We start from the raw sequence: 56470 nt of genomic DNA, 5'->3' as shown, positions 1-56470 counted from the left end.
CCACGCCGCTCGGCCTCCGCCCCGGCGATGCGCTGCCGCTGGACCCGGCCGCGCTGCGCCCCGGCCAGGTGGTGGCCGATGTCATCCCCAACCCGGAGGTGACGCCGCTGATCGCCGCCGCGCGCCGGCTGGGCTGCCCCACCGTCACCGGCCGCGCCATGCATGAGGGGCAGGCGCGGCTGGCGGCGGCCTATCTCGGCATCGCCGGCTGGGAGGAGGGGGCGCCGGGCTGAAGCGGGCACGGCGGCGCTAGCGCCGCCGGCCGGCCATCTCGTCCAGCGCCGCCTGCTCGCGCCGGCGGCGGCGCAGCGCCTCCGCCGCCGCCCGGCCCTCGCGCAGCAGCTCCACCACACGCTCCGCCGCCCGGCTCTCCGTCAGCGCCGCCCGGGCCGATTGCGCGGCCTGCTCGGCCAGCCGGGCCTCCGCCGCGCCGCGCTGGCGCAGCGACTCCCCGCGCGGCAGCCAGCGCGCCAGATCCTCGCCCGCGCCCAGTGCCAGCAGCGCCGCGCCCGCTGCGGCGATCTCGCGCGGGATGGCGGCCGCCGCCTCCTCCGCCCGCCGCGCGGCGAGAGCGGCCTGGGCCTGCCGCTCCACCAGGGCGCGGCGCGCCTCGGCCACCTCCAGCGCGCGCAGGCGCTGCAGCACGGCCAGCGGGTCAGGCGGCGGCAAGGGCGGCCTCCAGCCGCGCGAAGGCGCCCTCCACCGGCAGGGTGGGCTCCTCCTTGCGCTGCGCCAGGAAGGCCTCGATGCGCGGGCCGAGGCGCAGCGCCTCGTCCACCGCCGGGTCGGTGCCGGCGCGGTAGGCGCCGAGCCGCACCAGCTCCGCCATGTCCGCCTGCAGGGCGAGGATGCGGCGGGCGCGCTCCATCACCGCCCGCTCGGCCGGCGCCAGGCAGCCGGGCACGGTGCGCGAGAGGCTGCGCAGCACGTCGATCGCCGGCCAGCGGCCGCGCTCGCCGATGCGTCGGTCCAGCACCACATGCCCGTCGAGGATGCCGCGCACCGCATCGGCCACCGGCTCGTCATGGTCGTCGCCCTCCACCAGCACGGTGAACAGCCCGGTGATGGCGCCACCCACCCCCTCGGCGCAGGGGCCGGCCCGCTCCAGCAGGCGCGGCAGCTCGGCGAAGACGCCGGGGGTGTAGCCGCGCGTCGCCGGCGGCTCGCCCGCAGCCAGCCCGATCTCGCGGCAGGCCAGGGCGAAGCGCGTCAGGCTGTCCATCATCAGCAGCACCTGGCGGCCCTCGGCGGCCAGCGCCTCGGCCACCGTCATGGCGGCATAGGCGGCCTCGCGCCGCATCAGCGGCGGCGCGTCCGAGGTGGCGCAGACGACGACGCTGCGCGCCAGCCCCTCGGCGCCGAGGTCGTCCTCCAGGAACTCCCGCAGCTCCCGCCCCCGCTCGCCGACGAGGCAGAGCACGGCGGCGTCGCAATCGGCGCCGCGCGCCAGCATGGAGAGGAGGGTGGACTTGCCGACGCCGGAGGCGGCGAACAGGCCGAGGCGCTGCCCGCGCCGCATGGTGCAGAAGCCGTCCAGCGCGCGCACGCCGAGCGCCAGGCGCGGGCCGAGCCGGGCGCGCAGCCCGGCCTCCGGCGCGGCGCGGCGCACCGGCAAGGCGGCCGGCCCGGGCGGCAGGGGGCCGCGCCCGTCCATCGGCCGGCCGAGCGGGTCCACCACCCGGCCCAGCCAGCCGGCACCGGGCGAGAGCGTGGCCGTGCCGCGCAGACGCACCGGGGCGCCGAGCCGCACCCCCTCCAGCGCGCCGAAGGGCATGGCGCGCGCCGCCTGCCCCGAAAGGGCGACGATCTCGGCCGCGACGGGGCCGGCGGCGCCTTCCACCTCCACCCGCGCGCCGCAGCCGAGGAAGCCCTGCAGCCCTGTCACCTCCAGCGAAAGGGCGCTGGCGGCGGCGACGCGGCCCTGCACCGTCTCCGCCGGCAGGGCGCGCAGCGCGGCGGCGGCGGCCTCCGCCCGGCGGAGGAAGGGGGAGGCGGCCATGGCGGCGCTCATGCCGCCTCGCCGGCGGCGGGCCGGTAGGCGCTGCGGTAATCCTCGAGCGGCGCCAGCCGGGCGTTCAGCCCGAGCAGCGTCTCCGCCGCGCCGAGATAGAGCACCCCGTCCGGCGCCAGGCGCTGCTGGCAGGCCTCCAGCACCCGCTCCTTGGTCGGCTGGTCGAGATAGATGAGCAGGTTGCGCAGCAGGATGATGTCGAAGGTGCCGCTCACGCCGAGCGGCCCGACGAGGTTGGCGCGCTCGAAGCGGCAATCGGCGCGCAGCGTGGCGGCGGCGCGCCAGCCCTGGCCTTCCGGCGTGAACCAGCGCGCCCGGCGCTCGGGGGAGAGGCCGCGCTGCATCTCGAACTCGGTGTAGAGGCCGGCCCGGGCGCGCTCCAGCACGGCGCCGCAGATATCGGTGCCGAGGATGGAGACCGGCCGGCCGCCCAGCGCCGGCTGCAGCTCGCGCGCCAGCATGGCCACCGAATAGGCTTCCTGCCCGGTGGAGCAGGCGGCGGACCAGATGCGCAGCGCGGCACCCGGCGGGCGGGCGGCGGCCAGGCGCGGCAGCGCCGCCTCGGCCAGGTGGCGGAAGGGCGCGCCGTCGCGGAAGAAGCTGGTCTCGTTGGTGGCCAGCGCCTCCGCCGCCTCCTGCGCCAGCAGGGTGCCGCCGGGGCTGCCGAGGGAGGCCGCCAGCGCCTCCAGCCCGGCCAGGCGGTGCCGCGCCAGCAGGGGCGCGAGGCGGCTGGAGAGCAGGTAGCCCTGGCCCGGCCCCAGCACCAGCCCGGAGACCTCGCGCACCCGGTGGGCGATGCGCTGCGCCGCCCCGCTCGAGAAGGCCTGGCTCATGCGGCGCCCGCCAGCTCGGCCAGGCGGCGCGCCAGGGCGGGCAGCGGCAGCACCTCCTGCGCCGCGCCGCGCTCCACCACCGCGCCCGGCATGCCCCAGACGACGCTGCTGGCGGCATCCTGCGCCAGCACATGGCCGCCGGCGGCGCGCACCGCGGCGGCGCCGGCGCCACCATCATGCCCCATGCCGGTGAGCACGGCGGCGACGCAGCGCTCCCCCAGCAGCGCGGCCAGGCTGCGCAGCATCGGGTCCACGGCGGGGCGGCAGAAATGCTCCTCCGGCGCGTCCGAGAGGTGCAGCGCCATGGGCCGGCCGGCGGCCAGCAGGTGCACCCCGCCCGGCGCCAGGTAGGCGCAGCCCGGCTCCGGCACCGTGCCCTCCCGCGCCACCTCCACCCGCGCCGCGCCCATGCGGCCGAGATGCTCGGCCAGCATGGGGATGAAGGCGGCGGGCATGTGCTGGGTGAGCAGGATGGGCAGGGCGGGCGGGCGGCGGAAGGCGCGGAACACCTCGGCCAGCGCCTGCGGCCCCCCGGTCGAGGCGCCGATGGCGATCACCGCCGGTGCCAGCCCGCTGCGTGGCGGCCGCGGCGGCGCGGCCGGGAAGGATGCCGCGACGGCCGGGGCGGGCCGCGCGGCCACGGCAAGGGTGGGGGCGGCAGGAACGGGGAGGGCGGGGGCGGCAGGGGCCGGCAGGCGGCGGCGCAGCGCGCCATGGCCGCGCACCCGCACCACCAGCTCCCGCGCGAAGGCGGCGTCCTCGCCGCTGGCAGGCTTGGGCAGGCAGTCGGCGGCGCCGCGCCGAAGCGCCTCCATCGCCGCCGCGCCGCCGCGCGTCGTCAGGGTGGAGACGACGATGACGCGCAGGCCCGGATCGGCCGCCAGCATCAGCGGCAGGGCGGTGAGGCCGTCCATCACCGGCATCTCGATGTCGGTCACCGCCACGTCGATGCCGCCGCGCCGCACGGCGGCCACCGCCTCCTCGCCGTTACGGGCGCGGGCGACGACGTGCAGGCCCGGCTCGGCCTCCAGCATCCGCGCCAGGGCGGCGCGGATGACAGTGCTGTCGTCGCAGACCAGGATGCGGAGCCGGGCGGGGGGGACAGGCGGGGTGGCATCCGGCGGGGCCAGCACGCCGGGCGGGGCGCTCATGCGAGGCCGGCCTCCGCGTCGCGCCCGAAGGCCAGCAGGCGGGCCGGGTCCAGCTCGATCAGCAGCCCCTCCGCCAGCTGGTGGATGGCGGCGACATGGCCGCGCCAGGCCTCCCCCAGCGTCTCCGGCGCCATCGCCCGCGCCTCGGGCGGCACCGGCAGCACCTCGCGCACCGCATCGGCCAGCAGGCTGTACAGCTCGCCCTCATGCTCGACGACGATGCTCATGCGCGCGGCGCCCGGCTCGGCGGCCGGCAGGCCGAGCCGGCTGCGCAGCTCCACCGCCGTGACGATGCGGCCGCGCAGGTTCAGCACGCCCGCCACGCCGGGCGGCGCCAGCGGCACGCGGGTGATGGCCTCGCCGCGCAGCACGTCGCGCACGCAGGGGACGGGCAGGCCGCAGAAGCGCCCCGCCAGGGTCAGGCCGAGCAGCAGGCGCGGCTCGGCGGAGGGGGTCGGCGCGCTCATGCGGCGCTCCTCAGGCCGGAGATGGCGCGGCCGAGCGCGGCCAGCACCCGGTCGCGGTCGAACTTGGCGACATAGTCGTTGAAGCCGGCGGCATGGCCGCGCGCCATGTCGCGCGGGCCGGTGCGGCTGGTGAGCGCCACCACCGGCAGCGCCGCCCAGGGCCCGCCGCGGCGGATCTCGGCCAGCAGGTCGAAGCCGTCCATGCCGGGCATCTCGATATCGGTCAGCACGGCGTCGAACATCGCGCCCTTCTCGCGCAGCGCCAGGGCGGCGGCGGCATCGGCGCACTCGGTCACGGCGTAGCCGGCGCTGCTGAGGGCGGGCACCACGATCTGCCGGAAGAAGCCGCTATCCTCCACCACCAGCAGGCGCGGCACCGGGCCGCCGGAATGGCCGAACCAGGCGGGGTCGCCCAGCCGCAGCCAGTGGGCGCAGTCCAGCACATCCGTGCCGCGCCCGGCGATGATGGCGCTGCCGAGGAAGCCCGGCCGCGCTCCGGAGGGGCGCAGCGCCAGCGGCTCCTGCACCACGTCCAGGATCTCGTCCACCATCAGGCCCAGCATCCGCTCGCCCTCCTGGAAGACCAGCATCTGCTGCGTGGCGCCGGGCTGCGGCCGGCTCCAGGCGCCGACCGGAAGCAGCGGCATCAGCCGCCCGCGATACTGCACCGCCGGGCCCTCGCCCACGAGCTCGATGCTCTCGGCCGGCAGCGCCTCGAGCCGCGCCACCAGGCCGAGCGGCACGGCGAGGGGGGTGGGCTGGCCGCCGGCGCGGAACAGCAGCAGCTGCGCCGTGTCCGTGCTCTGGGCGGCGCCCTCGGCCTCCGCCTCCCCGGCGCGGCCGAGGCTGAGACCGGCCAGCCGCGCCACGCCGCCGGGGTCGAGGATCATGATGACGCCGCCATCGCCCAGGATGGTGTTGCCGGAGAAGGCGGCGAGGTCGCGCAGGATCGGCGCGACGGGCTTCACCACGATTTCCTCCGTGTCGAACACGCCATCGACGAGCAGGCCGAAGCGCCCGGCATCGGCGTGCAGCACGGCGACGAACCCCTCCACCGCCGCGCCCGCCTCCAGGGCGGGGGCGAGGCCGAGCAGCGCGCCGAGCGGCACCAGCGGCAGCAGCTGGCCGCGCAGCCGCAGCACCGGCGCCACGTTCACCCACTCCAGCGTGGCGCCGCCCGGCCCGACGCGCACCAGCTCCACGACCGCCGCCTGCGGCACCGCGAAGCGCTCCGCCTCGGCCTGGACGATGAGGCCGGAGATGATGGCCAGGGTGAGCGGGATGCGGATGGTCAGGGTGGTGCCGCGGCCGGCGCTGCTGCGCAGGTCCACGCTGCCGCCGATGCGCTCGATGTTGGTGCGCACCACATCCATGCCGACGCCGCGGCCGGAGACGGCGGTGACCGCCTCGGCGGTGGAGAAGCCGGGGCGGAAGACGAAGCGCGCCACGTCGGCATCGTCCATGCCGGCCAGCGCCGCCTCGGTGACGAGGCCGCGCTCCAGCGCGCGGCGGCGCACCCGGTCGAGATCCAGCCCGCGCCCGTCATCGGCGATCTGGATCAGGATGCGGCCGCCCTCCTGCCGTGCGGAGAGCAGGATGCGGCCCGCCTCCGGCTTGCCGGCGCGGCGGCGCTCCTCCGGCCCCTCCAGCCCATGGTCGGCGCAGTTGCGCACCATGTGGGTCAGCGGGTCGCGGATCAGCTCCAGCACCTGGCGGTCGAGCTCCGTCTCGCCGCCGGTCATCACCAGCTCGATCCGCTTGCCCAGCTCCTGGCCGAGGTCGCGCACCAGCCGCGGCAGCTTCGACCAGGCGGCGGAGACGGGCTGCATGCGCGTCTTCATCACCCCCTCCTGCAGCTCGGAGGTGATGCGGGAGAGGCGCTGCAGCGGCGCCGAGAAGGCGCTGTCGCCCTGGCTGCGCGCCACCTGCAGCAGCTGGTTGCGCACCAGCACCAGCTCGGAGGCCAGCGTCATCAGATCGTCCAGCACCGGCAGCGAGACACGGATGGCCTGCACCGGCAACGCCGCCTCGGCGCCCGTGCCGGCGGCTGGCGCCGCGGGCGCGGCGGCGAGCGGCGTCGGCGCGCCGTCATTGGCGGGGGTGGGGAGGGGGCCGGGCAGCTCCGGCTCCTCGCATTCGGCGGCCGGCTCCAGGAGCGGCTCCGTGAGCGCCTCCTGCCCGGGCGGCACAGCCCCGGCCTCCGGCGCGGCCAGCGCCTCCAGCCGGGCGCGCAGCGCCGCGTCGTCGCCCGGCGGCTCGGCGCCGGTCTCGGCCAGGCCCGCCATGATGGTGCGGATGGCGTCGATCGAGGCCAGCACGGCGCTGACGCCTTCCGGCGTCACCGCCCGCTCGCCATCGCGGTAGAGGCCGAGCAGGTTCTCGGCCGCGTGCGCCACCCCCTCCAGCCGGGACAGGCCGAAGAAGCCGCAGGTGCCCTTGACGGTGTGCACCAGCCGGAAGATGCGGGCCAGGGTCTCGCCATCCGGCGCGCGTTCCAGCTGCACCAGGGCGGTGTCCAGCTCGGCCAGCGCCTCGTTGGTTTCGGTGAGGAACTCCGCGATGAGGTCGTCCACGCCCTTGATCCGTCTGCTGCCGCTGGAGGTCGGTCGAGGGGCGTGTCTGCCGGCAGTCTGTTAACCTCTTCTGTCCCGGCCGTAGGGAAAGCGGTCGGCGGGCCGGAATATTTCCGCCACGCGCCGCCTGCTTTCGCGGCGATCGTCAACATGTGGTTAGCAAAACGACCTCAGCCTTCCTCTGCCGCCCAAGGACCGGGCGGAGACGGAGGGTGCGGCGGATGATCCGCGCGGCGACCATCCAGCTGGCCAGACCGCTCCACAAAAGGCAGGGGCGCTGGCCGCGCCGCCCGAAAACTGGGCGGCGTCGGACAACAGGAATTCAGCCATGGCCCTCAATTCGGTCATCACCAATGCCGGCGCGATGGTGGCCCTGCAGTCGTTGAACAAGACCAACGACATGATGGACACCACGCAGAAGCGGATTTCCACCGGCTACCGCGTTTCGGATGCCAAGGACGATGGTGCCGCTTTCGCCGTGGCGCAGAAGGTGCGCGGCGATGTGGCCGGCCTGACCAGCGCGAACGAGCAGCTCGGCGGTGCCAAGGGCCTGCTCGATACCACTCTTGCGGGCCTGAATAAGGTGTCCACCACCATGAGTGAGCTCAAGGGGGTGATGGTCAAGCTGGCCGACAACAAGGTTACCGGCGAGGAGCGTGCCGGTTACGTGGCGCAGTTCGATAAGCTGACCGCTTCGGTCAACAACTATGTCAGCGACGCGACTTACAATGGCAAGACGTTGCTGGTCACGCCAAAGGACGCAGACGGCGCCACAATTGCCAAGCCTGATACGACTGCGCTGACGGCGGCAAAGGCGGCGATGGATGAGGCCGGGCTTGCCTTACCTGATCTGGACACTCCGTTCGATCCCTCGGCGACGTTACCCACCCTTGCGGAGTATATGGCAGACCCCGACAATGCACTAGACAACTTCACCGCCGCAGCAGCCGCCTATACGGGCACCGGCGCTGACAGTGTTGGGGATGAGGCGAAGGTTGCTGACTACGCCGCGGCGGCTGAGACTTACTTTTTGGCCGCTGCCTCTGCATCGACAGCGTCCGCAGCCTACGACGCCGCCATGACGAGCTCCAACATCAACGTCGTGCGCAACGAAAAGGCGACCAGCTACTCAATCGACGCCGTTGACATGAGTACGTTGAAGATCACTAAGCCAGCGGCAGAGGCTGGCGGTGAGATCACGGCTGAGCAGTGGGCAACCGCGTTGAATGGTGGTCCCGGCGCAACGCCGACGACCGGGAGCTTCGCCGCAGCGGAGAAATCCGTTAGCGAGGCGCTGGTTCAGTTCGGTAATGACAGTCGTGCCATCGACGGCCAGATCTCCTTCAATAAGGATCGTCTGGACGCCATGGAATCCGGCCTCGGCGCGCTGATCGACGCGGATCTGGCCAAGGAATCCGCGCGCATGCAGTCGCTGACCATTCGCCAGCAGCTCGGCACCACCTCGCTGAGCACGGCGAACCAGTCGCCTTCCGCCCTGCTGAGCCTGTTCCGCTGATCGCGCCGCGGCGCTGACAGGACTCTGAAACAGCCGGGGGCCAAAAGGCCCCCGGCCACACTGCCAAGACGGGGCCGCCCGGCCCCAGCCGTCAAAACGAGAGGCTGGCACCGTGTACGCACAAAATCCCCAGGCCCTGCGCGCCTATGGCGCCGTGCAGGCGGCGCGGCCATTGCGCGAGCAGGAGGCGGAAGTCTACGCCATCCTCTCCGGCCGGCTGCGCGAGGCCGCCGCCAGCGGCGATCCCCTGGCCTTCACCCGCGCCCGGGCCGATGCGCGCCGCCTGTTCACCACGCTCCAGACGCTGGTGCTGCACGAATCCTGCGAATTGCCGCGCGAGCTGCGTGGCCTGATTGCCTCGGTCGCCGCCGCCGCGCTGCGCGACATTGAAGGCGGGGAGACCGATCTCGTGTTCCTGGCCGATATCTGCGACGATTTCGCCGCCGGCCTGCGCGCCCGCCCGGCCGTGGCGGCCGTGGCATGAGCGGCCGGCAGGAGGCCACTCCCGGCCAGGGCCGGCTGGTGCTGGACCTGCGCGCGGGCGACCGCATGCTGGTCAACGGCGCCGCGCTGCAGTTCAAGACGCGCACCAGCGTCATGCTCTCCAACCGCGCCCGCTTCCTCTTCGGCAAGCAGATCATGGCGCCGGAGGAGGCGCGCACCCCGGCGCGGCGCGTCTACTTCGCCATCCAGGCCGCCTACATCGCCGAGGAGCATGAGCGCGCCGACTATATCGCCGAGGCGCGGCGGCTGGCGGGCGAGTATTCCGACGCCACCACCTCCGCCACGGCGCGCCGCCTGCTGGCCGAGGCCATCGCGGACCTGGAGGCGAGCGATTGCTGGGAGGCGATGCGCCGCGTGCGCACCCTCTTCGCGCATGACGACGCGGTGCTCGGCCTCGCCGCCGTGGCGGGCTGAGCCGCCGCCATGGCCGTGAACCCCTACCTGCTGACGCTGTTCGGCGGCGCGGCGGAGACGAGCACGGCCATGTCTCCGGGCGAGACGGTGGCCTTCTACAACCAGTCGCTGAAGAACGCCGACAAGGAGACGGAGCGCCTGCGCGCCGACCCGATGGTCAAGCGCGACCTGGCGACGCTGTTCAAGGCGATCGACAAGGCGAAATCGCCCGAGGAGCTGCTGCGCAACCCGGAGGCGCGGCGCGTGCTGATGCAGGGCCTCGGCCTCGCCGACCAGGTGGAGAACGCCGGGCTGGCCATCAAGGCGCTGACCTCCGACCCCACGCAGAAGGATTCGCTTGCCCGGCAACTGCCGGATGCGCGCTGGGCTGGAGCGGCGGAGCAGCTCGGCTTCGCCAAGGATGGTCTCGCCAAGCTGAAGGACCCGGAGTTCCGCGCGGTGATCGCCGACGGGCTGGTGGAGTACAAGCGGCTCACCGCCATCTCCGACCGCAGCCAGGTGGTGGCAGATGCGCTGGTCATCCAGGCCCGGCCGGACACCAAGCCCGACATCTACACCGTGCTGGGCGACAAGGTGATGCGCCGCGTCGCCACCACCGTGGCGGGGCTGCCCAGCGAGCTAGCGCTGCAATCGGTGGAGGCGCAGGCGCGCAGCCTTTCCGCCCGCTTCGACACCGAGCAGCTGGCGGACCCCAAGAAGCGCGAGAAGCTGATCCAGCGCTATCTGGTCACCGCCTCCAGCAACGGCTTCAGCCTGAGCGTCTGAGCCACGCTGCGGATACAAAGACGGCCCCGCCGCGTTGCGCGCGGCGGGGCCGTCTTTGTATCCGGGGGAGGTGCGGCACCTCCCCCGCCGATGATCAGAAGCGGCGCTCGAACACCGTCACCACATCGCCCGGCTGCAGCAGGGTCTGCCGCTCGGCGCGGAACTCGCGCGGCTGGCCGTCCGCGCCGATGCGGGTGAGGCCAACATAATCGGTCACGGCGCGGTAGTTGAAGCCACCCGAGACGGCCACGGCGGCGAGTGCCGTCATGCCCGGCTGGTACGGGGTCTGGCCGCCGCGCTCCACCATGCCCAGCACGAAGACCGGGCGGTATTCCTGGATCTCGACGGCGACGGACGGATCGTTGAACAGGTTGCGGCTGCGCAGGCTGCGCACGATCGCCGTCTCGGCCTCGCCCGTGGTGCGGCCGGAGACGGGGATGGCGCCGACCAGCGGCAGGGCGATGGTGCCCGTGTCGGTGATGCGGAACTCGCCCGTCAGGCGCGGGTCATTGAAGACGGTGACGCGAAGCTGATCGCCGGGGCCGAGCTTGTAGGGGCCCGCGGCGGTCTGCGGCAGGGGAGGGAGGTCGGCGCCCGGCGTCGCGCAGGCAGCCAGGGCGAGCAGGGCGCCCATGGCCAGGCCACGCAGCCCTGCGCGGAAGCCTTTCACCGAAAAAGCAGAACGAGGCATTTCTCACTCCCGGAATCTGGAAATCTGAGACAAAGCTCTACAGATGAACCGAACCTGAGCGAAGCAGAAATGGGTCGCTGCTCGATCAATAGTTGATGAGTACCAGATTCATTACAAAGAGAAGCGCAGCCGCACCTGGAACTGGTTGATACCGTATTCCCGCACGCCTTCCGGCGCGTCGAGCCGCTCGGTGTGCTGGTAGCTGGCCAGCAGCGCCATGTTGCGGTTGATCAGGTACTGCGCGCCGACCAGGGCGATGCCGTCGGTGACGGTGCCGCGCTCGGGGTAGTCGCGGTGCTCCGCCCGCAGCTCGCCCGTCAGGATGACGTTGCGCAGGAACTCGTGGTCCACCGTGACGCGGCCGAGGGTGCGCGTGTAGCTGACATTGCTGGCGCGGATGGATTCCTCGATGGTCCGCTGCAGCGCGAAGGTCACCGTCGTCAGCTGCGAGGGAACCATGATGAGCTGGCCCTCGAAGGCGGGGCCGGACAGGTTCTTCAGCGTCGGGTCGTCGTAGCTGCGCTCGCGGTAGCCGGCGGTGAAGCGGGCCTGCCAGAGGCCGGTGAAATCGTACTGGAAGCCGGCCTGCGCCTCCCAGGTGAAGGAGTCGCGGCCGCGCTGCTCGCTGCGCTCGTAGGCGATGTCCTGCACCCGCACGAGGCCCAGCAGGTGGCGGCCCTCGACGACGCTGTAATCGGCCTCCAGCTCGCCCTGCAGCGAGCTGTAGTCGTTGCTGGAGTTGATCTCCCGCTGCTCGCCGCTGATACGGTCCTCGTAGCGGATCATCCGGTACTCGGCCGAGGGCTTCAGCGACAGGCGGTTGAAGGCGGCGACGCCGCCCACCTCGAAGATGTGCTGGTCGTAGGGAACGGGGCGGCTGAAGCCGCCCTCCTGCACGTCGAAATTGTCAACGTCGAGATGCGCGCGCTGGTAGTTGTAGCGGCCGAAGACCGAGGAGGCACGGCCGATGTCGTAGCGCCCGTTGACGCCCACGGTATAGTCGTTCCAGTTCAGGCTGCTTTCGCGGAAATGCTGCCGGGAGGTTTGCGACGCGGTCAGGCCCAGCGCGTGGCGGGTCCAGAAGCTGTTGGCCGAGACGTTCAGCGTCTCGGTGAAGAACGCGTCCCCCTTCTCGTCCTGGCGGCCGGGCTGGAGGTTGTCGTCGTAGCCCAGCCCGGCTTCGAGCGAGCTGTCGATGCGGAAGCCGCTGAGGCGCACGCCGGCCGGGTCGTAGTCGGGGCGCTGGCGGGTCATCACGGTGACGCCGCGCGCCGTGGCCTCCGGGCCGATCGTCGCCGTCTGGGCGGCGGCCTCCAGCGGTGCAAGGGCCATCAGGCCGGGCAGGCACAGCAGGCCCAGGGCGGCGTGGCGGCGGCGCCGGCTCACACCGCCCTTCGCGGCGGCGCGGATCGTTGCGACCTCTCCCATGGCAGTCCGGAACGTGTTCTTTGGAGGCATCGGAGCGATCCCAACTTCAATTCGGCCGTGGCACCGCTCCATTGTGGAAACGGCGCAACATTTTTTCACGGAATCGGCTCAGATCAAGCCTTCTCTTCGCCTTCTAAGCGGCGGATAGCGCGGAGTTGCGCTTTTCCGGAAGGCTGCGTCCCTGGGGCAACGCCCACCCTGTCGCGGAAGCGGGGGGCTGGCAAGGCCATGGAGCGGGCCGGCGCGGCGGCGGCGGCGCTTTCCGGCCCGCTGTGGCCCTGCCGCGTCACCGCCCGGCCCGCTTCACGACTCCAGGCCGCCGCTCCCCGGGCCGTCGCCCAGCGTCATGAGGCTGGCATTGCCGCCGGCCGCGGTGGTGTTGATGCTGACGGAACGCTCCAGCACCAGCATCTCCAGCGGCAGGCTGCCGCCGGGCCCGGCGGCGAGCACGGGGACGAGCGGGCCTTCCAGGGCCGCGGCGGCCTGGCACAGGGCCAGCCGCCCGGCCTCGTCGCCCTCGTGCAGCACGGCGGCGCAGCCGGCGGGGTCCGGCGTGGCGGCAGGGGTGATCCAGGCGCGCAGCGGCTCCGGCAGGGAGGGCTGCAAGGTGGCGGGGGCCAGCAGGCGGACGGTGTTGCCGGCCACCAGCGCGGCATCGACCAGCCGGGCCAGCCCGGCCTCGGTCGTGACGCAGCAGAGCACCGGTCCGCGCGGGTACAGCCCGTGGCGGTTCTCCTCGCCCACCGGGCCGGGCAGCAGGCGGGGCGGCGCCAGCGGCGCCGGCGTGCCGGGCACCGGAAGGCCGCGCCTGCCCAGCCATTCGCGCCAGAGCCGCGCCGGCTCCGGCAGGCTGCCCTCGGGCAATCCCATCGCGGCCGGGCAGGCGGCGAGCAGCCGGCGCAGGTAGAGCGGCCCGCCGGCCTTGGGGCCGGTGCCGGAAAGCCCGTGCCCGCCGAAGGGCTGCACCCCCACCACCGCGCCGATCTGGTTGCGGTTGACATAGATGTTGCCGGCCGGGGCCTGCTCCGCCAGCCGCCGGATGGTCGCGTCGATGCGCGAATGCACGCCGAAGGTCAGCGCGTAGCCGGTGGCCCGCAGGTCCCGCAGGAGGTCCCCCAGCGCGTCGCGGCGGAAGCGCAGCACGTGCAGCACCGGGCCGAACACCTCCCGCTCCAGCGCCGCCACCCGGTCGATCTCGACCAGGGTTGGCGCCACGAAGCTGCCCCGCGCGCAGTCCTCCGGCAGCGCCAGTGCGTGCACGGCGTGCCCCCTGCCGCGCATGGCCTCGACATGCGCCACGATGCCGGCGCGCGCCGCCTCGCTGATGACGGGCCCGACATCGGTGGAAAGCCGGTCCGGATTGCCGACCGAGAGCTCCGCCATCGCGCCCTTCAGCATGGCCAGGATGCGGTCCGCCGCCTCCTCCTGCAGGCAGAGCAGGCGCAGGGCGGAGCAGCGCTGCCCGGCGCTGTCGAAGGCCGAGGCGAGCACATCGGCCACCACCTGCTCGGCCAGGGCGGAGCTGTCCACCACCATGGCGTTCTGCCCGCCCGTCTCGGCGACCAGCGGGACAGGGCGGCCATCGGCGCCGAGCCGCCCGGCGAGCTGCCGCTGGATCAGCCGCGCCACATCGGTGGAGCCGGTGAACATCACGCCCTGCACGCGCGGGTCGGCCACCAGCCGGGCGCCCACCGCGCCATCCCCGGGCAGGAGCTGCGCCGCCTCGGGCGGCACGCCCGCCTCGTGCAGCAGGCCGATGGCGAGGCTGGCGGTCAGCGGCGCCTCCTCCGCCGGCTTGGCCAGCACGGCATTGCCCGCCGCCAGCGCCGCCGCCACCTGGCCGGTGAAGATGGCCAGCGGGAAGTTCCAGGGCGAGATGCAGGCGACGGGGCCGAGCGGCCGGTGGGTCGCGCCGCCGAATTCCCGCGCCTGGGCGGCGTAGTAGCGGAGGAAGTCCACCGCCTCGCGCACCTCGCCCACGGCGTTGGGCAGCGACTTGCCCGCCTCCCGCACGAGCGGGCCGAGGAGGGCGGGCAGGCGCGCCTCCATCAGCCCGGCGGCGCGGTCCAGACAGTCGGCGCGGCGGGCGGCGGGCAGCGCCGCCCAGCCCGGCGCGGCCTCGGCGGCGCGGGCCAGGGCGGCGTCCACCGCGGCCGGCGTCGCCTCGGCGACATGGCCCACCACGTCGCGCCCGTCGGCGGGGTTGCGCACGGGGCGCGGCGGGGCGGCCTCAGATCCTTCAGCGGGCGGCATCGGCGCGGCCCGCAACGGCGCCGTGCCCGCGCGCAGCGTGCCGGCCAGCGCGGCCAGGCTGTGCTCGTCCGAGAGGTCGAGCCCGGCGGAATTGCGCCGCGCCGCGCCGAACAGGTCCGGCGGCGCCGCGATGCCGTCATGCGGCCGGCCGGGCGGGACGAGGGCGGCGGCGGCCGCGACAGGGTCCGCAGCCAGCGCCTCCACCGGCACGCGGGCGTCGTGGATGCGGTTCACGAAGGAGCTGTTGGCGCCGTTCTCCAGCAGCCGGCGCACCAGATAGGCCAGCAGCGTCTCATGCGTGCCGACCGGCGCGTAGATGCGGCAGGGCCGGTCCAGCTTCGCCGGGCCGACCACCTCCTCGTAGAGCGGCTCGCCCATGCCGTGCAGGCACTGGAACTCGTACTGGCCCGGCCGGTAGCGCTCCGGCCCGGCCATGGCGTGGATGGCGGCCAGCGTCCGCGCATTGTGCGTGGCGAATTGCGGGAACACCGCCTCCGGCGCGTCCAGCAGCCGCCGCGCGCAGGCGAGGAAGGAGACATCCGTGTGGATCTTGCGGGTGAAGACGGGGAAGCTCGCCAGCCCGTCCTGCTGGGCGCGCTTGATCTCGCTGTCCCAGTAGGCACCCTTGACCAGCCGCACCATCATCCGCCGCCCCGTGCGCCGCGCGAGGTCGATGACGAAGTCGATCACGTAGGGCGCGCGGCGCTGGTAGGCCTGCACCACGAAGCCGACGCCGTCCCACCCCGCCAGCCTCTCGTCGTGGCAGAGCGCCTCGAGCAGGTCGAGCGACAGCTCCAGCCGGTCCGCCTCCTCGGCGTCGATGTTGAGGCCGATGTCGTAGCGCCGCGCCAGCACGGCCAGCCCCGCCACGCGCGGCAGCAGCTCCGCCATCACCCGCCCGCGCTGCGCGCGGCTGTAGCGGGGGTGCAGCGCCGAGAGCTTGATGGAGATGCCCGGCCCCTCCTGGATGCCGCGCCCGGCCGAGGCGCGGCCGATGGCATGGATGGCGGTCTCGTAGTCGTGCAGGTAGCGGGCGGCGTCCTCCGCCGTCGCCGCCGCCTCGCCCAGCATGTCGTAGGAGTAGCGGAAGCCCTGCCGCTCCCGCGCCCGGCTGTTGGCCAGCGCCTCGGCGATGGTCTGGCCGGTGACGAACTGCTCGCCCAGCATCCGCATGGCGAGATCGACGCCGCGCCGGATGGCCGGCTCGCCGGCGCGGCGGAGCAGCCGGGTCAGGCTGGCGCCGAGCCCCGCCTCGCCCTCCGGCGCGGCCAGCCGGCCCGTCACCACCAGCCCCCAGGTGACGGCGTTGACGAAGAGCGAGCCGGAATGGCCGAGATGCCCCCGCCAGTCGCCGCCCGCGATCTTGTCGCGGATCAGCGCGTCCCGCGTGGCGGTGTCGGGGATGCGCAGCAGCGCCTCGGCCAGGCACATCAGTGCCACGCCCTCCTGGCTGGAGAGCGAGAATTCCTGCATCAGCGCCTCCACCCCGCCCTGGCGCGGCTTGCCGCGCAGGGCCTGCACCAGGCGCCGCGCCAGGGCGGCGGCCTGTTCCTCCTGCGCCGGCGGCAGGGCGGCGGCGGCCAGCAGGGGCGGCAGGCATTCCGTCTCCGGCCGCCGGTAGGCGGCGGTGACGGCGTCACGCAGCGGCCCCTGTGTGGGGAGCCCCTCCGCCAGGGCGAGGAAGGGTGTTGGCAGGGATTCAGCGCTCATCATGCGGTCTTTCGGCAGCACAGGGCCCGGGAGCCGGAGGAGCCGATCCTACCGCCGCGCTGGGTTGATCGACACGCGGCTTTCGGCGATTGGGCAGCATGATCGGCGCCATGGAGCCGGGTTGATAGTGAAAGCTTCGGATGATGGACCGTACAGACCGCATGATCCTTTCCGTTCTCCAGCGCGAGGGCCGGATCACGAATCTGGAACTGGCCGAGCGGATCGGCCTCTCCCCCACCGCCACCAGCGAGCGGATGCGGCGGCTGCTGAAGGAGGGCGTCGTCACCGGCTTCGGGGCGCGGCTGGATCCGCACCGGCTCGGCTTCGGCCTGCTCGTCTTCGTCGAGGTGCTGCTCGACAAGACGACGCCGGATGTCTTCACCCGCTTCGCCGCGGCGGTGAACCGGGCGCCGGAGGTGCTGGAATGCCACATGGTGGCCGGCGGCTTCGACTACCTGGTGAAGACGCGGGTGCAGGACATGGCGGCCTACCGGCGCTTCCTGGGGGATGTCCTGCTGGCCCTGCCCGGCGTGCGGGAGACACGCACCTATGCCGTGATGGAAGAGGTGAAGAGCGACGGCCCGCTACCGCTCTAAGCGGGGCCGGAGCCGCCCGTTCCGGCCGGATGATTCCACCGGCCGTTCCCCCTGCTACGCGTGCCACGCCGGGCGGGGCTACGGCCAGGCCGTAAGGATGGGTGGCGCGCCTCTGGCTGCGAATATCGCCCGGGCCGGCCGCCGCGGGGCGGCGATCGCCCGCCGGCCCGCAGGATGGCGCCGCTCTCCCCCGGCTCCCCGGCCCCGCCTTTGGAGGCGTGTGGTATCGATAACAAAAATTCTTGTCCGACAATCTGGTTCTGCGCGAGGATGGCGCCAAGCAAGACCCACCGCGCGAGGAACGATCCCATGGCTCCCATCAGCCGCCGCACCCTGCTGGGGGCGGCCGCGGCCCTGCCGCTGGCCGCCCCCGCCCTGGCCGCCTATCCGGAGCAGCCGGTGCGCGTCGTCGTGCCCTGGAATGCGGGAGGGCTGGCGGATGTGCTGATCCGCATTCTGGCGCAGCCGCTCTCCGCCGCGCTGGGCCAGAGCGTGGTGATCGAGAACCGCCCTGGCGCCAATGGCGCGGTGGGCACCCAGGCCGTGGCCCGCGCCGCGCCCGACGGGCACACGCTGATCCTGGCCAATGCCGAGACGCACGCGATCAACCCGCTCATCTACCCGAGGCTGGCCTACAACGCGGTGTCGGATTTCACGCCCGTCACGCTGTTCGCGCGCGGGCCCTTCGCGCTGATCCTGCGGCCGGGGCTGGGGGCGGAGGATCTCGCCGGCTTCCTTGGGCTGGTGCGGTCCAGGCCGGGGCAGGTCAGCTTCGCCTCCTGGGGCATCGGCAGCACCTCCCATCTGGCGATGGAGGCGCTGGCCCAGCAGGCGGGGCTGCAGATGCTGCATGTGCCGTTCACCGGCGCCGCGCCGGCCAGCACCGCCGTGTTCGGCGGGCAGGTGGACTGCATGTTCCTCAATGCCGGCCCGGCCGAGGCGCTGGCGCGCGACGGCAAGGCGCGCATCCTGGCGCTCGGCGCGGCGGAGCGGCTCGATCTGCTGCCGAACACGCCCACCATGATCGAGCTCGGCGTGCCGGTGGAGAGCGGAAACTGGTTCGGCCTGCTCGGCCCGGCGCGTATGCCCGCCTCCATCGCCCAGCGCCTCGCCACGGTGATGGCCGAGGCGCTGGCCGCGCCCGCGCTGCGCGCGGCGTTCCGCGGCCAGGCCGCCATCCCCGCTGCCACCTCGCCGGAGGAGACGGGCCGGTTCATCGCGCAGGACGCGGCGCGCTGGGCCTCGGTGGTGCGCGACCTGAACATCCGGCTGGAATGAGGGCCCGCCCGGCCGGGGAGGGAACCCTCCCTGGCCACCCTCCCTGGCACCTTGATCCTGGCCGGCGCCGCCTCAGCGGGCGCGCACCTCCACCCCCGCCCACTGCTCCACAACCTTGACGATGGAGGTGAAGTCGCTCTCCGCCCCGAAGGAGGCGCTGGTCACGGCCAGCATCTGCCGCACCGCGCTGCCCACCACCATCGGCACGCCCATCGCCTCCGCCTCGTCCACGCAGAGCCGCACATCCTTGTGCGAGAGCCCCGTGGCGAAGCCGAAGTCGAAGCTGCGGGGGATGACGGCGCGGGGGAACTTGTCCTGCGTCGCGCTGTTGCGGCCGCTGCTGGCGTTGATCACCTCGCACATCAGGGCCGGGTCCAGCCCGGCCTTCACGCCCATGACGATGGCCTCCGAGGAGATCGCCAGGGCGGCGGCGGCGAGGAGGTTGTTGCACAGCTTCATCACCTGCGCCTGGCCGGCCTCCTCCCCGCAGAAGAAGGGCCGCCCCAGCACCCGCAGCACCGGCTCCAGCGCCGCGAATTCGGCGCGGGGGCCCGAGACCATCAGCGCCAGCGCGCCCTGCTCGGCGCCGGTGATGCCGCCGCTCACCGGCGCGTCGAGGGCGACGCGGCCCTGCGCGGCGAAGGCGCCGGCCACCTGGCGGGCGATGCGCGGCCCGGTGGTGGACAGGTCGATGAAGCGCCGCGCCCTCTGGCCGTGCAGCAGCCCCTGCGGGCCCAGCCCCACCGCCTGCACCGCCTCCGGCGTCGGCAGGCTGCCCAGCACGATGTCCGACTGGTCGGCCAGCGCGGCGGGGGTGGCGGCGCGGCGCGCGCCCCGGGCCAGCAGCGGCGCCAGCGCCGTCTCCGCCGTGTCGCACACCACCAGCGGATACCCGGCCTCCAGCAGGCGCAGCGCCATGCGGCTGCCCATCTGCCCCAGCCCGACAAAGCCCAGAACCGGCTTCGACATCCTGCGTCCTCCCTGGGCCGTGCCGGCCCCTGGTCCGGGTCTAGGCAGCGTCCGGGCAGCGCACAAGCCGAATCATGATACCGGTATCATCAAAACCGCCACCTCTGGTTCAGGTGCTGGCGCGCTGGATGATCTCGAATCCCAGATCCACCCGCACCGGCCCGGCCGACCGGCCCTGGATGCGGTCGAGCAGGATCTCCGCCGCGCGGCGGCCGATCTCGGCGCGCGGCAGGCGCAGGGTGGTGATGGGTGGCACCATCTGGCCCAGGATCTCGATGTTGTCGAAGGCGGCGATGCCGACGCGGCCTGGCACCGCCCAGCCGCGCCGCTGGCACTCGAACAGGGCGCCGACCGCCAGCACGTCGCCGGCGAAGAAGATGGCATCGGCCGGCACCGGACCCTCCGCCAGCCGCACCACCGCCTCGGCGCCGGAGGGCAGGCCGGGCGGCATTTCCAGCATCAGCCGCGGCTCCGGCGGCAGACCGGCCTCGGCCAGCGCGGCACGGTAGCCGCCCTGGCGCGCCAGGGCGCGGTTGTTGCCGGCCGCCGGCAGGCTGACGAAGCCGATGCGCCGGTAGCCCAGCCGGTGCAGGTGCAGCGTCATGGCGCGCGAGGCCTCGTGGTTGGAGTAGCTCACCACCATGTCGAGCGGCTTTGGCGTCAGCGTGCCCGTCTCCACGACGGGGATGCCGGCGCGGCGTATCATGGCCCGTGCCGCCGCGGTGTGGCGGGTGTTGTGCAGCACCAGCCCCGCCACGCGCTGCGCCAGGAAGGCGGTGACCAGCGCCTCCTCCTCGGCGTCGCTGCCGCCGCAATCGGCGACCATGAGCTGATACCCGTTGCGCCGCAGCACCTCCGAGATGCCCTGGATGGTCGGCGCGAACAGCGAGTTCTCCAGGCTTGGCACGATCAGCCCGATGACCCGCGAATGCCGGGAGGAGAGGCTGCCCGCCAGCCGGTTCGGCACGTAGCCCGCGGCCTCGATCGCCGCCATCACGCGCTGGCGCACCTCAGCGGAGACCTTGCCGGGGTCGCTCAGCACGCGGGAGACGGTCATGGTGGAGACGCCGGCGCGCAGCGCCACGTCCCGCATCCGCACCCCGCCCGGGGGCGGCCCGGCGGGATCGCCGCCATCATCCGGCACGGCGCGGCGCCCCGGCCTGTGTCATCGCCCGGCGATCTCCGGCCGGGCAGGGAAGGAACGACCAGCAATGGCTGAGCATGACGAAGACACCTACGAGATCCATGCCGTCAAATACGCGCGGCACGACCGGCCTGCGCATGAGAACTTCTTCGGCGGCGACCCGCATGACAACGCGCCGATGCCGCTCGACTATTTCGTCTGGGCGGTGGTCGGCCGCAAGCGCAGCTTCGTGCTGGACACCGGCTTCAGCGCCGAGGTGGCGGCGCGGCGCGGGCGGCGGCTGCTCTGCACCCCGGCCGAGGGGCTGCGGCGCATCGGCATCGAGGCCGGCGGCGTGGCCGATGTGGTGCTCTCCCACATGCATTACGACCATGCCGGCAACCACGACATGTTCCCCGCCGCCCGCTACCACATCCAGGACCGGGAGATGGCCTACTGCACCGGGCGCTGCATGTGCCACGGCCTGCTGCGCGCGCCTTTCGAGGCTGCGGACGTGAAGGCGATGGTGGACCGCGTCTTCACCGGCCGCGCCAGTTTCCATGACGGCAGCGTGGAGCTGGCGCCCGGCATCAGCCTGCACCATGTCGGCGGGCATTCGCTGGGGCTGCAGGTGATGCGCGTGCGCACGCGGCGCGGCTGGGTGGTGCTGGCCTCCGATGCCACGCATTTCTACGCCAACCTCCAGCAACGCCGGCCTTTCCCCATCGTCGCCGACGTGGCGCAGATGCTGGAGGGCTACGACACGCTGCACCGCCTGGCCAGCTCGCCCGACCACATCATCCCCGGCCACGACCCCCTGGTGCTGGAGCGCTACCCGGCCTCCGCACCGGGGCTGGAGGGGATGGTGGCCCGGCTGGACGCCGTGCCCCGCCCGGCATAGCGGGGCGCGGGCGGCTGGTCGCGCGCTTCATGTGGCGGACCAGCCGCCATCCACCGGCAGGGCGGCGCCGGTCAGGTCGCGGCCCGCCTCGCTGCAGAGGAAGGCGACCAGCCCGGCCACCGCCTCGGCGGCGATGAAGCGGCCGCTCGGCTGCTTGCCGGCCAGGATGTGGCTGGAAGCCGCGGCCCGGTCCAGGGCGCCGCCGGCCATGGCGGCGCGGATGCGCTCCTCGATGCCCGGGGTCAGCGTGGTGCCGGGGCAGAGGGCGTTGCAGGTGATGCCCTGCCGCGCCGTCTCCAGCGCCACGGCGCGGGTGAGGCCGATCAGCGCCGTCTTGGTGGCGACATAGCCGACACGGTCTGTGGCGCCGACCAGCCCGTAGATCGAGGACATGTTGACGATCCGGCCCCAGCCCCGTGCCCGCATCCCCGGCAGGGCGAGGCGGATGGTATGGAAGGCGGCGGTGAGGTTCACCGCCAGATCCGCCTCCCAATCCTCCGGCGGCATCGCCTCGATCGGGGCGAAATGCCGGGTCGCCGCGTTGTTGACGAGGATGTCGACTTCGCCCGCCGCGGTCATCATGGCGGCGATGGCGGCGGCGTCGGCCAGGTCCGCGCGGTGGTAACGCACGGCCACGCCGTGCCGCCGGGACAGGCCGCCCCACAGCTCCGCCGCCGGCCCTTCCGCGAGCAGGCCGTGCAGGACGATGTCGCATCCCATGGCCGCCAGGGCACCGGCCACGGCCAGGCCCAGCCCGCCGGTCGAGCCGGTGACGAGGGCGCGGCGCCGGCCGGTGCCTGCGCCGTCCTGTTGCACGCGCTGCCGCAATTGACCGTCCCTCCCGGATGGTCCAGGCTTGATATCGATAACACAAGCTGAGGGCAAGCCGGGGAGAGCGCGGGAAGGGCCTGCGCCTCCCGGCGGCGCGGCCCGCAGCGGGGGGATCATCATGGGTGGAGACGGGCACGCTCCCTATGCCGGCGAGATCCTCGGCCGGTTCATCGCGGCCTCGCGCTGGGAGGAGATTCCCGCCTCGCTGCGGCATGAGGGCCGGCGTGCCCTGCTGAACTTCTTCGGCGGCGCTCTGGGCGTGGCGCGTGACCCGGCGGTGGAGACGGCGCTGCGCGTCATGGCGCCTTTCTCGGGCGGCGGCCATGCCACGGTGATCGGCCGCGCCGAGCGGCTGGACGCGATGGGCGCCGCCTTTGTCAACACCATCGCCGCCAACCTGCTGGATTACGACGACACGCATCTGGAGACGGTGATCCACCCCACCGCCCCCGTGGCGCCGCCGCTGCTGGCCCTGGCCGAGCAGCGCGGCCTGGGCGGCAAGGCGGTGCTGCATGCCTTCCTGCTGGGCGCCGAGGTGGAATGCCGCCTCGGCTGCGCCGTCTCGCCCGGGCATTATGCGCGGGGCTGGCACATCACCTCCACCTGCGGCGTGTTCGGCGCGGCGGCGGGCTGCGCCCGGCTGCTGGGGCTGGACGCCGCGCAATGCTGGGCGGCGCTCGGCATCGCCGCCAGCCAGTCGGCCGGGCTGGTGGAGAACCTGCCGAGCGCGGCCAAGAATGTCGGCATGGGCAATGCGGCGCGCAACGGCCTGCTGGCCGCGCTCCTGGCCCAGGCCGGCTATGGCGCCGCGCCGGCCGCCATCGAGGGGCCGCTCGGCTGGGCGCGGGCCATGGGCGACGCCCCCGATCTCCGCCGCGTCACCGGGGGGCTCGGCACCCGCTGGGAATTCGCGCGCAACACCTACAAGCCCTACCCGAGCGGCATCGTCTTCCACGCCGTCATCGATGCCTGCCTGGCGCTGCGCGTGCCGGGGGAGGCGATCGCCGAGGTGGTGGTGGCCGGGAACCAGCTCCTGCTCGACCGCGGCGACCGGCCCGTGCGGAACGAGCGTGACGCGCGGGTGAGCATCCACCACACCGCGGCGGTGGTGCTGGCACGGGGCGAGGCCGGGCCGGCGGCGTTCTCCCTCGCGGCGGTGCGGGACCCCGCCGTGGCGGCGCTGCGCGGCAGGGTGCGGGCGGTGCTGGACGACGGGCTGCCGCGCGGCGCGGCGCGTGTCACGCTGCGCACCGGCGGCGGGGAGGAGCGCAGCATCACCGTGACGGCACCGCGCGGCAGCGAGGGGCAGCCGCTCACGGATGCGGAGCTGGAGGCGAAGTACCGCGCCAACGCCAGCCTGGCCGGCATGGCGGCACGGGCGGAGGAGCAGATCGGGCTGCTCTGGTCGCTGGAGGACAACCCCGATATGGCTGGGTTGATGCGCCGCTTCGCGGCGGCCGCCTCGCCCGGATGACGGCGCCTCCGCGGCGGTCCGGGCGCGTCCTGGCGCGCTGGCCGGCCGCCGGAGCCACGGGCGCGGCGGGCGGGGAAGGCCAGGGGGTGGTTGCTTTTGCCCGCCGCCCTCCACTATTCTCACGTTCCGGTGATAGGCCGTGTGGCGTTTCAGGTGACGGACGGATTGTCGATGACCACCTCGGCCCTGCGTCACGCCTCGGCTCGTGGCGGTATGATGGAAGCGCGCTTCCAGGCGCTGGCGGCGGGGCTGGACGCCTCCCCGCTCGGATGTTGCCTCTTCGGGAGCGACGGGCAGCCCTTTTACCTCAACCGCGCCATGATCCGGCTGATCGGCGGATCGGAGGACAGCCTCTCCGGCAGCGGGGGGGCTGATAGCCTCGCGGCGCTGGCCGCCTTCCTGGACGAGCCCCTTGCGGCGGTGCTGCGTGCCGGCGGCACCGCCACGCTGGACTGGAAGGGCGGCCCGTCCAGCGCCGATGGCCGGCCGCGGACCTTGCGGCTCTCGCTCAGCCCCGTGGCGGGTGGGCAGGCGGGGGCCAGGGGAGCGCTGTGCGTCGCCAGCGACATCACGCCGCAGAAGGAGACCGAGGAAGCCCTTGGCCTGCTGTTCCGGCAGAACCCGGTGCCGATGTGGGTCTATGACCGGGAAACCCTGCGCTTCCTGGCGGTGAACGATGCGGCCGTGATGGCATATGGCTGGTCGCGCGAGGAGTTCCTGCGCATGACCATCCTGGACATCCGCGAGCCCTCGGAGCGTGAGCAGGTGCGCGCTGCCGTCACGGCGCCCCGCCAGGCCTACCAGATCAGCCAGAACTGGCGGCATGTGGATGCCAAGGGCAGCGAGCGCATCGTCGATGTCCTCTCGCACCTTCTCGTCTTCGCCGGGCGTGACGCCGTGCTGGTCACGATCTGGGACGTGACGGACCGTGTCCGTGTGGAGGAGGCGCTGCGCGAGAGCGAGGAGAATCATCGGCACGCGATCGAGCTCAGCCCGCAGATCGCCTGGGTCGCCGACGAGAAGGGGGCGCTGATCACCATCAGCCCGCGCTGGAGCCGCCTCCTGGCCATGACGGAGGACGAGGTCCTGGAGATGGGCCGACTCTCGGTGGTGCACCCCGATGACAGGGCGGAGGTGCTGCGGCACTGGAGGCGCTCTCTCGTCAGCGGCGAGCCGGTCGACCTGGAAGCCCGGTTCCGCCTGGCGGACGGGGAATATCGCTGGTTCCGTTCCCGGGCCACGGCGCGCCGCGACGCGGCGGGGCGGATTATCCGCTGGTACGGGATGGATGAAGACATCCACGACCACAGGCTGGCGCTGGAGGCACTGCGGGAAAGCGAGGAATTCGCCCGCGGCGTCGTCGAGAGCAGTGTGGTCTGCATCAAGGTGCTCGATCTCTCCGGCCGGCTCCTGTTCATGAACAAGGCCGGGGAAACGCTCATGGAGATCGAGGATTCCAGCCGCCTGCACGGGAAGGACTGGCTGGCCGCGCTGCCCGCCGAGATGGCGGCCAAGGCCCGCCAGGCGGTCGAGGCCGCGCGGGCCGGCGATGCCGGCAACTTCACCGGCTTCTGCCCCACCGTCCGCGGCAGGCCCAAATGGTGGGACGTGATCGTCTCGCCCGTGCGCAACGCGGCGGGCGCGGTGGTGCGGTTGCTCGTGGTGTCGCAGGACATCACGGAGAGGCGGCAGGCCGAGCAGCAGATCGCCTACCTGGCCTATCACGACCCGCTGACCGGCCTGCCCAATCGCCGGCTGTTCCAGGAGGACATCAAGCGACTCTTCGCCGAGAAGCAGGACGGGCAGATTCTCGCCCTTTACTACCTCGACCTCGACCACTTCAAAGGCATCAATGATGTGCTGGGCCATACCGCGGGGGATTGCCTGCTGCAGCAGGTGGCCAACCGGCTGGGGGCCGGCCAGGGGAAGGGCTGCAAGGTCTACCGTCTCGGCGGCGACGAATTCGCCCTGCTCCAGACGGGGCTGACAACGGCGGAGGAGGCGGCCGGCACGGCCCGGCATCTCCTGGCGCTGCTGGATGAGGACTATAATCTGGAGGGGCAGCTGGTCGCGGCGGGCACCAGCATCGGCCTCGCCCTGGCGCCCGAGCATGGCGAGACGCCGGAAAGCCTGATCCGGAACGCCGACATTGCTCTCTATCATGCCAAATCCGGGGGGCGGGGCACCTTCCGCTTCTTCGAGCGGAGCATGGAGGCGGCGGCCCGCCGCAAGCAGATGCTGAAGGCCGGGCTGCGTACCGCCCTGCAGCGCGGCGAGCTTTCCCTGCATTTCCAGCCGCTCGTCGACCTGCGCAGCGGCCGCGTGACCTGCCTGGAGACGCTGCTGCGCTGGCATCACCCGGTGCATGGCCATGTCTCACCGGCCGAGTTCATCCCCCTCGCGGAGGAGAGCGGGCTGATCATCCGGATCGGCGAGTGGATTTTGCGCGGCGCCTGCGCGGAGGCGGCGCAATGGCCCGAGCCGGTGAATGTCGCCATCAACCTGTCGGCGGTGCAGTTCCGCGACCCGGGGCTGCTGTCCACCCTCGCCGAGACGCTGAAGCTGTCCGGGCTGCCCCCCGGGCGGGTGGAGCTGGAGATCACCGAATCGACGCTGCTGCAGGACGACCAGGCCAATATCGCGACGCTTGAGGCGCTGCGGGGCCTGGGCGTGCGCATCGCGCTCGACGATTTCGGGACAGGCTTCTCGTCGCTTGGCTACCTGCTGCGCATTCCGTTCGACAAGATCAAGATCGACCGCTCCTTCATCGCGGGCCTGCCGGGGCGGGTGGAGTCGAACGCCGTCATCAGCGCCGTCGTCAGCATGGGGCGCAGCCTCAGCCTGTCCGTCACGGCCGAGGGCGTGGAGAGCGCGGAGCAGCTTGCGGCGCTGCGGCAGCTCGGCTGCACCGAGGGGCAAGGCTATCTCTTCAGCCGGCCCGTGCCGGCGGCGAAGGTGGCCGCTCTGCTGCGGCAGCCGCCCTTCGCCTAGGCGGGCACGGCCCCGCTTCAGAACGCCCTGATGTAGCGGGTGCGGGCCCGCTCCAGCACGGAGAGCGTCCGCACCAGCGGCGCCACGGCGGGGACGCGATACTTGCAGTACATGAGCGACTGGATGGCGTTGCGCCGCAGGACCCGGCTGCGGCAGGCGCGCCAGATCTCCGGCGGAAGACGTTCGCGCAGTACCCGCGTCATCGGCAGATGCGGCATCCAGCGGTGCAGCCGGCGCGGCTGGCGGCGCACCAGAGTGCGATGATAGTGGTCGTCGTCGTGATCCTCGCGCGTCAGCAGCACTTCCGGCAGCTCGAGATGATCGCCTTCGAGCAGGTTCAGCGCCATGACGATCCAGTCATAGCCGAAGACGTCGATATCCTCGGGAAAGGACCGCTTCAGCGCCTCCGTGCGGTACACGCCATAGAAGCGGGAGACCTCGCCCGGATCCCAGAAGAAGCCGCGCAGGCGCTCGGCCGCGGTGCCCTGCAGCGCGAAGGTGCCGTTCGACATCTCCCGGCGCCCGGCCGGAGTGACCATGGCGACGCGCGAGGTGCTGGCCACGGCGTTGGGGTGGCGCTGCAGATTCTCCAGGTTCTTCTGGATGAACTCCGGCGCCCAGACGTCGTCATGGCACGCCCAGAGGAAGTAGGGGGTCTTGGCCTGCATCAGCACGAAGCGGAAATTCCCGCAGATGCCGAGATTCTCCTTCTGCTCATGCAGCACGACGCGGCTGTCTTGCCGGGCATACTCGCGGCAGATCTCACGCGTTTCGTCGGTCGAGCAGTTGTCGGAGATGACGAGTTTGATGTTCCGGTGAGTCTGCGACAATAATGAGTCAATCGCGGTCCTGATCTGCTGCCCGCCGTTTCGAACAGGCATGCCAATCGTAACCTGCGTGTCTTCAGTCATGCTGCTCAATTCCTTGTCCGGCTTTCACGCCTAAACGCTTGGCTAGCCGATCGGCCCATTCCGAGGGTCTAAATTTTTTAAAATCTATTCCAAAAAACAAGCAGAAACAGAACAAATTTATGAGATCATCATTTGTAAGGATGATTGCTCGATTTTCATGCGGGATCGAGCGCCGGGGAGGATACGCAGGACAAGGAGAGGTTGTTTCGGTATTAAAATAACAATCTCGTACTGACTATTTGGTGATGTTCGTTCTCTCTATGCAAACTCGGTCTCATAAATCACACTGAGGCTATGTCTTGGGACAAATCGTCCCGGGATTTTCAAATGCCGCCCCAGCAGCGAGGGTTCTGAGATATGAAGGCAGTCATCTTGGCCGGTGGACTGGGAACCCGCCTTGCCGAGGAAACCTCGGTCCGCCCGAAGCCCATGGTTGAGATCGGCGGCCGGCCTATCCTTTGGCACATCATGAAAATATACAGCGCCCATGGCATCAACGATTTTGTTGTGTGCCTGGGATATCGCGGGAATGTCATCAAAGAATATTTTAAAAACTACTTCATGTACATGTCGGACGTCACGTTCGATCTGGAAAAGAACACCATGGAGGTCCACAACGCCCGCGCCGAGAACTGGCGCGTGACGCTGGTGGACACGGGCGAGGACAGCATGACGGGCGGCCGCATCAAGCGTGTCATGCCCTACCTGAAGGATGAGGAAGCTTTCTGCCTCACCTATGGCGACGGCGTCGGCAACATCGACATCACGGCCACCATCGCCCTGCACAAGGCGGAAGGCCGGCTGGCGACGATGACCGCGACCCAGCCTGCCGGCCGCTTCGGCGCGCTGCAGATCGAGGGCAAGCAGGTCACCGCCTTCAAGGAGAAGATCCAGGGCGATGGCGGCTGGATCAATGGCGGCTTCTTCGTGCTCAGCCCGAAGGTCGGCGACTATATCGAGGGCGATTCCACCGTCTGGGAAGACCAGCCGATCGAGCGCCTCTGCGCCGATGGGCAGATGACGGTCTACCAGCACCACGGCTTCTGGCATCCGATGGACACCATCCGCGACCGGAGCCATCTCGAGGGGCTGTGGACTTCCGGCAAGGCGCCGTGGCGCGTTTGGGGGTGCTGAAACCATGCGTATCCTGATTACCGGTAATATGGGCTATGTCGGCCCCGTCGTCGTCCGCCACCTGCGCCAGGTGTTCCCGCAGGCGCATCTGGTCGGCTACGACCGCGGCTGGTTCGGCCACTGCCTGACCACGAACGACCCGCTGCCCGAGACCCTGCTGGACGAGCAGAAGTTCGGCGACGTGCGCGAGATCGGCGTCGAGGAGCTGCGCGGCTTCGACGCGGTGGTGCACCTGGCCGCCATCTCGAACGACCCGATGGGCCAGCGCTTCGAGGCGGTGACGGACGCGATCAACCATCGCGCCAGCGTCGATGTCGCCAAGGCCGCGGCCGAGGCGGGGGTCAAGCGCTTCGTCTTCGCCTCAAGCTGCAGCGTCTACGGCTTCGCCGCCGATGGCCGCGCCCGCGTCGAGGAGGATCAGCTCAACCCGCTGACCGCCTATGCGCGCTCCAAGATCGACACCGAGACCTCGCTGCGCGCGCTCGACAACAGCGGCATGGTGGTCTCCTGCCTGCGCTTCGCGACGGCCTGCGGCATGTCGCCGCGCCTGCGCCTCGACCTGGTGCTGAACGACTTCGTCGCCGGCGCCCTGGCCAATGGCGAGGTGAGCGTGCTCAGCGACGGCACGCCCTGGCGGCCGCTGATCCATGTCCGCGACATGGCGCGCGCCATCGAGTGGGCGATCATCCGCGCGCCGGAGAATGGCGGCAACTTCCTCACCGTCAATGTCGGCACCGAGCGCTGGAACTACCAGGTGCGCGACCTGGCCGAGGCGGTGGGCCGTGCCATGCCGGAGGCCACGGTGTCCATCGCCACCTCGGCGCCGCCGGACAAGCGTTCCTACAAGGTGGATTTCTCGCTCTTCGCCAGGCTGGCGCCGGAGCACCAGCCGCAGGAGACGCTCGACGGCGCCATCGCCGAGCTGCGCGATGAGCTGAAGGCGCAGGGCTTCGCCGACCGGAACTACCGGAAGTCGGGCGCGATCCGCCTGGTGACGCTGGAGAAGCTGATCGCCTCCGGCACGGTGGACAACAACCTCGAACCGCAGAAGGCGGTGGCATGAAGTTCCACAAGACCCCGCTCCAGGACGCGTATGTGATCGAGATGGAGCCGCGCGCCGATGAGCGCGGCTTCTTCGCCCGCGCCTTCTGTGAGCAGGAATTCGCCGAAGCCGGCCTCGTCAGCCGCTACGCGCAGGTCAACAACTCCTTCAACCCCCGCAAGGGGACGCTGCGCGGCATGCATTACCAGCTGCCGCCCGCGGCGGAGGTGAAGCTGGTGCGCTGCCTGCGTGGCGCGCTCTACGACGTCATCGTCGACATGCGGCCGGATTCCGCCAGCTACGGCAAGCATTTCGGCATCGAGCTGAACGACGAGAACCGCAAGATGCTGTACGTGCCGCGCGGCTTCGCGCACGGCTTCGTCACGCTGCGGGACGACACCGAGGCCTTCTACATGGTCAGCGATGCCTACATGCCCGGCGGCGAGCGCGGCCTGCGCTACGATGACCCGCATCTCGGCATCGACTGGCCGATCCAGCCCGAGCTGGTCTCGGAGAAGGATCGCAGCTGGCCGCTTTTCGACGCCGAGTTCCATGCCGTCGAGCAACTGCGCGGCGTGCGCTGAGCCGGCCGGAGACGCATCATGATCTATGACACGCTGCTGAAGGCCCGCGCGGCGGAAGGCAAGCCGGTTCGCGTCGGCATGTTCGGCGCCGGCTTCATGGCCAAGGGCATCACCAACCAGATCGTCAACTCCGTGCCCGGCATGGAGCTGGCGGTGATCTGCAACCGCAACATCGAGCGCGCCCGGCAGGCCTTCGAGATCGCCGGCGTGACCGATATCGCGGTGGTGGAGACGGATGCCGCGCTGGCCGAGGCGATCGCCCAGGGCCGCGCCGCCATCACCAGCGATCCGCTGCTGCTCTGCCGCTCGCCGGCGCTGGAATGCCTGGTGGATGCGACGGGTGCCATCGAGTACGGCTCCATGGTGACCATGGCGGCGATCGAGAACCGCAAGCACATGGTCTCGATGAACGCCGAGCTGGACGGCACGGTCGGCCCGCTGCTGAAGAAGAAGGCGGACGCCGCCGGCATCATCTTCACCGGCGCCGATGGCGACCAGCCCGGCGTGCAGATGAACCTGTTCCGCTTCGTCAAGTCGATCGGGCTGACGCCGCTGGTCTGCGGGAACATCAAGGGCCTGCAGGACCCCTATCGCAACCCGACGACGCAGGAAGGCTTCGCCAAGCAGTGGGGGCAGGACCCCTACATGGTGACCAGCTTCGCCGACGGCACCAAGATCAGCTTCGAGCAGGCCATCGTCGCCAATGCCACGGGCATGACGGTGAACCAGCGCGGCATGATCGGGCGCGACCACCGCGGCCATGTCGACGAGCTGACCCAGCTCTACGACGTGGACATGCTGAAGGAGAAGGGCGGCATCGTCGACTACGTGGTCGGCAGCAAGCCCGGCCCCGGCATCTACGTGCTGGCCACGCATGACGACCCGAAGCAGCAGCACTACCTGAACCTGTACAAGCTGGGCACCGGCCCGCTCTACAGCTTCTACACCCCGTACCACCTCTGCCATTTCGAGATCCCGATCTCGGTGGCCCGCGTGGTGCTGTGCAACGATGCCGTGCTGCAGCCGATCGACGGCCCGCGCGTCGAGGTCGTGGCGACCGCCAAGAAGGACCTGAAGGCGGGCGAGGAGATCGACGCGCTCGGCGGCTACATGACCTACGGCCAGTGCGAGACCTACGAGATCTCGCGCCGGGAGACGCTGCTGCCCATGGGCCTGGCCCAGGGTTGCCGGCTGAAGCGCGACATCGCCAAGGATGCCGTGCTCACCTACGACGATGTGGAGATCCCCCCAGGTCGCCTCATCGACACGCTGCGGGCGGAGCAGGACAGGCTCTTCCCCGTGGCGTGACCCTCGGGCCGCGGGATTCCTCAGACCCCTATGGGGGATCCCGCGGGCGAGGAGCCCTGCTCCTGGCGCCGAATGGTGCGGATCATCAGCACCAGGTAGGAAAGCGCCTCGCAGCCATACAGCGCCACATAGCCGCCGATGAACACCTCCACCGGCCAGCCCTGCTGCGCCGTGAGCACCGCGAAGCCGAGCATGGCGGCCAGGGTGAGCGAGGCCCGGCGGGCCAGCGGCGCCAGGAACCCGGTGGCCGCCAGGAAGGCGCCGCAGAGGGTCTGCACCAGCATCAGCACCAGCATGACGCAGATGGCCGCCCGGACCGCCGGCGTGACCACGCCCGCCTGACCGAGCAGCAGGCCGAAGAACTGCTCGCCGAACAGGCCGATGACACCCGCGCCGCCCAGCATCGGCACCAGGCCGAGCAGGAAGGCGAGCCGCAGCGTACGCCACAGCCCCGCCCTGTCCCCCGCGTGCCAGGCACGGGTCTGGTGCGGAAGCAGCGTCTCCGAGACGGTGAGGTAGGCGGTCGTGGCGAAGCGCGTCACCTTGTAGAACATGTCGAAGGCGACGAGGGCCAGCGCGTCCCGGTGCATCAGCGGGATGGCGTAGTAGGGGAAGATGTAGATCAGGAACTCGGAGATGGAGAGCTGCGCCGAGGCGGCGATGCCGCGCAGGTCCTGCCGCAGCACGGAGAAGCCGCGCCGCGCGCGCAGGCCCTGCTGCGCCAGCAGCGGCACGCGCCGCCGCGCCAGCGCGAACAGCACCGCAAGCCCCGCCAGCCACAGCGCCACGAAGGCCAGCGAGTAGGCCATCAGCGGCAGCCCCGCCAGCAGCGCCAGGGTCAGGCCGAACAGTGCCGAGCGGCGGATGAAGTCGATCGCCTCCGTCATCACATAGGCGTCGAAGGCATTGGCGGTGACGCGCAGGATCATCCAGGGCAGCGGCAGGGCGGAGCCGAGGAAGAGCAGCACATAGACCGGCCGGTAGGCCTCCACCCCAAGCCCGGCGGCCCAGACGGCCAGGCCGAAGAGCAGCGTGGCGAGAACCGCCAGCGCAGCGTAGGACCACAGCGCGGCCATGGCGGCGCTGCCCAGATCCTCGCGCGAGGCCTGGCCGGGATGCAGGAAATCCTGCCGCATGCGGCCGAAGAGGCGGATGGAGATGCCGAGATCGGCCTGAAGGATCAGCGAGGCGAAGGCGATGACCGTGGCGAAGAAGGCGTAGTTCTCCAGCCCCACGATTCGCACCAGGCTGTAGGCCAGCAGGAAGCTCCACAGCGTGGCCAGCGCCGTGTTGGCGGATTTCAGCAGGAAGAAGGTGAGCGACTTGCGCACCGCCGCGCTGCGCAGCATCAGCGGCGGCCCATCCAGCGCTCGGCCTGGTCGCGCAGCCGGTGCCGGCCGGCGAAGGCGGTGAACTTGGCGTCGCGCACCCAGCGCATCACCCGCGGCGGCAGCGGCAGCGAGCGCAGCTTGCTCACCTCCGAGACGGCCGAGGCCCCGGGCGCGAGGTCGATCAGCAGGCCCGCCGCCAGGGCGCGGTTGCACCACTCCAGGTCCTCGGCCTCGTCCCAGGCGATGTCGTCGTTCAGCGGGCAGCGCGCGTGCACGTCCTTGCGCACCATGAAGAGACCGCCATCGACATAGGGGTAGCCCTGGTCGTAGAGGTCCAGATACTGCTCCGGCGTGCCGCGGCGCAGGCTGGAGGGCGTCAGCCGCGGCGCGTAGCCGGCCATGCCGCTGTCATGCACGCCGAGGGAGAGATAGTCCTCCATCCCCCCCGCGCCCTGCGACAGCACGCGCGGCGTGATGATCTCGAACTCCTCCGGCACATGCCGCAGCGTGTCGGGCGCCAGGGTGATGCGGCTGTGCATGATGGCCACGCGCGGGCCGCGCAGGGCGCGGATCAGCGCGTTCTTCTTCTGGCAGATCATCACCCGCGGGCCGGGCGGCAGGTCGTGCACGTGGTAGCGCACCTGGGGGTAGCCCTCCAGGCAGCCCGCCGCGCCGGCGGGGCCGCTCACCATGATCTCCCCGCCATTCTCCGGCAGCAGCTCCGGCTGGCGCAGCAGCGAATCGAGGCAGGCGCGCAGGCGCGGCAGCTCCGCCTCCTGGCCGGAGAAGACCACGCCCGCGCCCCAGCCGGCCGGGGTGAGGGGCCGCGTGCGCACCATCTCGATCTCGCCCGCGGCCGTGTCGAGCCGCACCGGCGCCGCATCCTGCGCCAGCGCCTTGTAGGTCCATTGCCGGATCAGCTTGAAGGAGACGAAGCGCGGCCAGAGGTCGAAGACATTGGGCGAGCGGTCGCGCACCAGCAGCGTGCCGCCCGGCTCCAGCGCCCAGACCCCGTATTTCAGCGCATGCATCAGCAGGTTGCGGTAGACCAGCCGCTGGGTGTGGATGACGACGCGGGAGAGGCCGCGCATCCCCTTGAGGCGGTACAGGTCTTCCCGGCCCGAGACGACGAATTCTGTCATGGCATCAGCTTTCCGGTTGGTGCGGCGCGGCCTGGGGGAGCCGCCCCTGTTCAGGCTGAGGCGATGATGCCGCGCGCCCAGTCGCGGAAATCGGCGAAGGCGTGGAAGGTGCCGTCCACGCCCTCATGGATCCGCGGCGCGCTGGCGCCGGGGTGCAGCTTCTGGAAGGTGGCGGCGTTCAGCACCTTCTTGCTGGCCACCACGTCGCACTCCGCGTCGCCGATGAACCAGACCCGGTCGCCCGGCTGCAGCTCCAGCTTGGCGGCGGCGATCTCGAAGGGCTTCAGCCCGACCTTGTCGACGCCCGCCTCCTCCGAGGTGACGATGCTGTCGAAGTAGCGGTCGATGCCGAAATAGACGAGCTTGCGGAACTGGATCTGCGCCGTCAGGTCGGTCACCAGCGCCAGCGGCAGCCCGGCGGCGCGCAGCTCGATCAGCGTCTCCTCCGCGCCAGGGTAGAGCCGCGCCGTCGTCATCAGCGTGCGCCAGTAGGTCTGCTCCAGGTCCAGCGCGATCGCCGGCTGGCTGTTCAGGCCCAGCAGCTCGATCATGCGCTGGAAGTAGAGCAGGCGGTTGTGCGAGCTGGCCGTGGCGCCCAGCGTCTTCTTCACCTCCTCGCGGGCCAGGCGGAAGGCGCTGTTGAACTGCGCCGGCACCACCTTGAGCGACCGCTCGACCTTGGAGCGCACCGCCGCCATGGCGCGCTCGTGCGGGCCGGCATACTCGTAGAGCGTGTCGTCGAGGTCGAAGAGGATGGCGCGGGGCTTCTCGCGCAGGGCCTCAGCGTTCAGGATCTTCATCGGTCTTGTCCTCAGCGCCGCTTCGGCGTCAGCTCGGCCAGCTGCAGCAGCACGATGAGCTGCATGATGCCCGTCATGCCCGGCTGCCACACCGGGTGCCGCGCCAGCAGCTCCTCCAGGTGCGGCACGAGCTGCAGCGCGGTGAAGTGGATGTCCTCCGGCTGCACGTCGCTGCCGTCGATCACCAGCTCGGCCATCGTGTTGGCGCCGGCCTGGGTCACGTCCACCTGGGCGCCGCACAGCGCGATCAGCAGCCGCGCCAGGCGGTCCAGGCTGATGGCGCTGCGCATCCGCACGCGCAGCTTCAGCGGCATCGGGCCGGTGTAGTTGATGTCCTCCAGCAGCACGGGGTCGGCCGGCATCAGCGAGAACACCACATCCGCGTGCTCGCGCTGGGGGCGGATGAAGGCCTGGTAGTCCGGCATCCGTCGCTCGATGGAGGCGAGCACCCGCTCCAGGCTGTGGCCGCGCTGGCCGACATCGCGCCGGATCTTGAAGAAGCGGCGCAGCCCCTCGTCCATGTCGAGGTAGAGCCCGACATCGAGGCATTCGCGCAGGGCGGGCGGGTAGAGGGCGTGCAGCCCGGTGACCATCGCCACATCGCTGGCCTGGATGCGGCGGGGCGGCGTGAACAGCCCCGTCGCGTGGTCGTAGTGGCGGCACATGATTGGCCGCCAGGCGAGCAGCGAGAGCGCGTCCCGCGTGAAGGCCTCGAGGTCGTTGGCGCGGGGGTCGAGATGGGTGAAGGCCTGCCACAGCTTCCCCCGCCGCTCGAACAGGTGGTAGTCATCCCCCGAGATGCCGGTGACGGCGCCCTCGCCGAACAGCCCGGCCATGGCCAGCGCCAGCGTGTCCTTGCCGGTGCCGCTGTCGCCGGCGATGCCGATGGCCAGCGGGCGCTGCGAGAGGCCGAAGAAGTCGTTCTCGTCCAGGCCGCGCCGCAGCATGGTCAGGGCCAGCACGATGCCGAGCCCCATCAGCACGGAGACCATGATCGAGTTGAGCCGCAGCGCGGACATCATGTCCTCCGGCAGCAGGCTCAGCCAGCCCAGCGGCAGGCCGAGCAGCGGCACGGCCGGCGCCGCGGTGATGAGCGACTTGGCGGCGATGAGGACCACGGTGAAGGCCATCACCAGCCCGCTGGCGCGCGGGCCGGCGCGCAGCTGGAAGGTGACCAGGAAGGGGATGATCCAGAGATACCAGCCGACCGCCGAGGGGGTGAGCAGCAGCACCACCAGATAGGCCACGCCCAGCACGGTGTAGAGCAGGTCGAAGCTCATCCGCCCCACCTTCCAGGCACCGTACAGGCCCAGCAGGTAGACGACCGGCATGATGTAGAGCTTCTGGCCGGCGCCCAGCACGATGTCCACGTCCAGGATGGAGACCATGCCCGGATTGGCCACCAGCAGGCGCGGGTTGCTCGCCAGCATCTGCTGCACGGCCGGGGAGAAGAGCAGCGGCGGCACCAGCAGCAGCAGCGCCACCCCCATGCAGGCCAGCAGGAAGCCCGGCAGCGTGTCGCGATGCCGGCGGTGGCTCCACAGGAAGATCACCAGGAAGGGAACGACGGCGAGGATGCTGACCTTGGCGCCGATGCCGAGCCCCAGCACCACCCCAGCCCAGACCGGCGAATTGCGCTGCAGCAGCAGCAGGGAGAGGGCCAGCAGCAGGGTCGGCACCAGGTCCGTGTCGCCATGCCAGTAGGTGATGAACAGCACCAGCGGCGAGAGCCAGTAGAACAGCAGGACACGCTCGTCATGCCCCTCGTTCATCCGCCGCAGCACCAGCAGCAGGGCGAGGTCGGCGACCAGCAGGCTGACGCCCATGGCCATGCCCGTGAAGATCGTGCCGCTCTCGGCCAGGCGGTCCGCCAGCATGCCCGGTAGCAGGAACGGCGCATGGTACAGGTACATGACCGGGCCGTAGAAGAAATCCGGCGTCCGGCCATCCTGAAGCAGGAAGCTGGTCCAGGGGTCCAGGCTCGGCGCGGCCAGCGTCTGCGCCATGAACGGCGTGAACCAGTGGGCCTGGACCTCCGGCACCAGCAGCACGATCGCCGCGATGCGCAGGGCAAGGCCCAGCAGGAACCACCGGTCGGTCCGCAGGTCGATCGGTATCAGCGCCAAAGCTCGGGTGCTTTCGTGCAGACGGCGTGGGCGACGATGCCTTCCCGCGCCAGCAGGGCGCGCATGGCGGCGATCTCGGCCGGGTCGGTGCGGCCCTGCAGTTCCGGCGAGACGAGGCAGAGCTTCATGCCGGCATCCCGCAGCCGCGCCGCCTCCGCGCCCGAGAGGGGGAAGCGGGTGAAGCAGTCCACCCACACCCACTCCACCTTGCCGGCCAGGCTCAGCGCGGTCTCCACCGTCTCGAACTCGGAGACGCGCACGGCGCAGCGCCGCTCGCCGCGGCGGGCGGTGCGGATGAGGAAGGGGAAGGACTGGTCGAGGAAGAAGAAGTCCTCGATGCCGCGCGCGGCCATCAGGGCCAGCAGCCGGTCCTCCAGCCCCTCCTCCTTGACGTTGAGGATCAGCGTGCCGTGCCGGTAGCCGGCCAGCCATTCCTCGAAGTCCGGGGCATCGGCCACGAAGGGGTCGTGGTGGATGATCAGCCGGTCGCCCTGGCTGCGGATGTCCACCTCCACGCCCAGATCCACCGGCGTCGCGGCGAGTTGTTCGGGCGTGTTGCGGCGATGGGCGATCAGGATCATGCGCGGTCCTCCGTCTGCGGGGCGGGCTGGCGCGGCGGCGACCATTCGGGCGCCTGCACGGGGTCGGGGCGTGGCGGCTCGGGGGCGGCGTAGGCGGCCTCGAGTTCCGGCACGGCGGCGGGCGGCACGCGGCGGTCGCGCTCCAGCCGGTAGGGGTGCTGCGGCCATTTGTGGAAGCAGGACTGCCAGTAGGCGAAGCTGCGCAGCTCGTCCGGCGTGCCCCAGCCCAGGTAGTGCTCCACCTCGAACAGCGCGCAGGCCAGGCCCAGCTCCACCGCGTCGTTGATGCAGGTGTCGATGTAGAACTCGCCGTTCACCCGCGCCTGCCGGGCGATCATGCGCTCCGCCGCCGCCACGAAGTCGCGCGCCCGGCGGAAGGTGAAGGCGCCGATGACGATGGGGTCGGCCGCGGGGTCGGCCAGCGGCTCCTTCACCGCCACGCGGCGGATGCGGCCCGCCCCGTCGGCGTCGATCCAGCCATAGGATTGCGGGCGGCGCCGCGCGGCGGGATGGCCGCGCACGCCCCAGACCAGCACATCCGGCCCGCCTTCGGCCATCAGCGCGGAGAAGCGCCCGGCATCGAACAGCACGCCATTGTCGCAGGCGCCGATGGTGAGCGGCGCGTCGAGGTCCAGCCCCTCCATGCCGGCGAGGCAGGTGCTGGCCTGGCCCTCGGTCAGCTTCTCCAGCAGCACCGTCTCGGCCCCGGCGACACCCTCGGCCAGGGCGGCGGTGACGGCCTCCAGGAAGGGCAGGTCGCGGCGCAGGATGAAGCGCCGGCGCGGCGCCTCCGGCAGGTCGAGCGCCGCCTGCACCGCCATCGGGCGGCCGGAGACGGCGATCAGCGGCTTGGGCTGCTCGTAGCCGGCATCGCGGAAGCGCTGGCCGGCGCCGGCCATCGGCACCAGCACGGCGCCCGGCTGGGCGGGGGGCACCGGGGCGTCCGCCAGCGCGGCGAAGGCGCGGGACCAGCGCTGGTATTCCTCCAGGTCGGCCGGCGTGCCCCACTGCATGAAGTGCTGCAGCTCATAGACCGCGACCGGCAGCCCGTCCGCCAGGATCGGCTTGTAGACCAGGCTGGCGTAGTACTCGCCATTCACCTGGATCTGCTGCCGCATCGTCTCCTCGCAATAGCGGCGGAGCAGGTCGGCGCTGGCGAAGTAGTAGGTGCCGGAGGAGGCGTATTCCTCCATCGGCCGGTCGGTGAAGGGCTGCTTCTCCTGGATGTCGCGCACCCAGCCCTGCTCGTGCCGCAGATAGGCGTAGTAGGTGGAGCCCAGCGAATGCGGGTGGAAGCCGCGATAGGCGGGGATGGCGCCGGCGCAGCGCGTCTCGGCGGTGAAGGCCTTGAAGTCCTGCCAGTCCCAGAAGCAGGTGAAGTCGCAGTAGTTCACCACCGTGGGCTTCGCCGGGTCGAGCTGCGGCACGGCCTGCAGCACGGCGTGCACCGGCCCCAGCTTGTGCGGCGCCACGCTGACGATGCGCCCCGCCGGGCACAGGCCGCGCAGGATCTCCTCCATGCGGTAGGCCGGCTCCGCCAGGTGATCGGCGTTGCAGATGAAGGTGACGTCCGTCTCGCCCGGGAAGAGGTCGAGCACATGGGCGATGATCGGCTTGCCATCCACCTCGATGAGCGGCTTCGGCACCGGATAGCCGGCGCGCCGGAAGCGCTCCCCGAAGCCGGACATGGGGATGACGATCTGCATGCTCTGGCGGTCCATTCTACGGTTTGGCGGTGTTCAGCGACTGCCGGTATTTCTCGGCGTCCCAGTCGAGCAGCTCGGCCTCCTGCGCGGGGCTGAGCACGGTCAGCGGCGCCGCGGGGTCGAGCCGCGGCAGAACCAGGCCGAGGCAGGCGGCCATTTCCTCCGCGCCGGCGCCGAGACCCGCGCGCAGCAGAGCACCGGCGCCCGCCACCAGCAGCAGGGCAGGGGCCGGCTCCGGCGGCTGGCGCAGCCATTCCGCGGCCTGTGCGGCGGAGAGGGTGGGGATCGGCGCGGGGCCGAGGAAGACCACGTGATCCGGGTAGAGCGCGCCGCGCGCGGCCATGCCGAAGCTCGCGGGGTCGGTCGCGGCCGCATGGGCCTCGGTGAGTTGCGCCGGGCGGTAGCGGCCGCCCGAGAGGCCAGCCAGCCGCTCCAGCAGCGGCAGGTCGGCCGGCGCCGCGGCGCGCGCGGGGGTGGCGAGGCGCCGCTCCACCGCGTCGAGGCGCGCCGCCGCCTCCTCCGGGCTGCTGCCGCCCACGACCAGGCCGTGATTGCCGAGCACCAGGATGTCCGGCGCCCCGCCGAGCCGGGCCTGCACGGCGCGGGTCAGCGGCAGGCCGGGCTTGGCGTAGGGAATCCAGGCCCAGCGCAGGCCGCCAAGGCGCTCGGCCACCAGCGCCTCGCCATCGGCGCGCGGGGCGAAGGCCAGGGCGTTCACCGAATGCACATGCAGCACCACGCGGTGCGGCAGCAGCGCATGCAGCGTGGTCTCGATGGACGGGCGCAGCGTGCCGGCGGGGTCGAGCAGGGCCGGCAGGGCGGGCTCCGCCTCATCCGCCTTCAGGCGGCGCAGCACCTCCGGCAGGTCGAGCCCGACGAAGATGGGCTGGCGCTCGGCGGCCGAAAGCCAGGTGCCGGAGGCCTTCACCCACAGCTCCCTGTCGCCGCGCTTCAGCGAGGTGTTGCCGCCCGCGCCCTGCACCAGGTCGCGGTTCGCGCCCAGGCGCGCCGAGAGGGCCGCGAGCGGCGCCAGCGCCGCGGCAAGCGAGGATGCCATGGCGGGGCTTCAGGCCTTGCCGGGCTGCGGGGCGCTCTCCAGCGCCCCGTAATCCGGCTTCGGCGTTCCCGCGCCGCGCGCCGCCGCGCTGCGCCGCTCGGCGATGGCATCGCGCAGCATCCGGCCACGCTCGCGCCAGTCGAAGGCGTGCTCGGCGGCGGTGAAGGCGTGCTCCTGGCGGCGGTTCAGCGCCGGCAGGTCGTCGATCTCGGCGATGACGCGCTGCATCAGCCCGTCCAGCTCCGGCTCCAGCAGCATCTCGCTGCTCACGCTCTCCGGCAGGCCGCTGGCGCAGGCGGTGAGCGCCGCCACGGGCACGCGGTTGAACACGTATTCCAGCAGCTTCATCTTGAAGCCGCCGCCGATCGGCTCGGCCAGCACGGCCATGCGCGCGCCGGCCAGGTGCGGCGCCGGGTCGTCGACGAAGCCGGTGAAGCGGGCGGCCTTGTAGCGGCCTTCCAGCTGCTGGCGCAGGTCGTCCGGCATGTCGCCGACGACGCGGATCTCGATCCCCGCCCGGGACAGCACCGGGTCCGCATGCTCGAGGAAGATGCGCAGGTTGGCCTGCTTGGCGCTCCAGCGGTAGGAGCCGAACAGCACAACGGCGCGCGGCGTCTCGGCGGTGATCTCGCGGCTCGCCACGCGCACGCCGTCATAGCCCGGCACCAGCGGCAGCATGGCTACACCCGGCGCGTTGGCGCCGAACAGCTCGGCATCGTGCTGGGTGATGGTGGTGACGAGATCGCTGCGGCGGGCGATCCAGCGCTCGAACCAGCGGGTCTTGACGTAGTTCTGGCCAAGGTAGAGGCGCTTGCCGAGGCTGGCCGTGGCATCCTGCCACTGCATCTTGGTCACGCTTTCCTCATGGTCGTGCGTGACGAAGACGAAGGCGGGGCGGCCGGCCTCGAACAGATGGCGGTGCCGCAGCACCCAGCCCATGCCGTACTGGTCCACCACCACCACCTGCCACGGGCCCTGGGCGGCGAGGTCGCGCAGCGCCGCGCGGTAGGCGGGGGTGTCGTGGCGGGCGGCGACCAGCGGCATCGGGTTGGCCAGCGCCTGCAGCCGGCCACGCGGGCCGCCGGGCACGGTATGCCAGGTGACGCCCGGGATGGCCTGCGCCGGCGCATCGCCCGCGAAGCCGGCGAAGGTGATCTCGACCCCTGCCGAGGCCAGCGCGCCGGCCAGCTTGGCGGTGTAGATGCGGTCCCCGGCCGTGAGCGGAAAGGGCAGGGTGCGGGCGAGCCAGAGGCAACGGGTCATCAGGTCAGCTCCGGGACGGCCTTGGGGGCGGGGGCGGCCTCCCGCGCGGCGCAGGCCTTCAGGTGGTCGGCCAGACGCAGGGCGAGGGCGACGATCGTCAGCGTCGGGTTGGCATGGCTGCTGGTGGGGAACACCGCCGCGCTGGCCACATAGAGATTGGGCACGCCGTGCACCGCGCAATGAGCATCCACCACGCCGTCGCGCGGCGACTCGGCCATGCGCGCCGTGCCGATATGGTGGCCGCCCACCGGGGTGGAGGCGCGCACCTCGTCCTCGATGGTGGCATCGTCGAACGTCAGCGTGGCGGTGCCCGAGCGGGCGAAGGCGTCGCGCGCCACGCGCATGCTGCGCACCAGGCTGTCGATGTCCTGCCGGTGCAGGCGCCAGTCCACCTGCAGGCGCGGCAGGCCGTAGGCATCCCGCTCCCCGGTGAGGGTCACGCGGCTGTCGGCATTCGGCACCTGCTCGGCGTTCACGTCGAGCGGGTAGCTGCCGTCGCGCGAGCGGACGACGACGAAGGGCAGCTTGCGGCTGGCGAAGGTGCGCTTGCGCAGCCAGGCCTGGCCGAACTTCAGCACGCCCGGGCTGTCCTTCACCACATTGGCCATGTGCGACAGCCAGAAGCGCGAATCGCGCACCATGCGGCCGCGGTTGGCGATCTCGATGGTGGCCAGCTTGCGCCGGTATTCCGGCAGGATGGCGTCCTTCACCAGATACATGGCGGAGAGCACGCCGCTGCCATGCGCCGGGTCCGCGATCAGCGGGTAGTGCAGCCGGAAGATGGTGTTCAGCAGCCCCTCGCGGCGCTGCGCCGCGGCGGAGAGGCCGAATTTGCGGCGGACATAGGTGCCGTCCTCCGTCACCTCGAAATCCAGCGCCACGGGCCGGTTCGAGGGGGTCAGGCGCAGCCGGCCCAGCGTGTTCTCGGCATGGCACATGTAGTAGCGGCCCAGCGCGCCGCTCTCGTTGCCGAGGCCGCCACGGCGCGACTCGTCGGAGGCCATCAGCAGCCGCGGCACTTCCAGCCCGCCCGTGGCCAGCACGTAGCGCCGCGCGCGGACGGTGAGGCCACGGCCCGGGGCGCTGGCGGCCTCCAGCCGCTGCACCGGCCCGGCCTGGCCCGCCGCGCCTTCGGTCACCAGCCGCAGCGCCTGGGCGTTGAGCAGGATGCGGACCTGCCGCGCGGCGGTGAGGCGGGCGAAGGTGGACTTGCCGAAATCGGTCGGGCGGCTGAAGCGCTCCAGCCGGTCGGCGATCAGGTCCGGGTCGCTGAAGCCCTCGATGGTGGGTGGCGCACCCGCCGGCAGGGCGGTGCCGACGTCATAGGCATAGGCGCCGGCCTCGCAATGCACCTGCGCCGCCGGGTAGTAGGCGGCGAGGTCGTCCCAGCCGATCGGCCAGCCGCTCCTCTCCACCCAGTCCCGCGCCTCGAGGTCGATGGGGTCGAAGGGCACGCAGCGGCCGCCCCAGATCGCCGTCGCGCCGCCGAGCACGCGGCGGCGGTACATGTGCGGCGGCGAGTGGCTGGAGCCGGGCGCCACGCTGCCCTGCAGCCCGTCCTGCTGCCTGGGATCGAATTTGCGGCCGCCGGCTTCCAGCAGCAGGACCGAGAGGCCGGAATCCTCCAGCGCGCTGGCCAGCGAGAGCCCGGCGGCGCCGCCGCCGACAATGCAGAGATCCGCTTCCAGCGTCGTGCCGGGGGCCAGGGAAAGCGCATCAAGGATCACGCGGAAATCTCCAGGGTTTGCCGGGCGTGGCGCAGCGCCTCGTCGAGATGCGCGGTCGAGGTGGTGCCGACCAGGGCGATGGCGTTGCGGTGGCCCAGGGCCTCGCCGATGGCGGCGGCCCGTGCCGGGGCTGCGGCGGGCTGGCCGGCGAAGATCTCGCGCAGCATCAGGCCCACGCCCTGGCTGGCGGCGGCGTCGAGCGCCGGGCGCATCGAGCGGGCCACCTCGAGCGGCACCTGCAGCGCGGCCACGGAGGGCATGCGCAGCGCGGCCTCCACCGTCTCCGCATCGTCGCAGGAGACGCCCCAGGCGCGCAGCTTGCCGGCCTTCACCTGCCCGTCGAGCATGGCGAAGGCGGCGCCTTCCCGCACCATCGCCGCGGTGGGGCTGTGCAGCAGGAAGAGGTCGATGCGATCGGTGCGCAGCCGGCGCAGGCTGGCCTCGATCGAGGATTGCAGATGCGCCGGCGAGACGTCGCGCGGCAGGGCGCCGGCGCGGCGGCTGGCGATGGCCGCCCGCAGCGCGGGCACATGCCCGGCCAGGAAGCGCAGCGGCGCCTTCACCAGGCTCGCCGCGCGCTGCGCCGGGGTGAAGCGCTGCCCCGCCTTGGTGACGAGGATGACCCCGTCCCGCCGCCCCTGCAGCGCGGCTCCGAGCAGCCGCTCGCTCTCGCCCTGGCCATAGATGTTGGCCGTGTCGAACAGGGTGACGCCGGCGTCCAGGGCGTGGCGCAGCAGGCGGAGCGCGTCATCGCCGGTGCAGCCGCCGAGGGTGGAGCCCAGCCGGCTGCATCCCAGCCCGATGGCGGAAGCCTGCAGGCCGCTGCGCTGGCCGAGCGGGAGAAGGGGAAGGGTCATGCGGCATGCCGGCTGTTGAAGGTGGGAACCCAGCTTTGGCGCTCGCGCTCCGGCAGGGCCGAGGGCTGCTTCGGCCAGACGCAGAAGACCAGGATCATGATCTGCAGCCTGGGATCGAGTAGCATGCCGCCGAAGGTGAAGTAGCCGATCAGCAGCGAGGCGCTGATCCAGCGCGAGGGCGTGTTGCTGAACAGCGAGATGAAGAAGAAAGGCCAGAAGATGGCGGAGCCCATCAGCCCGTATTCGAACAGCATCTTCGCCCAGGCCGGATCATGGGCCTCATAGGCCACGAGCGGCGTGTGCTGCGCGTAGGAGCCCGGCCCGAGCCCGAAGATGACATCCCGCGCCGAGGAGAGCAGGAATTCCCCGATCAGCCAGGCGCCGGCGATGAAGCGCGCATTGGCGCTCGAATCCTCCGACTGGAACTCGTTGATCCGGTTCAGCAGGACGTCGATGTTCCAGAGGCTGCCGGTGACCACGGCCAGGACGACGAAGGCGAGGCCGCCCACGATGGCGCCGTAGGCCCGCAGATGCAGCATCAGCCAGGGCAGCACGAACAGCAGCAGGACCAGTCCGGTGCCGGAGTAGGAGGTGGGCAGGGCGATGCCAAAGGCCAGCAGCCGCAGGGTCACGCCGTAGAAGAGCAGCTCCAGCACGATGGCGATGGCCAGGTACTGGGAGAAGGTCGAAGGCTCCAGCAGGAAGAAGCCGTTGCTCTTGTAGTAGGGGGAATCCCAGGTCAGCGGGTTGGCGGTGTTGAAATTGGGCAGGAGGAAGGATTCGGGCACGAATTCGTGAAAGGTGAAGAGGTGCTCGGCGCCGATGGCGAACTGCGCAACGAACTGCGCCACGCCGCAGACGGCGCAGACCAGGACCATCTTCTGGAAGGCGCTCACGCAGCCCCTGAACACGCCGTCGGTGACGTTCAACGCCAGGGTGAAGGGGGCGTACATCACCAGCATCAGTACCATCGAGGGCAGCGATGCGGTGCCGGCGTTCAGCGCGGTGCTGAGCGAGACGGCCGTGGCCAGAGCGAAAAAGGCCACGGTCCGCACCGGGTCGAGGGTGAAGACGCCCCTGACGGCCATCACCCCCAGCACCAGGAGGGTCACCAGCAGGTTGATCGCCAGCCCATCCTCGCCGATGGGGATCGCGAAGCGCTGCAGGAAGATCGAGGCGAACAGAGCCACGACCAGACAGCGGCGCACCATCCGGGCGTCTTCGGATTCCGAGGAATCCCGCAGTCCCGGGCGAAGGGGTGGCATCATGGATGGATCTGCATCGTCAGGAGGGAGGGGCTCACGCAATCGCGCGAGAAGCCGGGCGGTTTCGGGCTTCTTCCCGATTTTTTTGCGCTGCACAAAACACTATGCTGAAAGCGGCGGGCTGAAGCTTGACCGTCGCCTTTTCCGCCGCGGTCGCGCCAGCATGCAATCCTGCAGGCGGCCGATCGGGAAAACGCAGTCGGTACCAACAACATTCCGTCCTCCAGGCATGAAGTGCCGGATGCGCGACATGACAAGCGGGCGTCGGCAAGGGCCTGACACCGCGTAAAATGACGTCACGAATGCTCTAAAGAGACACATTATCATTCACCAGCCACATTCGTGTGAGGCTAGGACGATTATTTGGACAGATCGTTGAGGCTGTGTTTAGTAACGCTGCACCCTGCGGGTCTCAGCATGGCACCGGAAAACCCGGCGCCCCGCCGCTGCCCAATGTTGGCAACCTTTGCGATTGTCCAGTGGCCTTCATGAGGCAAACCCTATGCGCCTGACCGATCTTCTCAGCCTTTTGTGGCGACGCAAAATGACGCTGGCCTTTGCGGCCCTTGTCACGGCTGTGCTGGGCTTCGTCGTTGCGAAGTCCCTGCCCGTCCGCTTCGCCAGCGAAGGCTTGCTGCTGGTCGAGAACCGCGAGCCGCCCATCCCCGAGTTGAACCAATCCGTCGCCAATGCGCCTCCCGGCATGCAGCGGATCCGGACGGAAGCGGATATCCTGCGCTCGCGCCGGCTGGCCGAGGAGGTGGTCCGCACGCTGGAACTCCATCAGAAGGAGGAGCAGGAAAGCGGCTTCTCCAAGGCCATGCAGGACGCGGGCGATTGGGCACGCGGGCTCATGGCCTCGGCGGGCCGCTGGTGGAGCGAGACGGTGGACGGCGTGCCCCCCGCCCCGGCGGAGCCGGAGCAGCCGCTCGACCGTGTCGCGCTGGCCATCGAGGAGCTGCAGCAGCGGCTCAGCATCCGCACCTCCGACAACAGCAACGTGGTGAGCGTCCGCTACCTGTCGCCCTCTCCGGACGAGGCGGCGCAGGTGGTGAACATCCTGATGGAGCGCTACATCTCCCTCGAGGTGGCCGCCAAGCGGGACACCACCCTGCAGGCCAATGAGTGGCTGACCGAGCGGCTCACCGCGCTGCGCGAGGATGTCGAGCAGGCGGACCGCAAGATCCAGGCCTTCCGGCGCGAGAGCGGCCTGCTGGAGACGGCGCAGGGCTCGCTCGGCGCCCTGCAGCTGAACGAGCAGCAGGCCCGCGTGGCGCTGGCCCGGCAGGAGCTGGCCCGCGCCCAGGCGGCGCTGGACAGCGTGATGCGCTCCGGCCTGCGCGGCAGCGCCTCCAGCGAGGCGCTGGCCTCGCCGGTGATCCAGAGCCTGCGCGACCGCGAGGCGGAGATCGTCCAGCGCGCCGCCACGCTCGGCCAGCGCCTTGGCCCGCGCCATCCCGACCGCCTGGCCGCCGAGGCCGAGCTGCGCGACCTGCAGCGGCAGATCGCCGGCGAGACCAGCCGCATCGTCACCTCGCTGCGGCGTGAGGTGGATGCCGCGCGCGACCGCCTGCAGGACGCCCAGGCCTCGCTGGCCACCACCACCACCACCGCCCGCAGCGGTGCCCAGGCCGAGGTGATGCTCGCGCAGCTGACGCGCGACGCGGAGGCGAAGCGGCAGGTCTACCAGGCCTTCCTGACCCGCACGGAGCAGACCCGCCTGGCCTCCGCCCAGTTCCCGGCGGCGCGCGTCATCTCGCCGGCCGCCGTGCCCTTCCGCCCGAACGGCCCGCCGGCCTCCGTCGTGGCGGCGTTCAGCGGCTTCATCGGCCTGTTCCTGATGGGTGGCCTGCTGGTGCTGCGCCGGATGACGCATGGCACGGTCAACTCGGTGCAGGATCTGGTGACCATCACCGGCATCCAGAATGCCGGCAGCCTGCCGGCGCTCGGCAGCGGCCGCCGCCGCCGGATGCCGGGGATGGTGATGGAGCAGGGGCAGTCCGGCATCGCCGAGACGCTGCGCGCCCTGCGCCTGACCATGCAGTCCGTGGCCGGCGGCGGGCCCGCCAACACGGTGCTGGTCACCTCGCCCGGCATTGGCGACGGCAAGAGCACCTTGGCGGCCTCCATGGCGCGCCTCTCGGCGGCCGACGGGCTGCGGGTGCTGCTGCTGGAGACCGACATGCGCCGGCCGCAGATGTCCACCATCTTCGGCGCGCCCTGGCCGGGCCGCAGCATCGAGGCGGTGCTGAACGGCGAGACGCGCTTCGAGGACGCCGTGCAGGTGGACGAGCGCTCGGGCCTGCACACCCTGCTCTCCGACCGCTCCTCGCCCAACCCGCAGGCGCTGATCGAATCCCGGCAGTTCGCCGAGCTGATCAGCCGCGCGCGGCGCGAGTACCACCTGGTGATCATGGACAGCCCGCCGGTCATGCGGGTGGCGGATGCGGTCGTGCTGTCGCAGCACGCGGACTCCGTCCTGTTCGCGGTCGGCTGGGAGCGGGCGTCACGCACCATGGTGCTGGAAGCCATCCGGCGCCTGCCGCGCTCCATGCGGGCGCGCATGGCGACGGTGCTGACGCGCGTGCGCCCCGGCCGGCTGGACCCGCTCGGCTACTATGCGGGCTATGCCAAGAGCGCTTCGCCCGATCTCAAGCGTCTGCCCGCGCCGGGCGCCTGAGCTTCCTCGGCCATCCCCATCGGCGCCGCCGGCCTCCCGCCGGCGGCGCCTTTTTCATGCAGGGGAGGGAGGAGCGCCGCCCGCCGCTTCCCTCCGGCCGCCTGTCGCCTCGGCGGCTTGGCAGGCTTCCCCGGGGCCGCCTGGCTGTTATTTCGGCGCTACTCGTAAAATCCTCGTCAGGCAGGCGGATTTGCCTGTTTTCTCCGAAACCGTCATGTTGATGGTGCGCTGCACCATGGAATGGTAACGCCGAAAAGGCCCTCTTTCCCCTCGTACAGATAAGAAGAAATCTGCCCCAGACCGAGGGACAACTTCAGGTTGTGGAACTCTACTGCACAACTCTCGGCATTACTTCTTATGGACACAGACAGTTGAAAGCACTCGCAGACGCGTTTTCAAAAATATTCTATCTTAGTCAACTGTTTCGTGTATTTTTAGACGGCGAAAGACGGATACCTTACCGGCCATCTGTAACCGGAGTTGCCCAATGACCCATGCAAATTGGCCAAATAATATCCAGATCGACAATTCGACATCTCTGGATGCCCAACTCTATGGGCGGCTGGAGAGCAAGAACAGTTTCTGGCATCATGTCGCCAAGCGTTCGCTGGATATTCTGGCTTCAGGCATGGCGCTCGTTGTGCTGGCTCCGCTTTTCCTCATCGTCATGGCCATCGTGGCGGCCGATGGTGGGCCGGCCATCTTCGGCCATTCGCGCATCGGGCGCGGTGGCAGGAGCTTCCGCTGCCTGAAGTTCCGCAGCATGGTGCCGAACGCGGCCGAGGTGCTGGCGCAGCTGCTGCAGAACGATCCGGAGGCGGCGCGCCTCTGGGCCACCAGCCGCAAGCTGCCGCGTGACCCGCGCGTCACCCGCATCGGCCGCTTCCTCCGCGCCACCAGCCTCGACGAGCTGCCGCAGCTCCTCAATGTCCTGCGCGGCGACATGAGCCTGGTCGGCCCCCGCCCCGTGGTGCAGGAGGAGCTCGACCAGCACTATGGTGTGGCCGCCGCCAGCTACCTGATGGTGCGCCCCGGCATCACCGGCCTGTGGCAGATCAGCGGCCGCAGCGACACCAGCTACACCGAGCGCGTGGCGCTGGATTGCCGCTACGTGCGCGAGTTCTCCTTCTGGCGCGACCTGAAGATCCTCTTCAAGACCGTCCCGGCCGTGCTGTTCAGCCGCGGCGCCTACTGAGGCGGCGGCAGCCACCAAGGGGAACTCCGGAGATGGCTTCGCGGTATGGCGAAGCCATTTTTCGTTGCGCCCTCCGCCTTGACGCCAAGCAACATTCCCTTTGTCCAGACAAGGTTCCACGACGGACATGATGGCTCGCAACGTCCTCGCCAATCTGGTCGGAATGGCGGTCTCCATCGCGGTGCAGGCAGGGCTTGCCTTCGGCGGCTACCGGCTCGCCGGCGCCGAGCAATATGGCCTGATCGGCTTCTTCACCGTGCTGATGACGGCAGCCGCCATCTTCGATGCCGGCCTCGGCCAGACGGCGACACGGGCGGTCGCGCGCCAGCAGGTGGAGGACCCGGCCGGCACCGGCTCGCTCGTCTTCAACTTCCTGCTGATCTACCTGGCCTTGGCCATCATCCTCGTCCTCGCCGTCTGGGCGGGCTCCGGGCTGCTGGCCCGGCACTGGCTGAAGCCGCAGGACATCGAGACCTCCTATGTGGCCTCCAGCCTCGTGCTGATGGGGATTGCCATGGGCATCCAGCGCCTGCGCGGCGTGTTCCAGGCCACGCTGGAAGGGCTGGAGCGGCAGGTCACCTGCAATGTGCTGCTCGCCTCCACCGGCATCCTGCGCCTCGTCCTGGGCCTCGGCGCCCTGGCCGTGGAGCCGAGCGCGCACGCCTTCTTCTGGAGCCAGATCGTCGCCAGCATCGTCGAGACCGGCAGCTTCGCGCTGGTGGTGGCGCGCGTCGTGCCCGGCGCCTTCCGGCCGCGCCGGCTGGAGATGGCGCTGATCGGCCAGACCGTGGCCTTCGCCGGCACCAACATGGCCTCCGCCGCCACGGGCACCTTCGTGCAGATCGCCGACTCCCTCGTCATCAGCGCCATGCTGCCGCTCTCCGTCTTCGGCACCTATTCGCTGGTCTCCACCATGTGCTCGGCCATGGTGCGGCTGACCACGCCGCTCATCACCGCCACCTTCCCGCGCATGTCCGCCTATGTCCGCGGCGAGCACATCCAGGAGCTGCGGGTGCTGTTCTTCACCGCCTCGCAGGCCACCTTCGCGCTGATGCTGACGGCGGCGGGCGCGCTGGTCTTCTTCGGCGCCGCCTTCATCGAGCTGGTCAGCGGCCGGCCCGACGCGGCGCGGGAGTTCGCGCCCGTGCTGGCGGCGCTGGCCGCCGCCTATGCGCTGAGCGGCCTCTGCCGCCCCTCCCACGCCCTGCAGATGGCGGAGGGCGACCCGGCGACGGCGCTGAAGTCGAACCTCGTCACCGGCGCGCTCTACCTGCCCGCCATCCTGCTGCTGACGCCGCGCTACGGCGTCATCCTTCCGGCGCTCTGCCTGATCGGCGCCAACGGGCTGGCCTTCGTGATCTTCACCGCCACGGCCTTCCGCAACCGGCTGAAGGGGCTCGCCGGGCGCTGGCTGCGCAGCAGCGTGCTGCCGCAGCTGGTGGCGGTGGGCCTCGCCTACGGGCTGGTGTGCTTCGTCACGCCGGAGAGCCTGCCGCTGCTGACGCGCCTGGCGATCGCGGTGGGCGCCTCGGGGCTGGCTCTCGCGGCCGCCGTGCTGGCGAGCGACCATCTGCGGGTGCACCTGCCCGGCCTGCGGCGCGGCAGGGGCGCCCAGGCGCGGGCCTGAAGCCGGGCGGGGGCGCCGTCAGCCGGGGCGCTTCAGGCCGCTCAGGGCCTCGGCCAGCTCCCGCGCCGCCTGCTGCAGCGCCGGCAGCAGCTTCTGCACGACGCTCCCCTGGTCGATGGCATCGCGCAGATACATCAGGTTCAGCGCGGCGATGGCCACGCCTCCCTCCAGCACCGGCACGCCGATGGCGCTGGCCATCCCACCATAGTCGCGCGCTGCATAGGCCTCATCCATCCCGGCATAGCCCTCGGTGCGGATGCGGTGCAGCAGGGCTTCCAGCGACGCCGGCTGCCGGGCGGGCTCGTTCCAGGGCTCGGGCAGGCGGGCGGCGCGTTCCAGCGCCTGGCGCCGGTCCGCCTCGCTGCAATGGGCGAGATAGGCACGGCCGAGCGAGGTGGCCAGGATCGGCGCGCGGAAGCCGGGCCGGCGCTCGAACAGGAAGCGCCCGCCCTCGCCGCGGCTGGTGTGCACCACCACCATGGCATCGCCGTCGAACACGCCGATATCGGAGGGCCAGCCGATGCCGCGCCGCAGCCGCGTCATCACCGGCGTGGCGGCAAGCCCGACCTCGCGTTGCAGCTCATAGCCGGCGCTCAGTTCCAGGGTGCGGCCCGTGGGGAGGTAGTGCGGCTGGCCTGGCTGGCGCGCCACGAAGCCGGCATGGATCAGCGTCTCCAGCATCCGCACCACGGTGGGCTGGTTCAGGCCGGTCGCCTCATGGATCTCGCGCACCGTGGCGCTGCGCAGGTGGTTCACCGCCCGCAGCACCTCCAAGCCCCGCAGCACGGCGGTGACAGGCTCGTAGGAGGGCATGCCCGGCGGACTCCTCGCAAAGACGGCCGGCTTCAAGGAAAGCCCCAGGCCAGCCGATTCCCGGTTCACGGCCCGGGGGGAGCGTGTCATAGTCCCTATGAAACGTCATTTCAAACAATGAAACTCTGCCTCGGATGCAGAACCGCGCGCCATCTTGCACGAGGCGCCGCAGGCCAGGGAGGAGACGCCGCATGCGCCATCACGCGCCCGCGGAGGAGTCCGTGAACGGGGAAGGGGAGGGCGCCGCCGCGCCGGGACCGCTGGCCGGGCTGAAGGTGCTGGACCTCTCCCGCGTGCTGGCGGCGCCCTGGGCCACCCAGATCCTGGGCGACCTCGGCGCCGAGGTGCTGAAGGTGGAGCAGCCCGGCGGCGGCGACGACACCCGCCGCTGGGGCCCGCCCTTCCTGGAGGACGGCTCCGAGCGGCCGGACGCGGCCTACTACCTCTGCGCCAACCGCAACAAGCAGTCCCTCGCCATCGACTTCGCCCGGCCGGAGGGCGCCGCGCTGGTCCGCCGCCTCGCCCTGCAGGCGGACATCCTGGTGGAGAATTTCCGCACCGGCGGCCTGGAGAAGTACGGGCTGGACAAGGCCACGCTCTGCGCCGCCAACCCGCGGCTGATCTACTGCTCCATCACCGGCTTCGGCCATACCGGCCCTTATGCCCAGCGTGGCGGCTACGATTTCCTGATCCAGGGCATGAGCGGCCTGATGAGCATCACCGGCCGGCCCGATGGCGCGCCGGGCGCCGGGCCGATGAAGGTGGGCCTGCCGGTGAGCGACCTCTTCACCGGCCTCTATGCCACCATCTCCATCCTGGCGGCCCTGCGCGAGCGTGACCGCAGCGGTCAGGGCCAGCATCTCGACTGCGCGCTGCTCGACAGCCAGCTTGCCCTGCTGGTCAACCAGGGGATGAACTACCTGGTGGGCGGCGCGGTGCCGCAGCGGCTCGGCAACGACCATCCCAACGTGGTGCCCTACCGGGACTTCGCCGCGGCGGACGACTACGTCATCGTCGCCTGCGGCAATGACGGGCAGTTCCGCGCGCTCTGCCAGCTGCTCGGCCTGGACGAGATGGCCGAGGACCCGCGCTACGCGACCAATGCCGGCCGCGCGCGCGAGCGGCGGACGCTGGAGCTGGCGCTGGCCAAGGCCATCGCCCCCTGGAAGGCGGCGGACCTGCTGGCGGCCATGGCGAAGGCCGGCGTGCCCGGCGGCCCCATCAACACCATCGACCAGGTGCTGGCCGACCCGCAGGTGGCGGCGCGCGGCCTGCTGCAGGCCATGCGCCGCGCCGATGGCACGGCGCTGACGGTGATCGGCTATCCCGGCCGGTTCTCCCGCACGCCGCCCAGCTACCGCCAGGCGCCCCCCTGGCTGGGCCAGGACACCGAGGCGGTGCTGGCGGGCACGCTGGGTCTTGAGCCCCGGGAGATCGCGCGCCTGCAGGCGGCGGGCGTGGTGCAGTGCGCCGTGCCCCGTGCCGCGCGTCAGGATGTGGAGTTGCCGGCATGACGTCCTCTCCGCTCGTCGGGCGCCGCGCCCTGCTGGCCGCCGCCACCTTGCCCGCGGCCCTCGCGGCCAATCCTGCCGCCCAGGCCCAGGCCCAGGGTCATGCCCAGGCTCATGCCTGGCCGCAGCGCCCCGTCCGGCTGATCATCCCCTTCCCGCCCGGCGGCCCGACCGACATCGTCGCGCGCGTGCTGGCCGAGCGGATCGGCCGCGAGATCGGCCAGGCCGTGGTGGCCGAGAACCGGCCCGGGGCCAATGGCAACATCGGCAACGACGCCGTGGCCAAGGCGGAGCCCGACGGCTACACGGTGCTCTACAACACCTCCTCCATCGCGCTCAGCCCGGCGCTCTATGCCCAGCTGCCCTATGACGCGCTGCGCGACCTGCGGCCCGTGGCGCTGACGGCCACCATCCCGCTGGTGCTGGCGGTGAACGCCGAGCTGCCGGTGCAGGACGTGGCGGGCTTCGTCGCGCATCTCAGGGCACGGCCGGGGCAGCTCACCTATGGCTCGGCGGGCAATGGCAACGTCACCCATCTCGCCGCCTTCATGCTGCTGCGCGCCCAGGGGCTGGAGGCGGTGCACGTGCCCTATCGCGGCAGCGCGCCGGCGCTGCTGGATGCCGCCGCCGGCCGCGTGCAGTTCCTCACCGACACGGTGAATTCCGCCCTTCCGCTGATCCGCGATGGCCGCCTGCGGGCGCTGGCCGTCACCAGCCCGCGCCGCATCGCGCCGCTGCCCGATGTGCCGGCCCTGGCGGAGACCCTGATGCCCGGCTTCGAGGTGGGAGCCTGGCAGGGGATGATGCTGCCTGCGCGCACGCCGGAGGCCATCGTCGCCCGGCTGAACGGCGCCGTTCTGGCCGCCCTGGCCGATGCCGATGTGCGCGCCCGCCTCGCCGGCCAGGGTACCGAGCCGCTGGGCGGCACGCCGGAATCCTATGGCGCGTATCTGCGTTCCGAGACGGCCCGCTGGGGCAGGGTCATCGCCGAGAGCGGCGTCCGGCTGGACTGAAGGGAAGACAACGAAGCCATGCTCGCCGCCCTGCCGCTGTCCGCCATCCCGGCCGAGGACGAGGCGCTGCGCCCGGCCATCCGCGCCTTCCTGGCGGAGCACGTGCCGCAGATCCCGCCCGAGCGGCGCGCCCGCTCCTGGATGGGGTTCGATGCCGGCTTCAGCCGCGCCCTGGGCGGGCAGGGCTGGCTCGGCCTCACCTTCCCGGAGGAATATGGCGGCGCCGGCCGCGGCCCCTTCGCCCGCTATGTGCTGGTGGAGGAGCTGCTCGCCGCCGGCGCCCCCGTCTCCGCCCACTGGATCGCCGACCGGCAGAGCGGGCCGCTGATCCTGCGCTTCGGCACGGAGGCGCAGCGGCGCTTCCACCTGCCGCGCATCTGCCGCGGCGAGAGCTTCTTCTGCATCGGCATGAGCGAGCCGGACACCGGCTCGGACCTCGCCAGCGTCAGCACCCGGGCGGTGCGCGAGGCGGGCGGCTGGCGGCTGAACGGCGCCAAGATCTGGACCACCAACGCGCACCACTCGCATTACATGATCGCGCTGGTGCGCAGCTCCGGCACGGCGCAGGACCGGCACAAGGGGCTGTCGCAGTTCATCATCGACCTCTCGCTGCCCGGCGTGCGCATCAGCCCGATCCGCGACCTGGCGGGCGACGCGCATTTCTCCGAGGTGGTGTTCGAGGATGTGCTGCTGCCGGAGGACGCGCTGGTCGGCGAGGAGGGCGCTGGCTGGGCGCAGGTGAATGCCGAGCTGGCCTTCGAGCGCAGCGGGCCGGAGCGCGTGCTCTCCTCCGCCGTGCTGCTCGACGAATGGATCGGCTGGCTGCGGGCGGGGGCGGCGGACGCGGCCTCCACCGCGCTGCTCGGACGGCTGCTCGGGCATCTGGCCGTGCTGCGCGCCATGTCGGTGGCCGTGACGGACCGCCTGGTGCGCGGTGAGAGCCCGGTGGTGGAGGCGGCGCTGGTGAAGGACCTCGGCACCGAGTTCGAGCAGGCTGTCCCCGCCCTGCTGGAGGACCGGCTGGGCGCCGACCCGGCGCGCGAGCCGCCCGCCGCGCTGCTGCGCGCCCTGGCCTATACCAGCGCCATGGCGCCCTCCTATTCGCTGCGCGGCGGCACACGGGAAATCCTGCGCGGCATGATCGCGCGCGGCATGGGGTTGCGCTGATGGACGCCGTGATGACCGACGACCTGCTGGCCCGGGCCGCGGCGGAGCTGTTCGCGCGCCATGCCGCCCCCGCCGCCGTGCGGGCCATCCAAGAGGGCGGCCCCGCCGATGCGCTGTGGGCCGCGGTGGAGGAGGCCGGCTTCGCCGACGCGCTGGTGCCGGAGGCGGCCGGCGGCGCCGGGCTCGCGCTTTCCGAGGCGCTGCCCGTGCTGCTTGCCGCCGGCCGCGCCGCGGCCCCCCTGCCGCTGGGCGAGACCATGCTTGCCCGCGCTGCCCTGGCCGGCGCCGGGCTTGAGGTGCCGCCCGGCCCCATCGCGCTGGCCGAGGCGCTGCCGGGCGAAGTGCCGCGCGGCCGGATCGCGGCGGCGGGGCCGGCGGCCTGGGTGCTGCTGCCCCGGCCGGAGGGCGGCGCGTGGCTGCTGCCCGCCGACGGCGCCACGCGGGAGGACAGTTCCTCCTATGGCGCCGTGCTGCGCTGGGCCTCGGCCGGGAATGCGCGCGCGCTGCCGCAAGCGGACTGGCTGGCCGCCGGCGCCTTCGCCACACTGGCCGGCATGGCCGGCGCGCTGGAGCGCATGCTGGAGGAGACGGTGCGCTATGCCGGGGAGCGCCGCCAGTTCGGCCGCCCCATCGCCGCCTTCCAGGCCGTGCAGCAGCAGATCAGCCTGATGACGGAGGATGTCTTCGCCGCGCGCATCGCCGCCCAGCTCGCGGCGCTGCCGGGCGGATCGGGCGTGGCGGGGCTCGACACGGCGCGCGTCGCCGCCGCCAAGGCGCGCATCGGCGAGGCAGCCTCGCGCGCCGCCGGCATCGCGCATGCGGTGCACGGCGCCATGGGCATCACCGCCGAGGTGGACCTGCATCTCTGGACCGGGCTGCTGCACCGGGGCAGGCTGCGCTTCGGGGCCGAGGGCCATTGGAATGCCTGGCTGGGCGCCGAGTTCCTGCGCGGGGCTGACGCCGAATCCCTGGCCTTCGTGCGCGCCCGGCTCGCGCCCCCGCCGCTTGAGGAGACGACGCCTTGAACGACTTCCTGACCATCGCCCGCGACGGCCCCATCGTCACCCTGACGATGAACATGCCGGAGAAGCGCAACGCGCTCTCCATCGAGGGCGGCAGCACGGAGGCCTTCACCGAGGCCTGCGCCTGGA

General features: G+C 71.6%; 47 protein-coding genes (2 of these 47 cut by a window edge). 22 read left to right on the top strand and 25 right to left on the bottom strand.

Annotation, left to right across the window (positions count from 1 at the left end; all coding sequences use genetic code 11):
- Positions 1-233, top strand: partial view of a shikimate dehydrogenase family protein gene (locus CR165_RS11515; RefSeq protein ID WP_109517133.1) — the 3' end only. Its footprint begins 601 nt before the window's first position; the window shows 233 of its 834 coding nt (coding positions 602-834); its start codon lies beyond the left edge, outside the window; the stop codon is at positions 231-233.
- Positions 234-249: 16 nt separating this feature from the next.
- Here the strand turns inward: CR165_RS11515 and CR165_RS11510 are convergent, their stop codons facing one another.
- The 6 genes from CR165_RS11510 to CR165_RS11485 are packed head-to-tail and all read right to left on the bottom strand — an operon-like array spanning position 250 to position 7035.
- Positions 250-669 carry a hypothetical protein gene (locus tag CR165_RS11510; protein WP_109517132.1) on the bottom strand — a complete coding sequence of 140 codons (420 nt, stop codon included), beginning with the start codon at positions 667-669 and terminating at the stop codon, positions 250-252.
- Positions 656-2011: a FliI/YscN family ATPase gene (locus CR165_RS11505; RefSeq protein WP_245906352.1), complete on the bottom strand. Its 1356-nt coding sequence runs from the start codon at positions 2009-2011 to the stop codon at positions 656-658. Before CR165_RS11505 ends, CR165_RS11510 begins: the two co-directional genes overlap by 14 nt.
- On the bottom strand, positions 2008-2844 hold the full coding sequence (locus CR165_RS11500) for a CheR family methyltransferase (protein ID WP_109517131.1): 837 nt from the start codon (positions 2842-2844) through the stop codon (positions 2008-2010). Before CR165_RS11500 ends, CR165_RS11505 begins: the two co-directional genes overlap by 4 nt.
- Positions 2841-3995 (bottom strand): chemotaxis-specific protein-glutamate methyltransferase CheB, encoded by a 1155-nt coding sequence (gene cheB / locus CR165_RS11495; RefSeq protein WP_109517130.1) that lies wholly within the window; start codon positions 3993-3995, stop codon positions 2841-2843. The genes CR165_RS11500 and cheB overlap by 4 nt, the downstream gene beginning before the upstream one ends.
- A complete protein-coding gene (locus CR165_RS11490; protein ID WP_109517129.1) occupies positions 3992-4462 on the bottom strand; it encodes a chemotaxis protein CheW in 471 nt (156 codons plus the stop codon). Before CR165_RS11490 ends, cheB begins: the two co-directional genes overlap by 4 nt.
- Complete coding sequence (locus CR165_RS11485) at positions 4459-7035, bottom strand: hybrid sensor histidine kinase/response regulator (protein WP_109517128.1); 2577 nt, start codon at positions 7033-7035, stop codon at positions 4459-4461. Before CR165_RS11485 ends, CR165_RS11490 begins: the two co-directional genes overlap by 4 nt.
- A 328-nt stretch (positions 7036-7363) precedes the next feature.
- Between CR165_RS11485 and CR165_RS11480 the strand changes: the two genes are divergently transcribed.
- The 4 genes from CR165_RS11480 to CR165_RS11465 all read left to right on the top strand — a co-directional run bounded on the left by CR165_RS11480 (position 7364) and on the right by CR165_RS11465 (position 10234).
- Complete coding sequence (locus CR165_RS11480; protein ID WP_109517127.1) at positions 7364-8551, top strand: flagellin; 1188 nt, start codon at positions 7364-7366, stop codon at positions 8549-8551.
- A gap of 112 nt (positions 8552-8663) precedes the next feature.
- Entirely contained in the window at positions 8664-9035 is a 372-nt protein-coding gene (locus CR165_RS11475; protein WP_109517126.1) for a flagellar biosynthesis regulator FlaF, read from the top strand.
- On the top strand, positions 9032-9469 hold the full coding sequence (locus tag CR165_RS11470) for a flagellar biosynthesis repressor FlbT (RefSeq protein WP_109517125.1): 438 nt from the start codon (positions 9032-9034) through the stop codon (positions 9467-9469). Before CR165_RS11475 ends, CR165_RS11470 begins: the two co-directional genes overlap by 4 nt.
- A gap of 9 nt (positions 9470-9478) precedes the next feature.
- Positions 9479-10234, top strand: coding sequence for a DUF1217 domain-containing protein (locus CR165_RS11465; RefSeq protein WP_109517124.1), 756 nt, complete (start codon positions 9479-9481; stop codon positions 10232-10234).
- Positions 10235-10328: 94 nt separating this feature from the next.
- Here the strand turns inward: CR165_RS11465 and CR165_RS11460 are convergent, their stop codons facing one another.
- From CR165_RS11460 to putA, 3 genes are all read right to left on the bottom strand, one after another.
- A complete protein-coding gene (locus CR165_RS11460; RefSeq protein ID WP_109517123.1) occupies positions 10329-10925 on the bottom strand; it encodes a polysaccharide biosynthesis/export family protein in 597 nt (198 codons plus the stop codon).
- A 111-nt stretch (positions 10926-11036) separates the two neighbouring features.
- On the bottom strand, positions 11037-12353 hold the full coding sequence (locus tag CR165_RS11455) for an outer membrane beta-barrel protein (protein WP_109517122.1): 1317 nt from the start codon (positions 12351-12353) through the stop codon (positions 11037-11039).
- 303 nt (positions 12354-12656) lie between these two features.
- A complete protein-coding gene (gene putA, locus CR165_RS11450) occupies positions 12657-16316 on the bottom strand; it encodes a bifunctional proline dehydrogenase/L-glutamate gamma-semialdehyde dehydrogenase PutA (RefSeq protein WP_245906351.1) in 3660 nt (1219 codons plus the stop codon).
- A gap of 140 nt (positions 16317-16456) precedes the next feature.
- Here putA and CR165_RS11445 point away from each other — a divergent pair, with 140 nt between their 5' ends.
- Together CR165_RS11445 and CR165_RS11440 are read left to right on the top strand one after the other, a co-directional pair.
- A complete protein-coding gene (locus tag CR165_RS11445) occupies positions 16457-16912 on the top strand; it encodes an Lrp/AsnC ligand binding domain-containing protein (protein WP_109517120.1) in 456 nt (151 codons plus the stop codon).
- A 309-nt stretch (positions 16913-17221) separates the two neighbouring features.
- The gene (locus CR165_RS11440) at positions 17222-18190 is read left to right on the top strand and encodes a Bug family tripartite tricarboxylate transporter substrate binding protein (RefSeq protein WP_181378112.1); all 969 of its coding nucleotides are present in this window, start codon (positions 17222-17224) and stop codon (positions 18188-18190) included.
- Positions 18191-18262: 72 nt separating this feature from the next.
- Here the strand turns inward: CR165_RS11440 and CR165_RS11435 are convergent, their stop codons facing one another.
- Positions 18263-19159: an NAD(P)-dependent oxidoreductase gene (locus tag CR165_RS11435; RefSeq protein WP_109517118.1), complete on the bottom strand. Its 897-nt coding sequence runs from the start codon at positions 19157-19159 to the stop codon at positions 18263-18265.
- 109 nt (positions 19160-19268) lie between these two features.
- Positions 19269-20303, bottom strand: a complete 1035-nt coding sequence (locus CR165_RS11430) for a LacI family DNA-binding transcriptional regulator (RefSeq protein ID WP_219929728.1) — start codon at positions 20301-20303, stop codon at positions 19269-19271.
- A gap of 67 nt (positions 20304-20370) precedes the next feature.
- On the opposite strand from CR165_RS11430, the gene CR165_RS11425 reads away from it, so the two are divergent.
- On the top strand, positions 20371-21183 hold the full coding sequence (locus CR165_RS11425) for an N-acyl homoserine lactonase family protein (RefSeq protein WP_109517117.1): 813 nt from the start codon (positions 20371-20373) through the stop codon (positions 21181-21183).
- A 27-nt stretch (positions 21184-21210) separates the two neighbouring features.
- Here CR165_RS11425 and CR165_RS11420 read toward each other — a convergent pair whose 3' ends face one another.
- Complete coding sequence (locus tag CR165_RS11420; RefSeq protein ID WP_245906350.1) at positions 21211-21999, bottom strand: SDR family NAD(P)-dependent oxidoreductase; 789 nt, start codon at positions 21997-21999, stop codon at positions 21211-21213.
- A gap of 133 nt (positions 22000-22132) precedes the next feature.
- Here CR165_RS11420 and CR165_RS11415 point away from each other — a divergent pair, with 133 nt between their 5' ends.
- On the top strand, positions 22133-23488 hold the full coding sequence (locus CR165_RS11415; RefSeq protein ID WP_109517116.1) for an MmgE/PrpD family protein: 1356 nt from the start codon (positions 22133-22135) through the stop codon (positions 23486-23488).
- Between the two features lie 171 nt (positions 23489-23659).
- On the top strand, positions 23660-26479 hold the full coding sequence (locus tag CR165_RS11410; RefSeq protein WP_109517115.1) for a bifunctional diguanylate cyclase/phosphodiesterase: 2820 nt from the start codon (positions 23660-23662) through the stop codon (positions 26477-26479).
- A 17-nt stretch (positions 26480-26496) separates the two neighbouring features.
- Here the strand turns inward: CR165_RS11410 and CR165_RS11405 are convergent, their stop codons facing one another.
- Positions 26497-27390: a glycosyltransferase family 2 protein gene (locus CR165_RS11405; protein WP_109517114.1), complete on the bottom strand. Its 894-nt coding sequence runs from the start codon at positions 27388-27390 to the stop codon at positions 26497-26499.
- A 357-nt stretch (positions 27391-27747) separates the two neighbouring features.
- Between CR165_RS11405 and rfbF the strand changes: the two genes are divergently transcribed.
- From rfbF to CR165_RS11385, 4 genes are read left to right on the top strand one after another with little or no spacing between them, the layout of a single operon-like run.
- Complete coding sequence (gene rfbF / locus CR165_RS11400) at positions 27748-28524, top strand: glucose-1-phosphate cytidylyltransferase (RefSeq protein ID WP_109517113.1); 777 nt, start codon at positions 27748-27750, stop codon at positions 28522-28524.
- A gap of 4 nt (positions 28525-28528) precedes the next feature.
- Entirely contained in the window at positions 28529-29587 is a 1059-nt protein-coding gene (locus tag CR165_RS11395; protein ID WP_109517112.1) for an NAD-dependent epimerase/dehydratase family protein, read from the top strand.
- Positions 29584-30150, top strand: a complete 567-nt coding sequence (gene rfbC, locus CR165_RS11390) for a dTDP-4-dehydrorhamnose 3,5-epimerase (protein ID WP_109517111.1) — start codon at positions 29584-29586, stop codon at positions 30148-30150. Before CR165_RS11395 ends, rfbC begins: the two co-directional genes overlap by 4 nt.
- A gap of 18 nt (positions 30151-30168) precedes the next feature.
- Positions 30169-31458, top strand: a complete 1290-nt coding sequence (locus CR165_RS11385) for an NAD(P)H-dependent oxidoreductase (RefSeq protein ID WP_181378111.1) — start codon at positions 30169-30171, stop codon at positions 31456-31458.
- Between the two features lie 20 nt (positions 31459-31478).
- Here the strand turns inward: CR165_RS11385 and CR165_RS25015 are convergent, their stop codons facing one another.
- Genes CR165_RS25015 through CR165_RS11330 form a run of 11 tightly spaced genes read right to left on the bottom strand, consistent with a single transcriptional unit; the run spans position 31479 to position 45259 of the window.
- The gene (locus tag CR165_RS25015; protein ID WP_181378110.1) at positions 31479-32807 is read right to left on the bottom strand and encodes a hypothetical protein; all 1329 of its coding nucleotides are present in this window, start codon (positions 32805-32807) and stop codon (positions 31479-31481) included.
- The gene (locus CR165_RS11375; RefSeq protein WP_109517109.1) at positions 32807-33931 is read right to left on the bottom strand and encodes a glycosyltransferase family 2 protein; all 1125 of its coding nucleotides are present in this window, start codon (positions 33929-33931) and stop codon (positions 32807-32809) included. Before CR165_RS11375 ends, CR165_RS25015 begins: the two co-directional genes overlap by 1 nt.
- Before the next feature lie 50 nt (positions 33932-33981).
- The gene (locus CR165_RS11370; RefSeq protein WP_109517108.1) at positions 33982-34731 is read right to left on the bottom strand and encodes an HAD family hydrolase; all 750 of its coding nucleotides are present in this window, start codon (positions 34729-34731) and stop codon (positions 33982-33984) included.
- Between the two features lie 11 nt (positions 34732-34742).
- The gene (locus CR165_RS11365) at positions 34743-36857 is read right to left on the bottom strand and encodes a glycosyltransferase 87 family protein (RefSeq protein ID WP_109517107.1); all 2115 of its coding nucleotides are present in this window, start codon (positions 36855-36857) and stop codon (positions 34743-34745) included.
- Positions 36848-37438: a phosphatidylinositol-specific phospholipase C/glycerophosphodiester phosphodiesterase family protein gene (locus tag CR165_RS11360; protein ID WP_109517106.1), complete on the bottom strand. Its 591-nt coding sequence runs from the start codon at positions 37436-37438 to the stop codon at positions 36848-36850. Before CR165_RS11360 ends, CR165_RS11365 begins: the two co-directional genes overlap by 10 nt.
- On the bottom strand, positions 37435-39159 hold the full coding sequence (locus tag CR165_RS11355; protein WP_245906349.1) for an NTP transferase domain-containing protein: 1725 nt from the start codon (positions 39157-39159) through the stop codon (positions 37435-37437). The genes CR165_RS11360 and CR165_RS11355 overlap by 4 nt, the downstream gene beginning before the upstream one ends.
- Before the next feature lies 1 nt (position 39160).
- Positions 39161-40201, bottom strand: coding sequence for a class II aldolase/adducin family protein (locus tag CR165_RS11350; protein WP_109517105.1), 1041 nt, complete (start codon positions 40199-40201; stop codon positions 39161-39163).
- A gap of 9 nt (positions 40202-40210) precedes the next feature.
- Positions 40211-41464, bottom strand: coding sequence for a glycosyltransferase (locus CR165_RS11345; RefSeq protein ID WP_109517104.1), 1254 nt, complete (start codon positions 41462-41464; stop codon positions 40211-40213).
- The gene (locus CR165_RS11340; RefSeq protein WP_109517103.1) at positions 41464-43191 is read right to left on the bottom strand and encodes a GMC oxidoreductase; all 1728 of its coding nucleotides are present in this window, start codon (positions 43189-43191) and stop codon (positions 41464-41466) included. Before CR165_RS11340 ends, CR165_RS11345 begins: the two co-directional genes overlap by 1 nt.
- Positions 43188-44048, bottom strand: a complete 861-nt coding sequence (locus tag CR165_RS11335; protein WP_109517102.1) for an aldo/keto reductase — start codon at positions 44046-44048, stop codon at positions 43188-43190. The genes CR165_RS11340 and CR165_RS11335 overlap by 4 nt, the downstream gene beginning before the upstream one ends.
- Positions 44045-45259, bottom strand: coding sequence for a hypothetical protein (locus CR165_RS11330; RefSeq protein ID WP_109517101.1), 1215 nt, complete (start codon positions 45257-45259; stop codon positions 44045-44047). Before CR165_RS11330 ends, CR165_RS11335 begins: the two co-directional genes overlap by 4 nt.
- A 556-nt stretch (positions 45260-45815) precedes the next feature.
- Here CR165_RS11330 and CR165_RS11325 point away from each other — a divergent pair.
- The 3 genes from CR165_RS11325 (at position 45816) to CR165_RS11315 (ending at position 50815) form a co-directional block, all read left to right on the top strand.
- Positions 45816-47993 carry a GumC family protein gene (locus tag CR165_RS11325; protein WP_109517100.1) on the top strand — a complete coding sequence of 726 codons (2178 nt, stop codon included), beginning with the start codon at positions 45816-45818 and terminating at the stop codon, positions 47991-47993.
- Between the two features lie 487 nt (positions 47994-48480).
- On the top strand, positions 48481-49188 hold the full coding sequence (locus CR165_RS11320; protein WP_109517099.1) for a sugar transferase: 708 nt from the start codon (positions 48481-48483) through the stop codon (positions 49186-49188).
- 127 nt (positions 49189-49315) lie between these two features.
- A complete protein-coding gene (locus CR165_RS11315) occupies positions 49316-50815 on the top strand; it encodes a lipopolysaccharide biosynthesis protein (protein ID WP_146201884.1) in 1500 nt (499 codons plus the stop codon).
- Positions 50816-50833: 18 nt separating this feature from the next.
- Here the strand turns inward: CR165_RS11315 and CR165_RS11310 are convergent, their stop codons facing one another.
- Complete coding sequence (locus CR165_RS11310; protein ID WP_181378108.1) at positions 50834-51628, bottom strand: IclR family transcriptional regulator domain-containing protein; 795 nt, start codon at positions 51626-51628, stop codon at positions 50834-50836.
- Between the two features lie 191 nt (positions 51629-51819).
- On the opposite strand from CR165_RS11310, the gene CR165_RS11305 reads away from it, so the two are divergent.
- The 5 genes in view from CR165_RS11305 to CR165_RS11285 are tightly spaced (at most 18 nt apart) and all read left to right on the top strand, a layout consistent with a single transcriptional unit that may run on beyond the window.
- On the top strand, positions 51820-53142 hold the full coding sequence (locus tag CR165_RS11305) for a CaiB/BaiF CoA transferase family protein (RefSeq protein WP_109517096.1): 1323 nt from the start codon (positions 51820-51822) through the stop codon (positions 53140-53142).
- Positions 53139-54152, top strand: a complete 1014-nt coding sequence (locus CR165_RS11300; protein ID WP_109517095.1) for a tripartite tricarboxylate transporter substrate binding protein — start codon at positions 53139-53141, stop codon at positions 54150-54152. Before CR165_RS11305 ends, CR165_RS11300 begins: the two co-directional genes overlap by 4 nt.
- A gap of 18 nt (positions 54153-54170) precedes the next feature.
- Positions 54171-55319, top strand: a complete 1149-nt coding sequence (locus CR165_RS11295; protein ID WP_109517094.1) for an acyl-CoA dehydrogenase family protein — start codon at positions 54171-54173, stop codon at positions 55317-55319.
- Positions 55320-55330: 11 nt separating this feature from the next.
- Entirely contained in the window at positions 55331-56344 is a 1014-nt protein-coding gene (locus tag CR165_RS11290) for an acyl-CoA dehydrogenase family protein (protein WP_109517197.1), read from the top strand.
- Positions 56341-56470, top strand: partial view of a crotonase/enoyl-CoA hydratase family protein gene (locus CR165_RS11285; protein WP_109517093.1) — the start only. The gene runs 665 nt beyond the window's last position; the window shows 130 of its 795 coding nt (coding positions 1-130); its start codon is at positions 56341-56343; its stop codon lies beyond the right edge, outside the window. The genes CR165_RS11290 and CR165_RS11285 overlap by 4 nt, the downstream gene beginning before the upstream one ends.

The organism is Teichococcus aestuarii (assembly GCF_003116135.1).
Lineage (GTDB): Bacteria > Pseudomonadota > Alphaproteobacteria > Acetobacterales > Acetobacteraceae > Pseudoroseomonas > Pseudoroseomonas aestuarii.
This window is presented reverse-complemented; position numbering and strand designations above follow the sequence as displayed.

Bases quoted from the DNA above. Each gene is read 5' to 3' on its own strand.
- CR165_RS11505 (WP_245906352.1), bottom strand. From the start codon at position 2,011: ATGAGCGCCGCCATGGCCGCCTCCCCCTTCCTCCGCCGGGCGGAGGCC.
- CR165_RS11500 (WP_109517131.1), bottom strand. From the start codon at position 2,844: ATGAGCCAGGCCTTCTCGAGCGGGGCGGCGCAGCGCATCGCCCACCGG.
- cheB (WP_109517130.1), bottom strand. From the start codon at position 3,995: ATGAGCGCCCCGCCCGGCGTGCTGGCCCCGCCGGATGCCACCCCGCCT.
- CR165_RS11490 (WP_109517129.1), bottom strand. From the start codon at position 4,462: ATGAGCGCGCCGACCCCCTCCGCCGAGCCGCGCCTGCTGCTCGGCCTG.
- CR165_RS11480 (WP_109517127.1), top strand. From the start codon at position 7,364: ATGGCCCTCAATTCGGTCATCACCAATGCCGGCGCGATGGTGGCCCTG.
- CR165_RS11470 (WP_109517125.1), top strand. From the start codon at position 9,032: ATGAGCGGCCGGCAGGAGGCCACTCCCGGCCAGGGCCGGCTGGTGCTG.
- CR165_RS11465 (WP_109517124.1), top strand. From the start codon at position 9,479: ATGGCCGTGAACCCCTACCTGCTGACGCTGTTCGGCGGCGCGGCGGAG.
- CR165_RS11460 (WP_109517123.1), bottom strand. From the start codon at position 10,925: ATGCCTCGTTCTGCTTTTTCGGTGAAAGGCTTCCGCGCAGGGCTGCGT.
- CR165_RS11455 (WP_109517122.1), bottom strand. From the start codon at position 12,353: ATGGGAGAGGTCGCAACGATCCGCGCCGCCGCGAAGGGCGGTGTGAGC.
- putA (WP_245906351.1), bottom strand. From the start codon at position 16,316: ATGAGCGCTGAATCCCTGCCAACACCCTTCCTCGCCCTGGCGGAGGGG.
- CR165_RS11445 (WP_109517120.1), top strand. From the start codon at position 16,457: ATGATGGACCGTACAGACCGCATGATCCTTTCCGTTCTCCAGCGCGAG.
- CR165_RS11440 (WP_181378112.1), top strand. From the start codon at position 17,222: ATGGCTCCCATCAGCCGCCGCACCCTGCTGGGGGCGGCCGCGGCCCTG.
- CR165_RS11435 (WP_109517118.1), bottom strand. From the start codon at position 19,159: ATGTCGAAGCCGGTTCTGGGCTTTGTCGGGCTGGGGCAGATGGGCAGC.
- CR165_RS11425 (WP_109517117.1), top strand. From the start codon at position 20,371: ATGGCTGAGCATGACGAAGACACCTACGAGATCCATGCCGTCAAATAC.
- CR165_RS11415 (WP_109517116.1), top strand. From the start codon at position 22,133: ATGGGTGGAGACGGGCACGCTCCCTATGCCGGCGAGATCCTCGGCCGG.
- CR165_RS11410 (WP_109517115.1), top strand. From the start codon at position 23,660: ATGACCACCTCGGCCCTGCGTCACGCCTCGGCTCGTGGCGGTATGATG.
- CR165_RS11405 (WP_109517114.1), bottom strand. From the start codon at position 27,390: ATGACTGAAGACACGCAGGTTACGATTGGCATGCCTGTTCGAAACGGC.
- rfbF (WP_109517113.1), top strand. From the start codon at position 27,748: ATGAAGGCAGTCATCTTGGCCGGTGGACTGGGAACCCGCCTTGCCGAG.
- CR165_RS11395 (WP_109517112.1), top strand. From the start codon at position 28,529: ATGCGTATCCTGATTACCGGTAATATGGGCTATGTCGGCCCCGTCGTC.
- rfbC (WP_109517111.1), top strand. From the start codon at position 29,584: ATGAAGTTCCACAAGACCCCGCTCCAGGACGCGTATGTGATCGAGATG.
- CR165_RS11385 (WP_181378111.1), top strand. From the start codon at position 30,169: ATGATCTATGACACGCTGCTGAAGGCCCGCGCGGCGGAAGGCAAGCCG.
- CR165_RS25015 (WP_181378110.1), bottom strand. From the start codon at position 32,807: ATGCTGCGCAGCGCGGCGGTGCGCAAGTCGCTCACCTTCTTCCTGCTG.
- CR165_RS11375 (WP_109517109.1), bottom strand. From the start codon at position 33,931: ATGACAGAATTCGTCGTCTCGGGCCGGGAAGACCTGTACCGCCTCAAG.
- CR165_RS11370 (WP_109517108.1), bottom strand. From the start codon at position 34,731: ATGAAGATCCTGAACGCTGAGGCCCTGCGCGAGAAGCCCCGCGCCATC.
- CR165_RS11360 (WP_109517106.1), bottom strand. From the start codon at position 37,438: ATGATCCTGATCGCCCATCGCCGCAACACGCCCGAACAACTCGCCGCG.
- CR165_RS11355 (WP_245906349.1), bottom strand. From the start codon at position 39,159: ATGGACCGCCAGAGCATGCAGATCGTCATCCCCATGTCCGGCTTCGGG.
- CR165_RS11350 (WP_109517105.1), bottom strand. From the start codon at position 40,201: ATGGCATCCTCGCTTGCCGCGGCGCTGGCGCCGCTCGCGGCCCTCTCG.
- CR165_RS11345 (WP_109517104.1), bottom strand. From the start codon at position 41,464: ATGACCCGTTGCCTCTGGCTCGCCCGCACCCTGCCCTTTCCGCTCACG.
- CR165_RS11335 (WP_109517102.1), bottom strand. From the start codon at position 44,048: ATGACCCTTCCCCTTCTCCCGCTCGGCCAGCGCAGCGGCCTGCAGGCT.
- CR165_RS11330 (WP_109517101.1), bottom strand. From the start codon at position 45,259: ATGGTGCGCCGCTGTCTGGTCGTGGCTCTGTTCGCCTCGATCTTCCTG.
- CR165_RS11325 (WP_109517100.1), top strand. From the start codon at position 45,816: ATGCGCCTGACCGATCTTCTCAGCCTTTTGTGGCGACGCAAAATGACG.
- CR165_RS11320 (WP_109517099.1), top strand. From the start codon at position 48,481: ATGACCCATGCAAATTGGCCAAATAATATCCAGATCGACAATTCGACA.
- CR165_RS11315 (WP_146201884.1), top strand. From the start codon at position 49,316: ATGATGGCTCGCAACGTCCTCGCCAATCTGGTCGGAATGGCGGTCTCC.
- CR165_RS11310 (WP_181378108.1), bottom strand. From the start codon at position 51,628: ATGCCCTCCTACGAGCCTGTCACCGCCGTGCTGCGGGGCTTGGAGGTG.
- CR165_RS11305 (WP_109517096.1), top strand. From the start codon at position 51,820: ATGCGCCATCACGCGCCCGCGGAGGAGTCCGTGAACGGGGAAGGGGAG.
- CR165_RS11300 (WP_109517095.1), top strand. From the start codon at position 53,139: ATGACGTCCTCTCCGCTCGTCGGGCGCCGCGCCCTGCTGGCCGCCGCC.
- CR165_RS11295 (WP_109517094.1), top strand. From the start codon at position 54,171: ATGCTCGCCGCCCTGCCGCTGTCCGCCATCCCGGCCGAGGACGAGGCG.
- CR165_RS11290 (WP_109517197.1), top strand. From the start codon at position 55,331: ATGACCGACGACCTGCTGGCCCGGGCCGCGGCGGAGCTGTTCGCGCGC.